This is a genomic window from Streptomyces sp. NPDC048002 (genome assembly GCF_040653275.1).
GTDB lineage: Bacteria > Actinomycetota > Actinomycetes > Streptomycetales > Streptomycetaceae > Streptomyces.
In genome coordinates this window covers 1-56,899 of record NZ_JBEZNL010000021.1, presented here as the reverse complement: position 1 = coordinate 56,899, position 56,899 = coordinate 1, and the positions used below count along the sequence as shown (strand labels likewise).

General features: G+C 72.7%; 50 protein-coding genes (1 of these 50 cut by a window edge). 29 read left to right on the top strand and 21 right to left on the bottom strand.

The genetic code is table 11. The features are described 5' to 3' along the window. A protein-coding gene (locus AB0E07_RS24390) for a hypothetical protein (protein WP_362255908.1) crosses the window boundary here: on the bottom strand, nt 1–236 show its beginning. The gene continues 280 nt to the left of window position 1, outside the view; the window shows 236 of its 516 coding nt (coding positions 1–236); its start codon is at nt 234–236; its stop codon lies beyond the left edge, outside the window. Nucleotides 237–371: 135 nt separating this feature from the next. Next, nucleotides 372–920 carry a sigma-70 family RNA polymerase sigma factor gene (locus AB0E07_RS24385; protein ID WP_362255905.1) on the bottom strand — a complete coding sequence of 183 codons (549 nt, stop codon included), beginning with the start codon at nt 918–920 and terminating at the stop codon, nt 372–374. A gap of 211 nt (nt 921–1,131) precedes the next feature. Here AB0E07_RS24385 and AB0E07_RS24380 point away from each other — a divergent pair, with 211 nt between their 5' ends. Next, nucleotides 1,132–2,280 (top strand): CapA family protein, encoded by a 1,149-nt coding sequence (locus AB0E07_RS24380; RefSeq protein ID WP_362255901.1) that lies wholly within the window; start codon nt 1,132–1,134, stop codon nt 2,278–2,280. A 28-nt stretch (nt 2,281–2,308) separates the two neighbouring features. Here AB0E07_RS24380 and AB0E07_RS24375 read toward each other — a convergent pair whose 3' ends face one another. Beyond that, on the bottom strand, nt 2,309–2,782 hold the full coding sequence (locus AB0E07_RS24375) for a MarR family transcriptional regulator (RefSeq protein WP_362255898.1): 474 nt from the start codon (nt 2,780–2,782) through the stop codon (nt 2,309–2,311). A gap of 57 nt (nt 2,783–2,839) precedes the next feature. On the opposite strand from AB0E07_RS24375, the gene AB0E07_RS24370 reads away from it, so the two are divergent. Continuing rightward, entirely contained in the window at nt 2,840–3,655 is an 816-nt protein-coding gene (locus tag AB0E07_RS24370; protein WP_362255895.1) for an alpha/beta hydrolase, read from the top strand. A 29-nt stretch (nt 3,656–3,684) separates the two neighbouring features. Here the strand turns inward: AB0E07_RS24370 and AB0E07_RS24365 are convergent, their stop codons facing one another. Continuing rightward, a complete protein-coding gene (locus AB0E07_RS24365) occupies nt 3,685–4,146 on the bottom strand; it encodes a universal stress protein (RefSeq protein ID WP_362255892.1) in 462 nt (153 codons plus the stop codon). A 183-nt stretch (nt 4,147–4,329) separates the two neighbouring features. Here AB0E07_RS24365 and AB0E07_RS24360 point away from each other — a divergent pair, with 183 nt between their 5' ends. Further along, nucleotides 4,330–5,178: a polysaccharide deacetylase family protein gene (locus tag AB0E07_RS24360; RefSeq protein WP_362255889.1), complete on the top strand. Its 849-nt coding sequence runs from the start codon at nt 4,330–4,332 to the stop codon at nt 5,176–5,178. 30 nt (nt 5,179–5,208) lie between these two features. Here the strand turns inward: AB0E07_RS24360 and AB0E07_RS24355 are convergent, their stop codons facing one another. Next, nucleotides 5,209–5,871, bottom strand: coding sequence for a class F sortase (locus AB0E07_RS24355; protein WP_362255887.1), 663 nt, complete (start codon nt 5,869–5,871; stop codon nt 5,209–5,211). A gap of 342 nt (nt 5,872–6,213) precedes the next feature. Between AB0E07_RS24355 and AB0E07_RS24350 the strand changes: the two genes are divergently transcribed. Beyond that, nucleotides 6,214–6,699 carry a hypothetical protein gene (locus AB0E07_RS24350; protein ID WP_362255883.1) on the top strand — a complete coding sequence of 162 codons (486 nt, stop codon included), beginning with the start codon at nt 6,214–6,216 and terminating at the stop codon, nt 6,697–6,699. 90 nt (nt 6,700–6,789) lie between these two features. On the opposite strand, the gene AB0E07_RS24345 is transcribed toward AB0E07_RS24350, so the two are convergent. The 3 genes from AB0E07_RS24345 to AB0E07_RS24335 form a co-directional block, all read right to left on the bottom strand. Beyond that, nucleotides 6,790–7,314 carry a hypothetical protein gene (locus AB0E07_RS24345; RefSeq protein WP_362255880.1) on the bottom strand — a complete coding sequence of 175 codons (525 nt, stop codon included), beginning with the start codon at nt 7,312–7,314 and terminating at the stop codon, nt 6,790–6,792. 224 nt (nt 7,315–7,538) lie between these two features. Next, entirely contained in the window at nt 7,539–8,303 is a 765-nt protein-coding gene (locus AB0E07_RS24340; protein WP_362255877.1) for a DUF4239 domain-containing protein, read from the bottom strand. A gap of 16 nt (nt 8,304–8,319) precedes the next feature. Beyond that, entirely contained in the window at nt 8,320–8,451 is a 132-nt protein-coding gene (locus tag AB0E07_RS24335) for a hypothetical protein (RefSeq protein WP_362255874.1), read from the bottom strand. Between the two features lie 756 nt (nt 8,452–9,207). Here AB0E07_RS24335 and AB0E07_RS24330 point away from each other — a divergent pair. The 3 genes from AB0E07_RS24330 to AB0E07_RS24320 all read left to right on the top strand — a co-directional run bounded on the left by AB0E07_RS24330 (nt 9,208) and on the right by AB0E07_RS24320 (nt 13,436). Continuing rightward, entirely contained in the window at nt 9,208–10,164 is a 957-nt protein-coding gene (locus AB0E07_RS24330) for an SCO0930 family lipoprotein (RefSeq protein WP_362255871.1), read from the top strand. A 327-nt stretch (nt 10,165–10,491) separates the two neighbouring features. Further along, nucleotides 10,492–11,304, top strand: a complete 813-nt coding sequence (locus AB0E07_RS24325) for an SAM-dependent methyltransferase (protein WP_362255868.1) — start codon at nt 10,492–10,494, stop codon at nt 11,302–11,304. Then, complete coding sequence (locus AB0E07_RS24320; protein ID WP_362255865.1) at nt 11,301–13,436, top strand: EAL domain-containing protein; 2,136 nt, start codon at nt 11,301–11,303, stop codon at nt 13,434–13,436. Before AB0E07_RS24325 ends, AB0E07_RS24320 begins: the two co-directional genes overlap by 4 nt. 333 nt (nt 13,437–13,769) lie before the next feature. Here the strand turns inward: AB0E07_RS24320 and AB0E07_RS24315 are convergent, their stop codons facing one another. Further along, the gene (locus AB0E07_RS24315; protein ID WP_362255862.1) at nt 13,770–14,654 is read right to left on the bottom strand and encodes a LysR substrate-binding domain-containing protein; all 885 of its coding nucleotides are present in this window, start codon (nt 14,652–14,654) and stop codon (nt 13,770–13,772) included. 121 nt (nt 14,655–14,775) lie between these two features. Here AB0E07_RS24315 and AB0E07_RS24310 point away from each other — a divergent pair, with 121 nt between their 5' ends. The 5 genes from AB0E07_RS24310 to AB0E07_RS24290 all read left to right on the top strand — a co-directional run bounded on the left by AB0E07_RS24310 (nt 14,776) and on the right by AB0E07_RS24290 (nt 20,071). After that, nucleotides 14,776–15,447 carry a succinate dehydrogenase gene (locus AB0E07_RS24310; protein WP_362255859.1) on the top strand — a complete coding sequence of 224 codons (672 nt, stop codon included), beginning with the start codon at nt 14,776–14,778 and terminating at the stop codon, nt 15,445–15,447. A gap of 1 nt (nt 15,448) precedes the next feature. After that, nucleotides 15,449–17,395 (top strand): fumarate reductase/succinate dehydrogenase flavoprotein subunit, encoded by a 1,947-nt coding sequence (locus AB0E07_RS24305; RefSeq protein WP_362255856.1) that lies wholly within the window; start codon nt 15,449–15,451, stop codon nt 17,393–17,395. Further along, nucleotides 17,392–18,141 carry a succinate dehydrogenase/fumarate reductase iron-sulfur subunit gene (locus tag AB0E07_RS24300; protein ID WP_362255854.1) on the top strand — a complete coding sequence of 250 codons (750 nt, stop codon included), beginning with the start codon at nt 17,392–17,394 and terminating at the stop codon, nt 18,139–18,141. Before AB0E07_RS24305 ends, AB0E07_RS24300 begins: the two co-directional genes overlap by 4 nt. A 206-nt stretch (nt 18,142–18,347) precedes the next feature. After that, on the top strand, nt 18,348–19,121 hold the full coding sequence (locus AB0E07_RS24295) for a GNAT family N-acyltransferase (RefSeq protein WP_362255851.1): 774 nt from the start codon (nt 18,348–18,350) through the stop codon (nt 19,119–19,121). After that, complete coding sequence (locus AB0E07_RS24290) at nt 19,121–20,071, top strand: lysophospholipid acyltransferase family protein (protein WP_362255848.1); 951 nt, start codon at nt 19,121–19,123, stop codon at nt 20,069–20,071. Before AB0E07_RS24295 ends, AB0E07_RS24290 begins: the two co-directional genes overlap by 1 nt. Nucleotides 20,072–20,351: 280 nt before the next feature. Here AB0E07_RS24290 and AB0E07_RS24285 read toward each other — a convergent pair whose 3' ends face one another. Then, nucleotides 20,352–22,757, bottom strand: a complete 2,406-nt coding sequence (locus tag AB0E07_RS24285) for an excinuclease ABC subunit UvrA (protein ID WP_362255845.1) — start codon at nt 22,755–22,757, stop codon at nt 20,352–20,354. A 96-nt stretch (nt 22,758–22,853) separates the two neighbouring features. Further along, the gene (locus AB0E07_RS24280; protein WP_362255841.1) at nt 22,854–23,861 is read right to left on the bottom strand and encodes an LLM class flavin-dependent oxidoreductase; all 1,008 of its coding nucleotides are present in this window, start codon (nt 23,859–23,861) and stop codon (nt 22,854–22,856) included. Nucleotides 23,862–23,958: 97 nt separating this feature from the next. Between AB0E07_RS24280 and AB0E07_RS24275 the strand changes: the two genes are divergently transcribed. Then, nucleotides 23,959–24,450: a hypothetical protein gene (locus tag AB0E07_RS24275; RefSeq protein WP_362255838.1), complete on the top strand. Its 492-nt coding sequence runs from the start codon at nt 23,959–23,961 to the stop codon at nt 24,448–24,450. A gap of 12 nt (nt 24,451–24,462) precedes the next feature. On the opposite strand, the gene AB0E07_RS24270 is transcribed toward AB0E07_RS24275, so the two are convergent. From AB0E07_RS24270 to egtA, 5 genes are all read right to left on the bottom strand, one after another. Continuing rightward, the gene (locus AB0E07_RS24270) at nt 24,463–24,678 is read right to left on the bottom strand and encodes a dodecin (RefSeq protein ID WP_362255835.1); all 216 of its coding nucleotides are present in this window, start codon (nt 24,676–24,678) and stop codon (nt 24,463–24,465) included. A 61-nt stretch (nt 24,679–24,739) separates the two neighbouring features. Next, nucleotides 24,740–25,702 carry an L-histidine N(alpha)-methyltransferase gene (gene egtD / locus AB0E07_RS24265; protein ID WP_362255832.1) on the bottom strand — a complete coding sequence of 321 codons (963 nt, stop codon included), beginning with the start codon at nt 25,700–25,702 and terminating at the stop codon, nt 24,740–24,742. After that, the gene (gene egtC / locus AB0E07_RS24260) at nt 25,699–26,493 is read right to left on the bottom strand and encodes an ergothioneine biosynthesis protein EgtC (RefSeq protein ID WP_362255829.1); all 795 of its coding nucleotides are present in this window, start codon (nt 26,491–26,493) and stop codon (nt 25,699–25,701) included. Before egtC ends, egtD begins: the two co-directional genes overlap by 4 nt. Further along, nucleotides 26,493–27,872 (bottom strand): ergothioneine biosynthesis protein EgtB, encoded by a 1,380-nt coding sequence (gene egtB, locus AB0E07_RS24255; RefSeq protein WP_362255826.1) that lies wholly within the window; start codon nt 27,870–27,872, stop codon nt 26,493–26,495. Before egtB ends, egtC begins: the two co-directional genes overlap by 1 nt. Continuing rightward, nucleotides 27,869–29,164 (bottom strand): ergothioneine biosynthesis glutamate--cysteine ligase EgtA, encoded by a 1,296-nt coding sequence (gene egtA / locus AB0E07_RS24250; protein WP_362255823.1) that lies wholly within the window; start codon nt 29,162–29,164, stop codon nt 27,869–27,871. Before egtA ends, egtB begins: the two co-directional genes overlap by 4 nt. Nucleotides 29,165–29,443: 279 nt before the next feature. Here egtA and AB0E07_RS24245 point away from each other — a divergent pair, with 279 nt between their 5' ends. Beyond that, nucleotides 29,444–30,256 (top strand): TIGR02452 family protein, encoded by an 813-nt coding sequence (locus AB0E07_RS24245; RefSeq protein ID WP_362255820.1) that lies wholly within the window; start codon nt 29,444–29,446, stop codon nt 30,254–30,256. 19 nt (nt 30,257–30,275) lie between these two features. Here AB0E07_RS24245 and AB0E07_RS24240 read toward each other — a convergent pair whose 3' ends face one another. Then, entirely contained in the window at nt 30,276–30,731 is a 456-nt protein-coding gene (locus AB0E07_RS24240; RefSeq protein ID WP_362255818.1) for a type II toxin-antitoxin system PemK/MazF family toxin, read from the bottom strand. A gap of 73 nt (nt 30,732–30,804) precedes the next feature. Beyond that, nucleotides 30,805–32,229, bottom strand: a complete 1,425-nt coding sequence (locus tag AB0E07_RS24235; protein WP_362255815.1) for an amidase — start codon at nt 32,227–32,229, stop codon at nt 30,805–30,807. Nucleotides 32,230–32,468: 239 nt separating this feature from the next. Between AB0E07_RS24235 and AB0E07_RS24230 the strand changes: the two genes are divergently transcribed. The 3 genes from AB0E07_RS24230 (at nt 32,469) to AB0E07_RS24220 (ending at nt 38,549) form a co-directional block, all read left to right on the top strand. Continuing rightward, a complete protein-coding gene (locus tag AB0E07_RS24230) occupies nt 32,469–33,848 on the top strand; it encodes a glycoside hydrolase family 43 protein (protein ID WP_362255813.1) in 1,380 nt (459 codons plus the stop codon). A gap of 91 nt (nt 33,849–33,939) precedes the next feature. Beyond that, nucleotides 33,940–35,007, top strand: coding sequence for a hypothetical protein (locus AB0E07_RS24225; protein ID WP_362255812.1), 1,068 nt, complete (start codon nt 33,940–33,942; stop codon nt 35,005–35,007). A 167-nt stretch (nt 35,008–35,174) separates the two neighbouring features. Next, a complete protein-coding gene (locus AB0E07_RS24220; protein ID WP_362255809.1) occupies nt 35,175–38,549 on the top strand; it encodes a pyruvate carboxylase in 3,375 nt (1,124 codons plus the stop codon). Nucleotides 38,550–38,592: 43 nt separating this feature from the next. Here AB0E07_RS24220 and AB0E07_RS24215 read toward each other — a convergent pair whose 3' ends face one another. Continuing rightward, a complete protein-coding gene (locus AB0E07_RS24215) occupies nt 38,593–39,231 on the bottom strand; it encodes a class I SAM-dependent methyltransferase (protein WP_362255806.1) in 639 nt (212 codons plus the stop codon). A gap of 144 nt (nt 39,232–39,375) precedes the next feature. On the opposite strand from AB0E07_RS24215, the gene pgm reads away from it, so the two are divergent. Further along, nucleotides 39,376–41,016, top strand: coding sequence for a phosphoglucomutase (alpha-D-glucose-1,6-bisphosphate-dependent) (gene pgm, locus AB0E07_RS24210; protein WP_362255803.1), 1,641 nt, complete (start codon nt 39,376–39,378; stop codon nt 41,014–41,016). Between the two features lie 300 nt (nt 41,017–41,316). On the opposite strand, the gene AB0E07_RS24205 is transcribed toward pgm, so the two are convergent. Then, nucleotides 41,317–41,835 carry an N-acetyltransferase family protein gene (locus AB0E07_RS24205; protein WP_362255800.1) on the bottom strand — a complete coding sequence of 173 codons (519 nt, stop codon included), beginning with the start codon at nt 41,833–41,835 and terminating at the stop codon, nt 41,317–41,319. 7 nt (nt 41,836–41,842) lie between these two features. Here AB0E07_RS24205 and AB0E07_RS24200 point away from each other — a divergent pair, with 7 nt between their 5' ends. The 4 genes from AB0E07_RS24200 (at nt 41,843) to AB0E07_RS24185 (ending at nt 46,784) form a co-directional block, all read left to right on the top strand. Further along, the gene (locus AB0E07_RS24200; protein ID WP_362256096.1) at nt 41,843–42,427 is read left to right on the top strand and encodes an XRE family transcriptional regulator; all 585 of its coding nucleotides are present in this window, start codon (nt 41,843–41,845) and stop codon (nt 42,425–42,427) included. Further along, entirely contained in the window at nt 42,424–43,605 is a 1,182-nt protein-coding gene (locus AB0E07_RS24195) for an MFS transporter (protein ID WP_362255797.1), read from the top strand. The genes AB0E07_RS24200 and AB0E07_RS24195 overlap by 4 nt, the downstream gene beginning before the upstream one ends. Nucleotides 43,606–43,695: 90 nt before the next feature. After that, nucleotides 43,696–45,396, top strand: coding sequence for a hypothetical protein (locus AB0E07_RS24190; RefSeq protein WP_362255795.1), 1,701 nt, complete (start codon nt 43,696–43,698; stop codon nt 45,394–45,396). A 161-nt stretch (nt 45,397–45,557) separates the two neighbouring features. After that, nucleotides 45,558–46,784 carry a cation:proton antiporter gene (locus AB0E07_RS24185; protein WP_362255792.1) on the top strand — a complete coding sequence of 409 codons (1,227 nt, stop codon included), beginning with the start codon at nt 45,558–45,560 and terminating at the stop codon, nt 46,782–46,784. On the opposite strand, the gene AB0E07_RS24180 is transcribed toward AB0E07_RS24185, so the two are convergent. Beyond that, nucleotides 46,770–48,422, bottom strand: a complete 1,653-nt coding sequence (locus tag AB0E07_RS24180; RefSeq protein WP_362255789.1) for a helix-turn-helix domain-containing protein — start codon at nt 48,420–48,422, stop codon at nt 46,770–46,772. The two genes, AB0E07_RS24185 and AB0E07_RS24180, sit on opposite strands and share 15 nt — an antisense overlap. Before the next feature lie 313 nt (nt 48,423–48,735). Between AB0E07_RS24180 and AB0E07_RS24175 the strand changes: the two genes are divergently transcribed. The 7 genes from AB0E07_RS24175 to AB0E07_RS24145 form a co-directional block, all read left to right on the top strand. Next, complete coding sequence (locus AB0E07_RS24175) at nt 48,736–49,989, top strand: branched-chain amino acid ABC transporter substrate-binding protein (RefSeq protein ID WP_362255786.1); 1,254 nt, start codon at nt 48,736–48,738, stop codon at nt 49,987–49,989. Nucleotides 49,990–50,114: 125 nt separating this feature from the next. After that, complete coding sequence (locus AB0E07_RS24170; RefSeq protein WP_362255783.1) at nt 50,115–51,074, top strand: branched-chain amino acid ABC transporter permease; 960 nt, start codon at nt 50,115–50,117, stop codon at nt 51,072–51,074. A gap of 11 nt (nt 51,075–51,085) precedes the next feature. Continuing rightward, on the top strand, nt 51,086–52,786 hold the full coding sequence (locus tag AB0E07_RS24165) for a branched-chain amino acid ABC transporter permease (protein ID WP_362255780.1): 1,701 nt from the start codon (nt 51,086–51,088) through the stop codon (nt 52,784–52,786). Further along, complete coding sequence (locus tag AB0E07_RS24160) at nt 52,783–53,682, top strand: ABC transporter ATP-binding protein (protein ID WP_362255777.1); 900 nt, start codon at nt 52,783–52,785, stop codon at nt 53,680–53,682. Before AB0E07_RS24165 ends, AB0E07_RS24160 begins: the two co-directional genes overlap by 4 nt. Beyond that, nucleotides 53,679–54,395: an ABC transporter ATP-binding protein gene (locus tag AB0E07_RS24155; protein WP_362255773.1), complete on the top strand. Its 717-nt coding sequence runs from the start codon at nt 53,679–53,681 to the stop codon at nt 54,393–54,395. The genes AB0E07_RS24160 and AB0E07_RS24155 overlap by 4 nt, the downstream gene beginning before the upstream one ends. Before the next feature lie 255 nt (nt 54,396–54,650). Continuing rightward, on the top strand, nt 54,651–55,970 hold the full coding sequence (locus AB0E07_RS24150; RefSeq protein ID WP_362255770.1) for an MFS transporter: 1,320 nt from the start codon (nt 54,651–54,653) through the stop codon (nt 55,968–55,970). An 82-nt stretch (nt 55,971–56,052) separates the two neighbouring features. Beyond that, a partial coding sequence (locus AB0E07_RS24145) for a fructosamine kinase family protein (protein ID WP_362255767.1) occupies nt 56,053–56,899 on the top strand: 847 nt, incomplete at its 3' end.

The following is a 56,899-nucleotide window of genomic DNA, read 5'->3' as shown; positions in this document are numbered from 1 at the left end:
CAGGTCTCCAGCTGCGAGACGACCCGGATGCCGGGGAGTTCGCCCCCGGTGTCGGCGAGGAAGATCGTCAACGCCAGCGCGTCCCGCCCGGCGCGGAACTCGAAGGACGTCGGCGGCATCAGATCGCCCGTCCGCAGCAGCTCGTCGGCGATGTACTCGGCGTACAACCACGCCATGGGGACGGTCAGTTCACCGCCGCCGGTGCCGTCCGTGCTCTCTTGACCTCTGTGCAGCATCCCTTCCTGCCTTCCTCCGGTGCGTACGCGTCGCCCGACCCCGGGCTCCAGTCCGGAACACGGATGAAGACAGCCGATTACTCAACCATGGTCCACGGCAAGGCGCTTTACGGAGGTTTGACTCGGCCCACGGTTTCAGCGCAGGTCGGCCGCGTAACCGGGAAGCACCCGGCGCAGGGCGCGCAGCGCGTAGTACGCGCGGGACTTCACGGTACCGGCAGGGATGCCGAGGGCCTGCGCCGCTTCCGCCACACTGGCCCCCTGGAAGTACACGAGCACCAGGACTTCACGGTGCTCCGGAGTGAGTGTCTTCACAGCCTCGCGCACATCGAGGGCCGCGGCCGCCCGCTCGGCGTGGTCGGCGCACACCCGCGCGTTCTCCAGGATCGCGTCGCCCACCTCCGGGGGCCGGGCCTGCCGGGCCCGCCGCGCGTCGATCGCGAGCCGCCGGCCGACGGTGAGCAGCCAGGGCCGTACGGAGTCGAAGTCGTCGGCGCGCAGGGCCTCGGGGTGCTGCCAGGCGCGCACCAGGGTCTCCTGCACCAGATCCTCGGCGCGCTGCCGGTCTCCGTCGCAGAGCCTGAGCAGCAGCGCGAAGAGGGGCCGGCCGTGCTCCCGCTGCAGTGCGGCGAGCTCGTGCTCGGCGGTCGTCGTCCCGTTCACAAGACTGGTTCCGGCCGTCATGGCCGTATGGCATCGCAGGGTTCCGTCCGGGGACAGGCCGCGCACAAGGGTCTGCGACGGACGGTCGATCGCGTCGACGAACGGTTCGACGAACGGTTCCGTCCGTATTCCGCGCGGTGCCGGACGGGCTAATGGGCGTGTCGGAACCCGTTCCCGAAGCGTCGTAATTCTTACCTATTGATGTGTAAATACGACTACATCGGGGTGAGTGATGATCGCACGCAGTCGACAGGTGGCCCTGGCCCTGACCGCCCTCCTCGCGGCGGGCGCCGCCTGCCAGGCCGACCGGAACGAGTCCCCGGGCCGCCCGGCCCCCTCCGCGACGGCGGCCCGCGGATTCACCCTCGTCGCCTCCGGCGACGTCCTCCCGCACACCTCGATCATCGACCGGGCGCGCTTCGACGCGGGCGGCACGGGCTACGACTTCCGGCCCATGTTCGCCGGCGCCGCACCGGACGTGCGCCGCGCCGACCTGGCCCTGTGCCACATGGAGACCGTCTACGGCGCGAACGGCGACTACACCGGCTACCCGGCCTTCAAGTCCCCGCCGGAGATCGCCGCGGCCCTCGCCGCCACCGGCTACGACGGCTGCTCCACCGCCTCCAACCACAGCCTCGACGACGGCGAGGCGGGCATCCGGCGCACCCTGGACGCCCTGGACCGGGCCGGTGTGCGCCACGCCGGATCGGCCCGCACCGAGGAGGAGGCGCGCACGGTCACCGTGCTGCGCGCCGTCGAGGCCCAGGTCGCGCACCTCGCCTACACCTACGACACCAACGGCTACCCGCTCCCCGCCGGACAGCCCTGGGCCGTCAACCTGATCGACGAGCGGAGGATCCTCGCCGACGCCCGCGCCGCCCGGGAGGCCGGCGCCGACGTGGTCGTGGTGTCGCTGCACTGGGGCACCGAATGGCAGGACGCCCCCGACGACCGGCAGCTGACCCTGGCGCGCTCGCTCACCGCCGCCCGCGCCGGCGGCCGCCCCGACATCGACCTCATCCTCGGCACCCACGCCCATGTCCCGCAGGCGTACGAGAAGGTCAACGGCACCTGGGTGATCTACGGCATGGGCGACCAGGTCGCCGGCCAGATGTCCAACCACGCCGGCACCCCCGACCCGCGCGGCAACCAGTCCACCCTCGGCCGCTTCACCTTCGCCCCGCCCGCCCGGCCCGGCGGCCGCTGGGAGGTGACCCGCGCGGAGTTCGTCCCGCAGCTGTTCGACATCGACGCCGGGCGCGTCGTCAACCTCAACAAGGCGCTGAAGGGCGGCGCCGACGTGCTCGGCGTCCGGGACCGGATCCGGGAGGTGGTGCTCAGCCGGGGCGCCGGGAGCGACGGACTGGTGATGGGGGAGTAGGCCGTCCCCGTCGTCGCGCGGGAGTGGGTCAGTCCACGTCCACGTGGTCGAAGGTCTTGAGGATCTCGGTCAGCACCTTGACGCACGCCCGCACGTCGGCGTCTGTCAGATCGCCGCCGACCTGCCGGTTCAGCGCGTGCTCCCGGGCGAGGACGGCGGTGATCAGCTCCTCGCCCGCGGCCGTCGGCCGGATCAGCGAGGAGCGCTGGTGCGCCGGGTTGGGGGTGATCTCCACCCAGCCGTGCTCCGCCGCGTCGTTGACCATGCGCTGCACGAACTGCCGGCTCAGCGCGAGGATCCGGCCCATCTGCGGCACCGTCAGCGGACCGTGCCGCCGCAGCAGATCCAGCACGGAGCGCACCCCCACCGACGCTCCCTCGATCTGCTCGCCCTGCTCGACCTTGCGGAAGGCGCGGCGGTACAGGGGGCCGACCAGGTCGTACACCTCGTTGAGCCGGTGGCCGAGTTCGTCGGGGTCCAGGGGGGCGTCGGAGTCGCTCATGGGCCCATCATGACACCTGGGTTGCCAAGCCGCGGGCAAGATGACACCTTGGTTGTCATGACTGTTGCATCGGATCTGCGACTCTTCCCCTCCGCCGACGGTGACCTCGCCTACCTCGACAGCGGCTCCGGGGACCTGGTGGTCCTCCTGCACGCCGGGTTCGTCGACCACGGGTTCTGGGCGGAGCAGATACCGGCGCTCTCCGCCGGGCACCGGGTGGTCGCGCCGGACGTGCGCGGGCACGGGGCCTCGGCCAACGCGAGCGCGCCGTTCCGCTGGGCCGACGACCTCGCCGGACTGATCCGCCACCTCGACGCCGGCCCCGCCGTCCTGGTCGGCGTCTCCATGGGAGGGGTGATCGCCACCGAGACGGCGCTGGAACACCCCGGGCTGGTCCGCGCGGTCGTCACCTGTGGCGCCGCCACCGGTGACCACCAGTACACCGACGCCTGGACCCGCTCGGTCCAGGCCGAGTACGCGCGCACCCTGGGCGCCGGTGACATCGAGGGCTGGCTCGCCGCCTTCCTCCGCGTGGTGCCCGGCGAGCACCGGACCGCCGACGAGGTCGACCCGGAGATCTCGCGCCGGCTCAAGGAGATGGCCCTGCGCACGATCATGAAGCACACGCCGGGCGAGCGGGACTGGCACGTCCGGGTGACCGGCTCCTGGCCCCGCCTGGGTGAACTGGACGTACCGCTGCTCGCGCTCAACGGCTCGCTGGAGACGGCCGACCTGATCGACGCGGCCGAGCGCATGACCCGGGCCGTCCCGAACGGACGCGCGCGCCTGATCGAGGGCGTCGGGCACTATCCGAACCTGGAGAGGCCCGAGGAGTTCAACCGGATCCTGCTCGACTTCCTGCGCACGCTCTGAACCCCCGGAGAAGGCCAGGGGCGGAGGAGTTACGGCACCACCGTCACCGGCCAGCGCCCGGCCTTCACCAACCGGACCGCGACCGAGCCGACGATACGGTGCCCGGCCTGTTCCGAGGCGCCGACGACCACCGCGTCCGCCTTGAGGTCGTCGGCCGCCTGCACCAGACCGTTGTAGGGGTCGCCGCGGAACGTGTGGAACTCCCAGCGCACGTCGAATATCCCCTTCACGCGCTCCGTCGCGTCGCGGATCTCGGCCACCAGGGTCTCGGCGATCTCGTCGGTCACCTCGGCGACCGGCGCGCCGAGCGCCGCACCCGCCGGGATCACCGGCTGCACGTAGACCACGGCGAGCAGCGCGTTCTGGCGCCGGGCGAGACCGCCCGCGTAGGCGGCGGCGCGCATCGAGGAGTCGGAGCCGTCCACGCCGACCACGATGACCTTCGGCCCGTCCGTACCCCGCTCGAACCGGTGCGAGTGCTGTTCCGTCACGGCCCGAGGCTATCGGAACCCGTCGTTCCCGCCCGCGACGGGAGGCCCGGCCCCGCTCTCCCGAGGCATGTTTCCCGCCGTACGCAATCGCTGACGGTCCGTCATCGCCCGGGAGGGTGGAAAGCTGGGGCCGGACCGGTGCCGTCGTGGTGCGCCGGTGGTCGCGCGGGCGACCCATGAGTCATGCAGAAGGATCAGATGCTCACCCGGCTGCTCACCCGCCGCCGGGCCCTGCTCGCCGGCGCCGCCGCCGTCGGAGCGGCCGGCACCGCGGGGCTGTACGCCCTGGGTACCGATGCCGAGCCGGTCAGGTCCGCCGCTCCGGCCGCCGGCCCCCAGGCCGCCCGCGCACTCAAGCCCTCCGCCTACCGACTCCAGCCCCTCACCGGCTACGGCCCGCCGGCGGCGGCACCCCGCCGCACCATGGTCCGCAGCACTCCGCTGCTGCGGATGACCGGCCGCGGCCGCACCATGGTGCTGACCTTCGACGACGGCCCCGACCCCCGCTACACGCCGGACATCCTGGACACCCTCGCCGAGTACGAGGTGCGCGCGATGTTCTTCGTGTGCGGGGAGATGGCCGCGGCCCACCCCGACCTGCTGGCCCGGATGGCCGACGAGGGCCATGTGGTCGGCAACCACACCTGGTCCCACCCGCTGCTCACTGGGCTGAGCCGACGTCAGATCCGTTCCCAGATGGAACGCACCTGCGACGTCATCGAGGAGGCGTACGGCGAACGCCCCGCGTGGTTCCGCGCGCCCTACGGCGCCTGGAACCGGGCCGCGTTCCAGATCGGCGCGGAACTGGGCATGGAGCCCCTCGCCTGGACGGTCGACACCCTCGACTGGACCACGCCGGGCACCCGGAGCATCGTCAACCGGGTGGAGAACGGCGCCGCCCCCGGCGTCGTGGTGCTCTCGCACGACGCCGGGGGCGACCGCTCCCAGAGTGTTCACGCGCTGCGGGACTATCTGCCCGAGCTGCTGGACTCCGGCTACCACGTCACCGTTCCCGTACGGCAGTACACCTGACGGACCTTCGCCCGCCCGGCCGGGGAACGCTCAGCGGACCTCGACCAGGCGGGCGAAGGCGACGACGTTCCCGTCGTAGCCGTTCTGCTTGGAGAAACCACCGCCGCAGGTGATGACCCGCAATTCCGCGGAACCCTTCGAGGCGTAGACCCGGTCGCCCGGGAAGTTGTTCTTCTCGAACACCTCGATGCCGTAGATCTCGAAAACGGCCGTCTTTCCGTCCTTGCGCGCCACCTCGACGCGATTTCCCTTCTTGAGCGCGCCGAGTCCGTAGAACACGGCTGGACCCTGCTGATTGTCGACGTGCCCCACGACGACCGCGGTGCCCTTCTCGCCGGGCGACACCGCGCCCGTGAACCAGCCCGCCAGGTTCGGGTCCTCCGGCGGCGGGGCGTCGACCCAGCCCGCGGCGTCCAGACCGACCGCCGTCACCGGCGCGTCGACCTGGATCGCGGGGATCCGGACGCGGTCCGGCACGGCGTAGGGCAGCGGCGCGGCGGCTCCGGCGAAGGTTCCGCCCGCCACCCGGCTGTCGGCCGCCGCCGCCGAGGCGGGCTGCGGGGGCCCGACGTCGAACTCGCCCGAACCGTTGCGAATGAGCGCGAGACCGGTCAGCAGAACAAGCGCTATCACGCCCCAAGGAGCGCGCTTCCTCCGCTGCTCCTCCTCTTCGGCCAACTCGTACGCAGACATCCGATTCCCCTCTCGACGCGGCCGTCGCCACGTCATTCGCGCATACGAGAACGCTAAGCGCCGGGCGGTGAACCGGCGACGGGTGCGGATGCGAACGGGTGGCCCGGAGCCCTTTCGGCAGCGGGTGGTGCGCCATCCGAGTTGCCGTGACCAGGAAATTTCTGACGGTGTGTGACCTGCGGCAATATCCGATTGTGCGCTTTTCCTTCGGCGTGTCCCCTCACCAGGACGGACCATTCTCGAAATGCGGCCCGTCGCCCGGCATCTGAGGGTCTGTCTGGGAGGCGCTTTCTCGCCGATCCACCGGGGACGGTTCCCGGGGCGTCTTCCGCGGAGGATCAGATGCGTAACTCTCGTGCCCTGGCGGTGTCAGCGGCGGCGGTCGCCGCCCTCGGGTTCGCCGCTCCCGCGGCCGTCGCGTGGGACAGCCCGAGCAACATCGTCGCCCTGCCCAGCGTCATCGCCCGAGGCGGCCAGATGACCATCACCGTCGACGGCTGCCGTGACGGCGGCACCGCGACCTCCAACGCCTTCCCCTCGACGACCCTGTCGCCCGTCCACGGTGCCAACGAGACCTCGAAGGGCACCGCGACGATCAACAGCAACGCCAACCCCGGCACCTACGACATCACCGTCAACTGCTCCGGCAGGACGCTGACCCGTCCGGCCGCCTTCACCGTCATCGGTGGCGTCCGCGGCGGTATCGGCGGCAGCTCCACCTCCGGTGCCACCCCGACCGACATGGCCATCGGCGGTGCCCTGGTCGCCGCCGCGGCCGCCGGCGGCGGGCTGTTCTGGATGCGTCGCCGGTCCGAGAAGCGGATCTGATTGCTTCTCCTCGGGCATCGCGCGGCGCACAGACCTTCGCCCCGGCCCCCTTCGTGGGGGAACCGGGGCGAAGGTCTGTGCGCGTCGGCCTCAGCCGCCGTCCTCCGAGGTGCGCCTGCGGGAGAGGTGGTACGCCGCCCCGACCGACCCGGCGATCAGCGCGGCACCGAGGCCGATCTCCTTGAGGTCGAACCCGCCGACGGTGCCGCCCTCGCCCGCGTGCACGCCGTGATGCGTCACCGGCTCCAGGGGAGCCGGGCGGCCGCCCGCGATGGTCAGTTCCGTCGAGCCGGTGACGTTGTCACAGGTGAACGAGACCTGGTACGTCGCGCCCGGCTTGGCGTCCCAGTCCACGACCGCCGTGCCCTGGGACTGATGCTTGTGGATCTTGACCGTGTCGAAGACCGCCGAGCTGACGATCGCGGGCCCCTTGCAGCCGCCGTCGTGCCGGTCGACCCGCAGGGTCACCTGTCCGCCCGCGGCGACGGTGGACGGCAGGACGCTGAAGCCGAACGGCGTGATGTTGTCCTCCCCCCGCGCCGTGGCGGCGGGTGCGGCGAGCGAGAGGGCGGTCAGGCCCAGCAGTGCGGCCGAAGCGACGCGTATCGCGCGCATGGTGGTTCCTCCGGGTCCCCGAGGAGCAGCAGCGGACCTTTTCCGCTTGCGCCAGAAATGCACCTCGATGATCGAAACGCTAGGAAGGTGCGCACACCTGCGCGAACGCTGTCGTGCGAATGGGGCAAGCGTGTGGGCCGCTCAGGGGACGTCCGTTCCCGCGGACGGGGGACGGCGGCGGCGTGGCGCCCCCGCCGCCCGGCCCGGGAGCCGGTGAGCCCCCGTCAGCCCTTGATCTCGGGGAAGAGGTTCAGGAACGGCTCCGCGGAGGCCGTGACGCCACGGCTGTAGGGCGAGTCGAAGTCCCAGATGAGGAAGAGCAGGAAGGCGATCAGCGCGGAGAACAGCACGGCGAGGGTCAGCTCGCGCGGGGTCCGTCTGATCTGGAGGGCCAGGATCATGCCCACGGTGATCACGGCCCCGGCGATCAGCCCGAACCACACCACCCCCGGCATGGTCTCGCCGGTGGAGTTCGCCCGCGCCTGGCGTGCCTGGTCCGCGGCGGCCACCTGGTCGAGGAGCGGCTGGTACGCCTGGGCCTCGAAATCGTCGCGCGGTTCGTAGTCGGTGACGTCCTCGCGGATCCGCTGGAGCAGTTCCGTCCCCCGCTCCGTGACCTCGTCACGCTCGGACATGGCCTCCCACTCGGTGGTCACGACGTGTCCGACATAGGCGTTGACATCCTCCCGAATACGGTCACGCACCTCCGGCGGGTACACCCGGACCCGTTCGGAGACCTCGTGCAGCGCGACCGCCTCCGACTGGACGTGGTTCTCCGCCGCGCTGCGGCCCTCCCAGACCCCGGCGATGGCCAGGCCGAGGACGATGGCGTAGACGACGCCGATCCACATCGTCATGTACTCGATGACGTCCGGGGTGTCGGAGGGGTCCTCGTCGTCGTCCGCCGTGCGGTGGCGGATAAACGTGATGCCGATCACCACGACACAGGCGGCGAGCATCGCGAGGGTGAGAACAAGCCATTCCGGCAAGGGGTGCCTCCAGGGATCAGCGCGGGCGCAGCGCGGCGACGGCGACGATCGCGGGCGCGGCGATGAGCAGGACGAAGGTGAGGGGTGCGGTGGCGCCGCGGGCCGGGGGCCGTTTGGCGGTGGTGCTGCGGTAGCGGGGGTAGTGCACGGGGGCCGCGACGGGACCCGGGGCCGGCTTGGCGGACGGGGACGGAGTCGGCGTCGGGGTGGGGGTGGGTGTCGGCGTGGGCGGCGGAGGCGGTGGCGGCGGGGGGGCCGGGACGGGGGCCGCGGGCGCGGGAGCCGGGGGCGGTGGTTCCGGGGCCGGCGTGGGCGTGGGTGTGGGCCTGGGCGGCTCGGGGGTGGGCTTGGGTGGTGGTGCGGGGGTGGGGGTGGGTTTCGGGGGAGGGGGTGTGGGGGTCGGGGTCGGGCAGGGAGTGGGCGGTGGGGGTGGGGGCGGCGGTGTGGGGGTGGGGCACCAGGCGGCGCTGCCGGCGACCGCCACCGCCTCGGTTCCGCCCGGCCCTGTGGAGGCGTACGCGCAGGCGTCGGCCTCGGCCGGGGCCGCCGGTGCCCCCACGAGCAGCCAGCTCAGCGCCAGCACCGCCAACACCCGGGAGGCGATGGCGGATTGGGTCGAATCGGGTCCATACACGCCCAAGATCCTGAGGCTTCGCGGGCGGCGGCGCGCCGCACTGGTCGGGGGATTGCCCCGAAGGAGGGAGGCGGGCGGCCGTCCGCTTGATCGTCGGCCCGCTCGCGCGTCCGTCGCCCCGATCAGCTGTACGAAAGACACGGGACGGCACAGGTTTCGGAAAGAAATTTGTGCCGTCGTTGAACGCGACCATGGTCCGCATGCGTACCCAATGTCGTGCGGCGGCGCAGCAGGGCGCTGCAACACCCTTGTGATTATGGGGAGTTGACAATGAAGACCTCGTGGCGGAGCGCCTCGCTCGTGGTGAGCGCCGTGGCGGTGCTGGCGCTGACCACTGCGTGCGGTCAGGAGACCACCCCGCCGGCGAGCAGCCAGAACGTCGGTGCGACGGCAGCGGCCGGGGACTACGGAACGGCCGGTACGGGCCTGGGAACGGGTGCCGAGTCCGGCACCGCCGACGCGGGGGCGGCGGGCGCAGGGGCGCAGGCGACCGCGGCCGGTGAACTGTCCGTGTCCACCAACGCCGAGCTGGGCAAGGTCCTGACCGACAGTGCGGGGCTTACCCTCTACCGCTTCGACAAGGACACCGCCGAACCCCCCAAGACCAACTGCGAGGGCGACTGCGCCACGACCTGGCCGCCCGTTCCGGCGGACGACGTCTCGGCCGGTGCCGGCGTCGACAAGTCCCAGCTCGGCGAGGTGACCAGGCCCGACGGCACCAAGCAGCTGACGATCGGCGGCTGGCCGGCCTACCGCTACGCCAAGGACGTCAACGCCGGTGACACCAAGGGGCAGGGCGTGGGCGGCACCTGGTACGCGCTGGCCCCCGACGGCAAGAAGGCCACGCTGGCCGACCTGCCCGGACTGTCCACCCGTGAGGACCCCGAACTCGGCGAGATCGTCGTCGACAAGAACGGTATGACGGTATACCGCTTCATGAAGGACGAGGCCTGGCCGGAGCCGGTCTCCGCCTGCACCGACGCCTGCCTGGAGAAGTGGCCCGTGGTCGCGCCGGTGGCGAACGACGACACCAAGGGCGTGCAGAAGAAGGGCCTGATGAGCTTCACCCGGCCCGACGGCGCCAAGCAGCAGACGGTCAACTGCTGGCCGATCTACACCTTCGCCGGTGACAAGGCTCCCGGTGACACCAACGGTCAGGGTGTCGGCGGCACCTGGTACGCCGTCGCCCCCGACGGCAAGCCGATCGGCGCGCCGGACAAGGAGTAGGAGGCGAGAGCCCAGCGAGCGTCGGACGAACCGTCAGGGCGCGCCCGATCCCGGATCCACCCCCTCCGAACGGCACGGAGGGGGTGGATCCGTGTCTGCCCCCGGCGCTCCGGCGAGGGCCCGCGCCCCCGGCCCGCTTCCGCACGGTTCGGAACTCTGTGGAGCGCTTCGGACGCGTTTCGTAGCGGAATTCCGTCCCGCGTCATCGGCACGTGCCGCAGGCAGTGACCGGGAACGGATGGTCAATTTCCGTTTCGGCTCGCCCCATTGGCAGGCGATCAGTAGCCTCAGCTCGAACACTGGATCGCCTGAGCCCTGGAGAGGTAGATGGAGCGTCCCGCGTGGGCACCACGGAGCATCGACATCTCGGTGCCGAGCGTCTCGCGAATCTACGACTACTACCTGGGCGGTTCGCACAACTTCGAGGTCGACCGGGAGGCCGCCCGCCGGGCCATGGACTTCCTGCCGGGACTGCCGAAGATCATGCAGGCGAACCGGGCCTTCATGCGCCGCGCGGTCCGGTACGCGGCAGCCGAGGGCGTCACCCAGTTCCTCGACATCGGCTCGGGCATCCCCACCTTCGGCAACGTCCACGAGGTGGCCCGGGCCGCCAGCTCCGAGGCCCGCGTGGTCTACGTCGACCACGACCCGGTCGCCGTCGCGCACAGCCAGGCCGTGCTCGACGGGGACGAGCAGACCGACGTCCTCGCGGCCGATCTGCGCAAGCCCCGGGAGATCCTGGCGAGCCCTCAGGTGGAGCGGCTGATCGACCTGAACCGTCCGGTGGCCCTGCTGCTCGTTGCCATACTGCACTTCGTGGAAGACGCGGACGACCCGTACGCGGCGGTCGCCGAACTGCGCGACGCGCTCGCGCCCGGCAGCCTGCTGATCCTCACGCATGCCTCGTACGAGGGAATCCCCCTCGCCGCGGAGCGGGCCGAGGGCACGGTGGGCGTGTACGAGGACATCCGCAACCCGTTGATCATGCGCTCGCGCGACGAGATCGCCCGGTTCTTCGAGGGGTACGACATGGTGGAACCCGGACTGGTGCCGATGCCGCACTGGCGGTCCGACACCGCGCCGGAGGATGAGGATCCATGGGCCTTCTCCGGGTTCGCGGGCGTGGGGCGTACGGCGTGAGCGCGGAGCCGGACGGGCCGGAGGACAGACTGCGCCGGTTCGCGACGATCTGGAGCCGGGCCGTGTTCCCGGTCACCACCACCTCGTCGACCCGCCCGGAGTTCGAGAAGCAACTGCTCCCGCTGGCACGGCGGTTGAGCGAGGCGCTGCGGGCGAGGACCTTCGACCCGGACGAGGGCCGGGCGGTCGGCGCCGCTCTCGTCGACGCGCACTGCACCGACCCTGACGCGCTGAGCCACACCCTCGACTGCGTCGACGCCTACCTCGTCCTCTACTGCGGTGACGACTCCCCCCAGGAGGACCTCCGGGCCCGCAGCGCCCGGCTCCAGCACGCCATGGCGGCCGGCTACGCGCAGGCGCTGCGCGAGCGGACGCTCGCCGAGCAGGAGGCGATCTCCGCGGCCGCCCTGAAGGCGCAGGGCGTGGTCGCCCAGGCGCTGCACTCCAGCGAGGCCCGGTTCCGGGCGGTGTTCGAGGGCGCGGCGATAGGGATCGGTATCGCCGACCTCGCCGGGAACATGCTCCAGGTCAACGGCGCGCTGGTACGGATGTTCGGCGGCGCCGAGCAACTGGTGCGCGGCCGCAACGTCATGGAGTGGACCCACCCCGAGGACGCGCCGCAGGTCTGGAAGCTGTACGAGGAACTCGTCCGCGGCGAGCGCGAGCACTACCACGTGGAGAAGGCGTTCTACCGCCCCGACGGCACGGTCCTGTGGACCAACCTCACCGTCTCCCTGCTGCGGGACGCCGACGGCAACCCCGAGTACCAGCTCGCGCTCATGGAGGACACCACCGAGCGGCGGCTGCTCAACCTGCGGCTGCGCTACGAGGCCACCCACGACGCGCTCACCGGACTGCCCAACCGCACGCTGTTCTTCGAGCGCCTGGAGAAGGCGCTCGGTGCGGGCGCCGGCCAGCGGTTCGGGCTCTGCTATCTCGACCTGGACGGCTTCAAGACCATCAACGACAGCCTCGGGCACGCGGCCGGCGACCGGCTGCTGGTGGAGGTCGCCGACCGGCTCCAGGCGTGCGCGACCGCGCCCGGCGAGATGGTGGCCCGCCTCGGCGGCGACGAGTTCGTCGCGCTGACCACCGGCCCCGACACCGAGCGCGAGGTCGACGACCTCGCCGCCCGCATCATGCACGCGCTGCTCGCCCCGATCACCGTCGAGGGGCGCGAGCTGACCGTCCGCGGCAGCATCGGCGTCGTCGAGGGCCCGGCGGGGGAGCGGAGCCCGGCCGAGGTGCTGCGCAGCGCCGACATCACGATGTACCGGGCCAAGTCGGCCGGCGGGAACCGCTTCGAGCTGGCCGACCCGGAGGCGGACGCCCGCGCCATCACCCGGCACGGGCTGACCACGGCGCTGCCCACCGCCCTGGACCGCGGCGAGTTCTTCATCGAGTACCAGCCGCTGGTGCACCTCGGCGACGGCAGCGTCCGGGGCGCCGAGGCGCTGGTCCGCTGGCTGCACCCGCAGCACGGCGTCCTCGGACCGGACCGGTTCATCCCGCTCGCCGAGCACACCGGGCTGATCGTCCCGCTGGGCCGCTGGGTGCTGGAGCAGTCGGTCCGCCAGGCCCGTGAGTGGCGCGACCGCCACTCGGACGCGGGGCCGCTGCGCATCAACGTCAACCTCTCGCCCTGCCAGCTCACCCACCCCGGTCTGGTGCAGGACACCGTCGACATCCTGGAGCGCACCGGGGTCGACCCCGACGTGCTCTGCCTCGAAGTCACCGAGTCGGCGCTGATCGGCGCCGACGACGACCTGCTCAAGCCGCTGCGCCGGCTGGCCGAGATGGGCGTGGACATCGCCCTGGACGACTTCGGCACCGGCTACTCCAACCTGGCCAACCTGCGCAGGCTGCCGGTGAGCGTCCTGAAGCTGGACCGCTCCTTCACGCAGAGCATGCAGCAGTTCCCGGCGGACCCCGTCGACCTGAAGATCGTCGAGGGGATCGTCTCCCTGGCCCACAGTCTGAACCTCGCGGTCACGGTCGAGGGCGTGGAGACCGGCGCCCAGGCCGAGCAACTGCGCCTGCTCGGCTGCGACACGGCCCAGGGCTGGTACTACGCCCGCCCCGGCCCCCCGGACCGCCTGCACGAACTGGCCCTGGTCGACGCAACAGGCTGACGAGGACGCGCCCCTGCAAGGGGGCGCGTCCTTGAGGGGCGCGGGGAACGGCGCGAGCGACCACGACGCACCCGCGCCCCGCAACGAAGCGACCGCACAACGGCCCGACGGCCGAGCAGAAGCGCCCTGCAAGGGGCGCGGGGAACTGCGCGAGCGACCACGACGCACCCGCGCCCCGCAACGAAGCGACCGCACAACGGCCCGACCGGGCCCGTTCACTGCCCGACGGGCGAGCAGAAGCGCCCTGCAAGGGGCGCGGGGAACTGCGCGAGCGACCACGACGCACCCGCGCCCCCGCACGGCGCGAACGAACAACGGCCCGACCGGGCCCCGTCACCGCTCCAACAGCATCCGCTGAAGCTCCCGAGCCGCCCGCGGCGGAGCCACATCACTGCGGTGCGCCAACGCGATGGTCCGATGCAGCCCGGGATTGGCCAACGGAGTGACCCGCAGCCCCCGCCCCGCCCGCGCGGCGACCATCCGGGGCACGACCGCCACCCCCAGCCCCGCCCGCGCGAACCCCAGGACGGCGTCCATCTCCCCGCCCTCCACCGCGAAGTCCGGCTCGAACCCCGCGGAGCGACACGCGGCCACGGTCAGCTCCCGCAGGTCGTACCCGTGCCGGAACATCACCAGCCGCTCGCCCTCCAGATCGGCGATCCGCACCGTCCGCCGCCCGTGCCCCGGCTTCGGCGCGTCCGGCGAGGACACCACCACCAGGTCCTCCCGCAGCAGCTCCACCGTGGCCAGCGCCGGCGACGGCGTCGGCAGCGGCAGCACCACCAGCGCCAAGTCCAGCGCCCCGCGGGCCAGCTCCCGCACCAGGTCGTGGGAGCCGCCCTCCTCGATCAGCAGCCGGATGCCCGGATAGCGGTCGTGGAAGGCGCGCAGCACGTCCGGCAGCAGACCGGTGCACAGGCTCGGCGTCGCCCCCAGCCGGACCCGACCACTGCGCAGCTGGACCAGCTCCTGGACTTCGAGCCGCGCTGTATCCGCGTCGGCCAGGATGCGCCGGGCCAGCGGCAGCAGTGCCTCGCCCGCGTCGGTGAGCGTGATGTTGCCCCGCGCCCGCAGGAACAGGTCCGCCCCCAGCTCCCGTTCCAGGGCCTTGATCTGCTGGGACAGAGACGGCTGCGCCACGTGGACCAGGTCGGCGGCCCGGGTGAAGTGCCGGGTCTCGGCGACGGCCACGAAGTACTGGAGCTGCTGGAACTGCATGACCCCCACGATAGCCGTTGGCTATGGAAACGAGCCGGAGGATGTCTTGGACCGATCGGCTGCTCCCCCCGTACCTTCTGGTGACATGGCTCTGGCAACGCGGACGGACCGACGACCGTCCATGGCACGCACGGTGTGGGACAGCTCCGTCGGCAAGAAGACCGTGATGGCGGTCAGCGGGCTGATCATGCTGTCGTATCTGGTCGTCCACATGTTGGGAAACCTGAAGATCTTCTTCGGGGCCGGCGAGTTCAACCACTACGCGCACTGGCTGCGCACGCTCGGCGAGCCCTTCATGCACTACGAGTGGACGCTCTGGCTGGTGCGGATCGTGCTGGTGGTCGCGGTGATCGCGCACGGCGTCTCCGCCTACCAGCTCAGCCGCCGCGACATCAAGGCGCGGCCCGAGAGGTACGTCCACCGGAAGGCCCGGTCGAGCTACGCGACCCGGACCATGCGCTGGGGCGGGATCATCCTCGCCCTGTTCATCGTCTGGCACATCCTCGACCTGACCACCGGCACCGTGCACTCGGGCGGCTTCGAGGAGGGACGCCCGTACCAGAACGTCGTGGACACCTTCTCCACCTGGTACGGCAACGTCATCTACATCGTCGCCGTGCTCGCCGTCGGCATGCACATCCGGCACGGCTTCTGGAGCGCCGCCCAGACCCTGGGCGCGGGCAGCCGCACCCGCGACCGCGCCCTGAAGACCGTCGCCAACGTTCTAGCAGTGCTGCTCACGTGCGGCTTCCTCGCCGTGCCCGTGGGCGTCATGACCGGAGTGGTGAGCTGAGATGACCTACACCGACTACCGGACCGGCGAGCCGGTCACCGACACCAAGGCGCCCCAGGGCCCGGTCAACGAGCGCTGGGACAAGCGCCGTTTCGAGGCCAAGCTGGTCAACCCCGCCAACCGGCGCAAGCACACGGTGATCGTCGTCGGCACCGGACTGGCCGGCGGCTCCGCCGGGGCCACCCTCGCCGAACAGGGCTACCACGTCGTCCAGTTCTGCTACCAGGACTCCCCGCGCCGGGCCCACTCCATCGCCGCGCAAGGTGGCATCAACGCCGCCAAGAACTACCGCAACGACGGCGACTCCGTGCACCGTCTGTTCTACGACACCGTCAAGGGCGGCGACTTCCGGGCCCGCGAGTCCAACGTCCACCGCCTCGCGCAGATCTCCGTCGAGATCATCGACCAGTGCGTCGCCCAGGGCGTGCCGTTCGCCCGCGAGTACGGCGGCCTGCTCGACACCCGCTCGTTCGGCGGCGTCCAGGTCTCCCGCACCTTCTACGCCCGCGGCCAGACGGGCCAGCAGCTCCTCCTCGGCGCCTACCAGGCACTGTCCCGGCAGATCGCCGCGGGCAACGTCGAGATGCACCCGCGCACCGAGATGCTCGACCTGGTCGTCATCGACGGACGGGCCCGCGGCATCGTCGCCCGCGACCTGATCACGGGCAGGATCGACACGTACTTCGCGGACGCCGTCGTCCTCGCCTCCGGCGGCTACGGCAACGTCTTCTACCTGTCGACGAACGCCATGAACTCCAACGCCACCGCCGTGTGGCGCGCCCACCGGCGCGGCGCCTACTTCGCCAACCCCTGCTTCACGCAGATCCACCCGACCTGCATCCCGCGCACCGGCGACCACCAGTCCAAGCTGACGCTGATGAGCGAGTCGCTGCGCAACGACGGCCGGATCTGGGTGCCGAAGGCCAAGGGCGACGACCGGCCCGCCAACAAGATCCCCGAGGACGAGCGCGACTACTACCTGGAACGCATCTACCCCTCCTTCGGCAACCTCGTCCCGCGTGACATCGCCTCCCGCGCCGCGAAGAACGTCTGCGACGAGGGCCGCGGCGTCGGCCCCGGCGGCCAGGGCGTCTACCTCGACTTCGCGGACGCCATCAAGCGCATGGGCCGCAAGGCGGTCGAGGCCAAGTACGGCAACCTCTTCGACATGTACCACCGGATCACCGACGAGGACCCGTACCAGGTGCCCATGCGGATCTACCCCGCCGTGCACTACACGATGGGCGGGCTGTGGGTCGACTACGACCTCCAGACCACGATCCCCGGCCTGTTCGCGGTCGGCGAGGCCAACTTCTCCGACCACGGCGCCAACCGCCTCGGCGCCTCCGCGCTGATGCAGGGCCTCGCCGACGGCTACTTCGTCCTGCCGGCCACCATCAACGACTACCTGGCCCGCAACCCGCACCAGGAGCCGGTGACCGCCGAACACCCCGCCGTCCAGGAGGTGCTGGCCGAGACCGAGGACCGGATCAACCTGCTCCTCTCCGTCGACGGCGACCGCACCCCCGACTCCTTCCACCGCGAGGTCGGCGAACTCATGTGGGAGTTCTGCGGCATGGCCCGCACCGACGCCGGGCTGCGCAAGGCCCTGGAGCGCATCCCGCAGATCCGCGAGGAGTTCTGGCGGCGCATCAAGGTCCCCGGTACCGGCGAGGAGTTCAACCAGTCGCTGGAGAAGGCCAACCGGGTCGTCGACTACCTGGAGCTCGCCGAGCTGATGTGCCTCGACGCGCTGCACCGCGCCGAGTCCTGCGGCGGCCACTTCCGCGAGGAGTCCCAGACCGCCGACGGCGAGGCCGAACGGCGCGACGACGAGTTCGCGTACGCCGCCGCCTGGGAGTTCACCGGGACCGGAGCGGCCCCCACCCTGCACAAGGAAGACCTGGTCTTCGAGTACGTCCACCCCACTCAGCGGAGCTACGCATGAAGCTCACCCTGCGCGTCTGGCGGCAGAAGAACGCCGGCGCCGAAGGCGCCATGTCCACCTACGAGGTGGACGGGATCTCCTCCGACATGTCCTTCCTGGAGATGCTCGACACCCTCAACGAGGAGCTCATCCTCAAGGGCGAGGACCCGGTCGCCTTCGACCACGACTGCCGCGAGGGCATCTGCGGCGCCTGCTCCCTGGTGATCAACGGAGACGCGCACGGGCCGGAGCGGACGACCACCTGCCAGCTGCACATGCGGTCCTTCGACGACGGCGACACGATCGACATCGAGCCCTGGCGGGCCTCCGCGTTCCCCGTCATCAAGGACCTCGTCGTCGACCGGTCCGCCTTCGACCGGATCATCCAGGCGGGCGGCTACATCACCGCGCCCACCGGTGCCGCCCCGGAGGCGCACGCCGCGCCGGTGCCCAAGCCCGACGCCGACTTCGCCTTCGAGCACGCCGAGTGCATCGGCTGCGGGGCGTGCGTCGCCGCCTGCCCCAACGGCGCGGCCATGCTCTTCACCTCCGCGAAGATCAACCACCTGAACGTGCTGCCCCAGGGCGCCCCCGAGCGGGAGACCCGGGTGCTGGACATGGTGGCGCAGATGGACGAGGAGGGCTTCGGCGGCTGCACGCTGGCCGGGGAGTGCGCCACCGCCTGCCCCAAGGGCATCCCGCTCTTCTCCATCACCGGCATGAACAAGGAGTGGCTGCGCGCCACCCGCAAGGTCGGCAAGCGGTAGTGCCGTAGCGGCACAGTGAACGTTCGCCGAAAACGTGCGGACGAGCGGGGTCGGGAGGTGCTCCCCGGCCCCGCTTCGCCGTTCCGGCCCCTGCCATTCAACATCCTCACATCCGCTCTCCCGACGCCTGTCACGCGCCCGACGCCCGGCGTCGGAAGAACTGTTCCGGCCGCTCAACCGTCCCCGGCCGTGACCAGGAGAGAGCCATGAACGGCGTTTCCACGCTCGACCGCCCCCCGCAGCCGGCGGCCCCCACCCGCTACACCGTGGGCATCGCCCGCACCGAGGACGACGTGCGCGCCGCGCAGCGCCTGCGCCACGAGGTCTTCGCCGGCGAGATGGGCGCCCTCCTCGACACCCCGCAGCCGGGGCACGACATCGACGCCTTCGACGCCTACTGCGACCACCTGCTGGTCCGCGAGACCGGCACCGGCCAGGTCGTCGGCACCTACCGGCTGCTGCCCCCGGACCGCGCCGCGGTCGCCGGACGGCTCTACTCGGAGGGCGAGTTCGACCTCGCCCCCCTCGACCCGATCCGCCCCGGTCTGGTCGAGGTCGGCCGCTCCTGCGTCCACCCCGACCACCGCGACGGCGCGGTCATCGGCCTGATCTGGGCCGGCATAGCGCGCTACATGGTCGACAACGGCCACGAGTGGCTGGCCGGCTGCTGCTCCGTCCCGCTCGCCGACGGCGGCACCCTCGCCGCGGCCACCTGGGACCGGGTCAGGGAGAAGCACCTGGCACCCGAGGAGTACCGGGTCCGTCCGCTGCTGCCCTGGAGCCCCGAGGGCGTGGCCCGTCCGCAGGGCCGCACCGAACTCCCCCCGCTGCTGCGCGGCTACCTCCGGCTCGGCGCGTGGGTCTGCGCGGAGCCCGCCCACGACCCGGACTTCGGGGTCGCCGACCTGTACGTGCTGCTGTCGATGCGCCGGGTCAACGCGCGCTATCTGAAGCACTTCCTCTCGCTCGTCCCGGCCTGATGAGCCCCCTGCGTACGGGGGCGGCGGCGGTCCTCCCGGCCGGTGCCGGGGCGCTGTCCCGGCGGCGGGAGAGGCGAGAGCGGCGGGCCGCGGTCGCCGCCGTGCCCCGGCCGGTCGTGCCGACCAGTGCCTGGCTGCCCACCGCGCCCTGCTCGCCACAGGTCTGCGTCACGGCCGGCCGGACCGTCGCGGACGTGCCGCGCGCGGTGCTGCGGATCGTGGCGCTGCTGGTGACGCTCCTGGTGGGGGTCGCCCTGCTGCCGGTGTCCCGGCTGGTGCCTGTGGCCCGGCGCGACGTGCTGATCCGGGGCTGGAGCCGGGCCGTGGTCCGTGCCGCGGGCGTGCGTCTGCGGGTCACGGGCGGCGCGGTGGCCCCGGACGGCGGGCTGCTCCTGGTCGCCAACCACATCTCCTGGCTGGACATCCCGCTGCTGGCCGCGGTCCGTCCGGCCCGGATGCTGGCCAAGGCCGAGATCCGGGGGTGGCCGGTGGCGGGCGGGCTGACCGCGCGCAGCGGTGCGCTCTTCATCGAACGGGACCGGCTGCGGGAGCTGCCCCGGACGGTGGCCCGGATCGCCGACGCGCTCCGCTCCGGTGCGGCGGTGGTCGCCTTCCCCGAGGGCAGCACCTGGTGCGGGCGGGCGCAGGGCGCCTTTCGGCGGGCGGTGTTCCAGGCCGCGCTGGACGCGGGGGTGCCGGTGCAGCCGGTTCGGCTGCGGTACCGGGTCGAGGGGGGTGCGGCGAGTACGGCGCCCGCGTTCGTGGGGGAGGACTCGTTGCTTGCGTCGGTGTGGCGGGTGGTCACGGCTCGGCGGCTGGTGGCGGAGGTCGAGATCCGGGCCGCTATCCCGGCGGGGGTTCATCTTGATCGGCGGGGGTTGGCTCGGGCGGCCCAGCCGGTACCTGCGGTGGCTGGGCCGGGTCGGGCCCATGCGGATCTGGGGGGCTAGGGTCGTCTGTTGCGTGCGGCGCTGTTGTGGCTGGTCGCGCAGTTCCCCGCGCCCCTGGGGTTAGTGGGGGTGCTGGTTGGGTGTTGGGTGCGGGGTTGTTGTGGCTGGTCGCGCGGTTCCTCGCGCCCCTGGGGTTAGTGGGGGTGGTGGTTGGGTGTTGGGTGCGGGGTTGTTGTGGCTGGTCGCGCAGTTCCCCGCGCCCCTGGGGGGTGGGGGTGTCGGCTCGTTCGGCGGTGCGGCGCCGTTGTGGTTGGTCGCGCGGTTCCTCGCGCCCCTGGGGTTAGTGGGGGTGCTGGTTGGGTGTTGGGTGCGGGGCTGTTGTGGCCGGTTGCGCAGTTCCTCGCGCCCCTGGGGGCGTTGGGGTGAGGGCGCGGGTTAGGTAGGGGGCCGTGGGGCTTTGGGTTTGGGCGATCTGGGGTGGGGGGCCCGCGGCTACGATGCGGCCGCCTGCGGTGCCGCCGCCGGGGCCCAGGTCGATGACCCAGTCCGCGGCCGCCACGACCGACATGTCGTGCTCGACGACGATCACGGTGTGGCCGTCGTCCACCAGGGCGTGGAGTCGGGCCGTCAGGACCTCGACGTCGGCCGGGTGCAGGCCCGTGGTCGGTTCGTCCAGGAGGTACAGGGTGTGGGCGCGGCGGCCCCGTTGGAGTTCACTCGCCAGCTTGATCCGCTGGGCCTCGCCGCCGGACAGCTCGGTGGCGGGCTGCCCGAGCCGCAGGTAGCCGAGGCCGACGTCGAGCAGGGCGGACAGGCTCCGGGACACCTGGGGGCTGTCCGCGAAGAAGTCGGCGGCCGCTTCCACCGTGAGGTCCAGCACCTGTGCGATGTTCCGTCCCCGGTAGGTCACTTCGAGCGTCTCGGGGTGGTAGCGGCTGCCCCCGCAGTCCGGGCAGGGCGCGTAGGTGCTGGGCAGGAAGAGGAGTTCCACGCTGACGAAGCCCTCGCCCTGGCAGGTCTCGCAGCGCCCTCCCGCCACGTTGAAGGAGAAGCGGCCGACGCCGTACCCCCGCTCCCGGGCGAGGTCCGTCGCGGCGAACGCCTTGCGTACCGCGTCGAACAGGCCCGTGTAGGTGGCGAGGTTGGAGCGCGGGGTCCGGCCGATCGGCTTCTGGTCGACGCACACCAGCCGGCCGACGCCCGCCGACTCCTCGGTGATCTCCCCGACGAGCGTGGACTTCCCCGAACCGGAGACCCCGGTGACGGCGGTGAACACCCCGAGCGGGAACTCGGCGGTCACCGCGCGCAGATTGTGCCGGGTCACCGGGCCGACCTTCAACTGCCCCGTGGGCGCGCGGAGCCGACGGTCCGGAAGGGAGGAGCGGCCGAAGAGGAAACGGGCCGTCTCCGACTCCGGCACCGCGGCCAGTTGCGCGGGCGGACCGCTGTGCAGGACCCGCCCGCCGTGCTCGCCGGCGCGCGGGCCCACGTCCACCAGCCAGTCCGCGCCGCGGACCACGTCCAGGTGGTGCTCGACCACGAACACCGAGTTCCCGGCGGCCTTCAGTCGCGCCAGTACGGTGAGCAGCGCCTCCGTGTCCGAGGGGTGCAGTCCGGCGGACGGCTCGTCGAGGACGTACACGACCCCGAAGAGTCCGGAGCGCAACTGCGTGGCGAGCCTGAGGCGTTGCAGCTCGCCCGCGGAGAGCGTGGGGGTGGAACGGTCGAGGCTGAGGTAGCCGAGCCCCAGTTCCACCACCGGGCCGATCCGGGAGCGCAGGTCGTCGGTGAGCACCCGGACCGCCTCCGAGCCGCCGTGCAGGATGCCGGCGAGTTCCGTCAGCGGCAGCGCGGCCAGTTCGGCGATCGTCCGGCCGGCGAAGGTCACCGCGAGGGCCTCGGGGCGCAGCCTGCTGCCGCCGCACGCGGGACAGGGCGCACTGGTCAGGAAGCGCTCCGCACGGGCGCGCAGCGTCGCGCTGCGGGAGTCGGAGAACGTCTTCATGACGTACCTCCGGGCGCTCATGTACGTGCCCTGGTACGGCCGTTGGATACGGTCCGCGTCCCGGATCGGGTGGACTGTGACCACCGGCTGTTCGTCGGTGAACAGGATCCACTCCCGCTCCTGCGCGGGCAGTTCGCGCCAGGGCCGGTCGACGTCGTGGCCGAGCGCGCCGAGGATGTCCCGCAGGTTCTTGCCCTGCCAGGCCCCGGGCCACGCCGCGATCGCGCCGTCCCGGATCGACAGCGAGGGGTCGGGGACCAGCGACTCCTCGGTCGTCCGGTGGACCCGCCCGAGACCGTGGCACTCGGGGCAGGCACCGGCCGCCGTGTTGGGGGAGAAGGCGTCGGAGTCGAGCCGTTCGGCGCCCGGCGGGTAGTCGCCCGCGCGGGAGAACAGCATGCGCAGGGAGTTGGAGAGCTGGGTGACCGTGCCGACCGAGGAGCGCGAGGTCGGTGTCGAGCGGCGCTGCTGGAGGGAGACCGCGGGCGGCAGCCCGGTGATCTCGCCCACCTTCGGTGCCCCCACCTGGTGGATCAGCCGGCGCGCGTACGGCGCCACCGACTCGAAGTAGCGGCGCTGGGCCTCCGCGTAGATCGTGCCGAAGGCCAGCGAGGACTTACCGGAGCCGGAGACCCCGGTGAACACGGCCAGCACGTCCCGCGGGATGTCGACGTCCACACCCTTGAGGTTGTGCTCGCGGGCACCGCGGACCCGGACGTACGGGTCGGGGGAGTCGGGCATGAGGGGCATCTCCGTACGCGACGAGGTGGGGACAAACCCCGCAATTCTATGCGACCGACCAGGTCGGGGCCGTGAGAGGTCGTGCGCGGCCCCCGGTCAGCGGGCCGTTCCCCCGACGATCCCGGCGAGCCGTCGGTGGGAGTCGAGCAGGGCCCGGCGGTCGTGGGTGCTCGTCGTCACCAGGACCTCCTGCGCGCCGGTCTCCTTGAGCAGGACCTCCAGTTCGTCCGCCACCTGTTCCTCGGTGCCCGCGATGTGGCCGGCGAGCCCCCGCTCGTAGAAGTCGCGCTCCTTCGCGGTCATGGTGAGCGACTCCACCCGCTCGGCGGGCGGCAGCGGAGGGAAGGTGCCGTGGGTGCGGGAGTACGCCATGGACCAGGCCTCCGGGACGAGCAGCCGCCGGGCCGCCTCCGGGCTGTCGGCCACGGCGACGGTCCCGGAGACGACGACGTACGGTTCCCCGGCCCACACCGAGGGCCGGAAGTCCGCCCGGTAGCGGTCGATGCCCCGCTGCATCCTCGCGCGGTCGCGGAGGTCGCCGATGACCATCGGAAGGCCGGCCCGGGCCGCTACGGCGGCGCCCTCGCCCATGGCCAGCACGAACGGCGGCACGGTCAGACCCTCGGCGGGCCGGGCCCGGACGCCCTCCGGTGAGGTGCCGCGGAACCAGCTCAGCAGTTCGTCGAGCTGCCCGGCGAAGTCGTCGGCGTCGTCCTTGCCCCGGCCCAGCGCCCTGCGCACGCCGTCGGTGAACCCCACCGACCGGCCGAGCCCCATGTCGATGCGGCCCGGGAAGAGGGACTCCAGCATCCCGAACTGCTCGGCCACGACCAGCGGCCGGTGGTTGGGCAGCATCACCCCGCCGGTACCCACCCGGATGGTGCGGGTCGCCGAGGCGACCGCAGCGGCCAGCACGGTCGGCGCGGAACCGGCGACTCCGGGTACCCCGTGGTGTTCCGAGACCCAGAACCGGTGGTAGCCGAGCCGCTCCAGCTCGCCCGCGAGGGCGACGGTGTCGCGCAGTGCCTCGGCGTCGCCGTGCCCCTCGCGGACACGGGAACGGTCGAGGACGGAGAAGCGGGTGCCGGCGATCAGGGAGCTCACGGAAGGTTCAACGCCGGGCGGCCCACGGCATTCCCGGCACGCCCCCGCTCGGCCGCCCTCGCCGGGGCCGGGCCGCGCGCTGCGTAAGGTGGGCGGCGTGACCGACAGCAGCAGGCGGCCGCTCGCCGTGTTCGACCTCGACAACACCCTCGCCGACACCGCGCACCGGCAGCACTTCCTGCGGACCGCGCCACGCGACTGGGAGGGGTTCTTCGCCGCCGCGCCCGCGGACCCGCCGATCCCCGAGGGCGTCGCCATGGCGCTGGCCGCCGCCGAGGAGTGCGAGGTCGTCTATCTCACCGGGCGGCCCGAGCGGTGCCGGGCCGACACGCTGGCCTGGCTCGCCGCCCAGGCGCTGCCCAAGGGCCGGGTGCACATGCGCCGGGACACCGACCGCAGGCCCGCCCGGCGCACCAAGCTGGAGATCCTCGCCCGGCTGGCCAGGACCCGGGAGATCCGGGTCCTGGTGGACGACGACGAGCTGGTCTGCCAGGACGCCGAACGGGCCGGTTACACCGTCGTACGGGCCAACTGGACCGCCCCTTCCGCCGCGCTGCGCTCGGCGCAGGAACGGGAGGGGCGGACCTGAGGTTCCGGCCGCTCAGTCGGTGTCGTCGAGGCGGAAGCCGACCTTCAGGCCGACCTGCCAGTGCGCGATCTCTCCGTTGTCGAGCTGGCCCCTGACCTGGGTCACTTCGAACCAGTCGAGGTTGCGCAGGGTCTGCGAGGCACGGGCGACGCCGTTGCGGATCGCCTGGTCGACGCCCTCGTGCGAGCTGCCGACGATCTCGGTGACCCGATAGGTGTGGTTCGACATGCGGGGTCTCCTCTCCGTCCTTCCACGGTGCCTCAGGCGGCGACGCCGCGCGAGCCGTCGGTCACCGCGCCACGCTCAGTGACAGCGCGAAGCGGCCCTCCTCGTCCGTCCACCAGTGGGCCAGCTCCAGCCCCGCCGCGGACAGTTCGGCGCGCACGCCCTCCTTGCGGAACTTCGCCGAGATCTCGGTGTGCAGCTCCTCCCCGGCCGCGAAGTCGACCGCGAGGTCCAGGGCGGGCACCTTCACGGTCTGGTCCGTGCGGGACCGCAGCCGCATCTCGATCCACTCGTTCTCGGCGTCCCAGAGCGCCACGTGCTCGAACGCCTCCGGATCGAAGTCGGCGCCGAGTTCACGGTCGACGACGGCCAGCACGTTCTTGTTGAACGCCGCTGTCACCCCGGCCGCGTCGTCGTACGCTCTGACCAGGACGTCCTCGTCCTTGACCAGGTCGGTGCCGAGGAGCAGGGCGTCGCCCGGCGCCAGCAGGGACCGGACCCGGGTGAGGAAGGCGGCGCGTTCGGCGGGCAGCAGGTTGCCGATCGTGCCGCCGAGGAACGCCACCAGCCTCGGCCCCGGGGTGTCGGGCAGGGTGAGCCCGCCGGTGAAGTCGGCGATCAGCGCGTGCACGGAGAGACCGGGCCGCTCCTCGACGAGGGTCTGTCCGGCCTGGGTGAGGGCGCTCTCGCTGACGTCGACGGGGACGTAGGTGTGCAGTGCGCCCAGCGCGTCGATCAGGTACCGGGTCTTCTCCGAGGAGCCCGAGCCCAGTTCGACCAGGGTGCGGGCGCCGGTGGCGGCGGCGATCTCGCCCGCGCGGGCCACGAGGATCTCGCGTTCGGCGCGGGTCGGGTAGTACTCGGGCAACTCCGTGATCTGCTCGAACAGTTCACTGCCGTGGGCGTCGTAGAACCACTTCGGCGGGAGCGTCTTGGGGGTGCGGGTCAGGCCGCCGAGGACGTCCGCGCGCAGGGCGGCCCCGGTGGCGTCCTCGGGCAGTTGGCGGGTGAGAAGGAACGGGCTCACGTGCGGGGCTCCTTCGGTGGTGCGGTCGGTGCCGGTGTCTCGCCCGGCTCCTTGAGGGGAGTGAGAGTGACGTCGCGGCCGTTCGCGACGAGGAGTGTGCGGTCCGGTACCTCGTGCCACAGCGGATCGTCGTCGTACGGCTCGGAGGCGACGACCGTGCCCGCGCCGGGGGCCGTGCGGTACCACAGCGTGTCGCCCCAGGCGGTGGCCGCGATGGCGGTGCCGCTGGTCAGCAGCAGGTTGAGGCGGGCGCCCGGCGCCGCTTCGGCGACCTCACGGACCGTGTCGCCCAGCGCCTCGCCGGGGTCGTCCCCGGCCCGCAGCCGGGCCAGCGCCAGCGCCCACACGAACGCGGAGTCGTTGCGGGCCTCCAGCGACAGCAGGTCCGCCGGGGGCAGCGTCCCGGTCAGCGGCGCCAGCGAGCCGGGCCACCCGGGCACGGCGCCGTTGTGGCTGAACAGCCAGGGCCCCGAGGCGAAGGGCGCCGCCGCGGCCTCGGCGTCCGCGCCGGACAGGGTCGCGTCCCGGACCGCCGCCAGCAGCGAGGTGGTCCGTACGACCCGGGCCAGGTCGGCGAAGGACTGGTCCGCCCAGATCGGCCCGGACCGCCGGTAGCGGGCCGGCACCGGATCGCCGGCGGCGTACCAGCCGACGCCGAACCCGTCGGCGTTGACCGTCCCGTGCCGTTGCCGCCGCGGCGCCCAGGACTGCCGGTACAGACCGTGCGGGGGCTCGACGACATGTCTGCCCAGGGGCTCCTCGGGCCCCAGGAAGGCCAGGTGACGGCACATCAGACGCGCTCCGAGCGTGCCGTGCGGAACCCGGAGAAGATCTGCCGGCGGATCGGGTAGTCCCAGTTGCGGAACGTGCCCCGGCAGGCCACCGCGTCCACGGCGAACGAGCCGCCGCGCAGCACCTTGTACTCCGGCCCGAAGAACACCTCCGAGTACTCCTTGTAGGGGAAGGCGACGAACCCCGGGTAGGGCAGGAAGTCGCTCGCCGTCCACTCCCACACGTCCCCGATCAACTGCCGTACACCGAGCGGCGACTCGCCCTCGGGATAGCTGCCGACGGGGGCCGGGCGCAGATGCCGTTGGCCGAGGTTGGCGTGCTCGGGCGCAGGGTCCTCGTCCCCCCACGGGTAGCGGGTGGAGCGGTCGCCGGCCGGGTCGTGCCGGGCGGCCTTCTCCCACTCGGCCTCGGTGGGCAGCCGGCGCCCCGCCCAGCGTGCGTAGGCGTCCGCCTCGTACCAGGACACGTGCACCACCGGCTCGTCGGCCGGTACCACCTCGGTGACGCCGAAGCGGCGCCTGAGCCACTGCTTGCCGTCCCGCCGCCAGAACAGCGGCGCGTGGACGGAGTGCTGCCGGATGTGCGTCCAGCCGGCCGGGTCCCACCAGCGCTCGTCGTCGTAGCCGCCGTCCTCGATGAACGCCTGGTAGGCGCCGTTGGACACCGGTGCGGTGTCGATGTGGAAGGCGGCCACCTCGCGGCGGTGCGCGGGGCGTTCGTTGTCCAGCGCCCACGGTTCGGTCGAGGTTCCCATGGTGAACGGGCCGCCGGGGACGAGGACTTCGGCGGGGCCGGTGAACAGCGGGGCGGGCGCGGGGTCCGGGGCGGTCAGCGCCTGTGGCCCCGTACGGAGCTGATGGGTGATCAGCATCGTCTCGTCGTGCTGCTGTTCGTGCTGGGCGATCATGCCGAAGGCGAAGCCCGCCTCGGTGAGCCGGGTCCCGCCGAACGCGTGGCTCTCCAGCAGGTCCAGCACCCGGCCGCGCACCTCGGCGGCGTACTGGCGGGCCTCGGCGGGCGGCAGCAGCGGCAGGGTGGGGCGGGCGGAGCGCGGGTGCTCGAAGGCGTCGTAGAGGCCGTCGATCTCGGGGCGCATGGCCTCGCGGCCCGCGACGGCCCGCAGCAGCCACTGCTCCTCCTGGTTGCCGATGTGCGCCAGGTCCCACACCAGCGGCGACATCAGGGGGGAGTGCTGTGCGGTCAGGTCCGGGTCCTCGACGCAGCTGGTGAGGAGGGTGGTGCGGTCCCGGGCGGTGACGAGGGTGGTGAGCGCCCGTTTCCTGAGCGTCTCGGTGTCGACGTCGACACCGAGGACGCCGGCGTCGACACCGAGGGCGGTGCCGGCGTCGATGTCCATGTCGGTGGCGGGGTCGGTCATGTGCGGATGTCCTTCCCGTTCAGGCGGTCGAGCAGATCGTCGGCCGGACAGCGGCCCCGGCTGATGTAGCGGTCCCGGTACGCGGCCACGGCGGCCGTGACCTCGGGGGCCGCGCCCATGCGGGGCAGCGCCTCCAGCGCGGCGGCGAAGCAGACGACGGCCGCCTCGTGCAGTTCGGGGTCGTTCAGGCCGTGCCGGGCCGCGTCGGTCCACAGCGGGTTGTGCGGCGCGGGCAGCGGCTCGGCGCGCTCGGCGAGCGGCTTCACCGCCCGGTAGGCCGTCTCGGCGGCCTCGGGGTCGTCGAAGAGCGCGGCCGTCACGGCGAGCGGGACGATCCAGCCGTCGTCGCCCGGCTGTGCGTCGATCATGCGCAGTTCGAGATGGCCGCGCGGTCTGACCGGCGGGAACAGTGTCGTCAGGTGGTAGCCGAGATCCTCCTCGGTGGGCGGTCTCGGCGCCGCCGACCGGGTCCACTCCCGGAAGGTGAGCCCCTCCGGGACGTCCCACGGGCCGCTCTCCTGCCGCACGCACATCACCGGGGCGTCCAGCACGTGCCGGGCCCACGCGGCCCGCGGATCGCCGTCCAGCGGGGGACCGCCCGCCCGGCCGGCGCCGATCTCCATCCACAGCAGCTGCCTGGTCGAGCGCCACCCGGTGGGCTCGTTCCCGGCCAGCGGGGAGTTGGCGAAGGCCGCCACCAGGACCGCGCCCAGGTGGTGGGCGAGCCACCAGCGCCGCACATGGCCGAGGGGCCCGGGTTCCTCGTGGCCGGCGTCGAGGCAGACCTGGACGGAGGCGGAGGTGCACATCATGGCGCGGCCCGCCGGACCTCTGCGGTCCAGGCAGGTCTCCATGGCGTCGTAGCGCGGTTCGCGCAGGTAGCGACGGGGTTCGTGCCAGGGATCATGGCCGATGCCGACGAGGCCGAGGCCGTGCTCGCGCAAGGTGGCGCGGACGGCGTCGAGGTCGGCGGAGACGGTGTCGACGCACTCCGTCAGGGAGGCGGCGGGCGGCGAGCTGAGCTCCAGCTGGCCGCCTGGTTCGACGGTGAGGGCCGATCCCAGGGGTACGGTCCGCAGGGCGGCGTAGGCCGCCGCGAGTCGTTCGGACGTGACGGGGAGCTGCGGGCTGCGCAGCTCGTGGACGAGCCATTCCACCTCGACACCGAGGGTGCGGGGCGGTCCGGTCTTGAAGCAGATTCCGCGGACGAGGGCCTCGACCTCGGCCTCGGAGACCGAGGTGCGGGGCCTGGTACAGCCGCTCGGCGGGGAGCCGCCGGTTGAATCGGGCATATCGGGATCCTCCTGATATTCCACCATGCCACCGACCCGGCATTTCGGGTGGGCCGGGACGGCACACTCGTCCCACCCAAGACGGTGAAGTGAGTCCGCACAAGGGCGCCTGCCCCGATGTCCGGGATCGGTCACATCCCGTTCCCGCACGTTTTCGAGGACATTCGCGTACCCGGAAACTCGCTTGCACCACCTGTAGAGCATCGCCCACGATGCGTGCATGAGCACGACGGGGGAGTGCGCCCGGCGCGCGCTCAAGGCGCTCACGGGGGTGGCGCCTTGAGCGCGCGCCTGCGGAGCGTCGCACAGCAGACGGAGCGGATCGTCGAGGCGGGCGGCTACACCGCGCCCGGCGGCCGCGAGGTGTCCATCGCGGACGAGGTACGGGCCGCGCGGCGCGGAACCCGCCTGTACGGGCCCGATCCCGTACCGGTGCCCACGGCGCCGCCACGCGAGACGACCGTCGAGGTCACCGGGGAGAGCAGCCTGGAGGCCGCGAGCCGGCTCGGCCCCGGCACGGCCGTGCTGAACTTCTCCTCGGCCCGCAACCCGGGCGGCGGCTACCTCAACGGCGCCCAGGCCCAGGAGGAGGCCCTGTGCCGCGCCTCGGCGCTGTACACCTGCCTGGTCGAGGTCCGGGAGTTCTACGACCACCACCGCACCCACCGGGACGCCTTCTACACGGACCGGGTCATCCACTCACCGGCCGTGCCCGTCTTCCGCGACGACCGCGGGCGTCTGCTGGACGAGCCGTACCTGGCCGGCTTCCTCACCTCCCCGGCGCCCAACGCGGGCGTCGTCCGCCGTACGGCGCCGGAGCGCGCCGCGGAACTCCCGCGGGCCCTCGCGTCCCGTGCCGAGCGGGTGCTGGAGGCGGCGGCCGCGGAGGGGTACCCCAAGCTGGTGCTCGGCGCCTGGGGCTGTGGGGTCTTCCAGAACGACCCGGGGGACGTCGCGGAGGCCTTCCGGGCCCTGCTCGGACCCGGCGGGCGGTTCGAGGGGCGCTTCGCGCACGTGGTCTTCGGCATCCTGGACCGCACACCCCGGGCCGCGATCCGCACCGCCTTCGAACGAGCGTTCGCGGCGCGGTAGCCCGGGGTGCGGGGGCGGCTCACTGCCAGCCGTAGCGCTCCCGCAGCCGGTTGCGGACCAGGTTGAACCGCATCCGGTCCAGCGCGCACGCCTCGCGCCGCATGCCCCGCTCGTGCAGCCGCAGCACCCGGTCCACGTCCACCCAGGAGTCCCGCCCGGAGCGGTCCCACGGTCCGCTCCCGATCGGCACCCAGTCGCGGTCGGCGTCGTGCCGCTTGCTGGACAACTGCACCGCGAGGAAGGTGCCGGCCGCCTCCCGGGCCACGACCAGCACCGGACGGTCCTTGCCCCGGCCGTCGTTCTCCTCGTACGGCACCCAGGTCCACACGATCTCGCCGGGGTCGGGGTCGCCGTCGTGCGCGGGCGAGTACTCGGTGCGCACCCGGCCCACGCCGCGGGCGTCGGCCTCCACGGTGGCGAACCGGCCCTGGCGGCCGGGGACGTTCTCTTCGGTCTGTTCGGTGGACGCAGTCACGGACCACACCGTAGAGCGTGCCCGGCGGTGAACCGACGCCGGGGACCGGGTCGTTGGCACAGCCGTGTCCGACCTACACGGCCGGAGCGTCCGAGGCGACCAGCCCCGGCGGCCACGCCTCGTGCCAGCGCAACTCCGCCTCCAGCTGGGCCGCGAGCGAGATCAGCAGCGGCTCGCTGTGGGCCGGACCGAGGAGTTGGGCGCCGACCGGCAGCCCGTCCGCGACGAAACCGGCGGGGACGTTGACGCCGGGCCAGCCCAGCACGTTCCACGGCCAGGCGAAAGGGCAGGCCGCGATCATGGCGCGGTCGGTGGCGAATCCGCCGAGCCCCAGCATCGCGCCGATCCGCGGCGGGGGAGCGGCCGTCGTCGGCGCGAGCACCACGTCGTACGACGCGAAGAACCCGCCGATCCGCCGGTGCAGGACCGCCTCGGCGCGCCGGGCCGCCCTGAGCGGTGCCCCGCCCAGCAGCTTGCCCAGCCGGGCGGCGCCGTGGGTGCGCCGGTCCAGGAGCGCGGGGAAGGGGGCGTCGCCCACCCACTCCGCGATGCCCGCGGTCGCCCGGGGTACGAAGGTCAGCCCGATCTGTCCGTACGGCGGGTCGGCCTCCTCCACGGTGTGGCCCAACGCGGCGAGTCTCTCGGCGAGTTCGACGACCTTCGCGCGCACCTCGGGCCGCAGCCGGGCCGGGGTGGCGGTGAAGGGCGGCTTCAGGGAGAGGGCGACGCGCAGTCGGCCGGGCTCGCGGACCGCGGCGGCCGAGGCGTCCACGGGGGCGGGGCGGTGCGGGTCGAGGGCGTGGTTGCCGCTCGCCGCGTCCAGCAGCAGGGCCGCGTCGGCGACCGTGCGGGCCAGTGTGCCGTTGACCGTGATGCCCTGGAAGGACTCGCCGCGCGGCCAGGTGGAGATCCGGCCCCGCTGCGGTTTGACACCGATCAGGTGGGTCCACGACGCCGGGATCCGCACCGACCCGGCGCCGTCCGAACCGAGCGCGGCGGGCACCAGTCCGGCGGCCACGGCCGCCGCGGAACCCCCGGAGGAACCGCCCGGGGTGTGCCCGGGGTTCCAGGGGTTGCGGGTGTCGCCGAAGGCCGGTCCCTCGGTGAACGGCCACTGGCCCAGCTCGCAGGTGTTGGTCTTGCCGACGATCACGGCCCCGGCCGCGCGCAGCCGCCGTACCGCCTCGCCGTCCTCGGTGACCGCGGGGTACTCACCCCGGCAGCCGAAGGCGGTCGGCTCGCCGGCCACGTCCATGTCGTCCTTGACCGCCACCGGCACGCCGAGCAGCGGGAGCCGCGCCCCGTGGGCGAGTTCCCGGTCCGCCGCGTCCGCCTCGGCGAGGGCGGCCTCGGTCCGCACGACCCGGAAGGCGTTGAGGGAGCCCTGCGTCGCCTCGATGCGTGCCAGGGCCTGCTCGACCAGCGTCCGGGACGTCACCTCGCCGGCGGCCAGCGCGCGGGCGGACTCCGTGAGCCCTGCGGAACGGTCGGACGTCATGCGGGACACCTCCGGGGACGGCGTTGTCTACTGAACAGTAACCTGTGTGCCGCCGGGACGGAACGGCTCCGCGACGCGCCGGACTCGGGTGTGCGATGCATGTTTCCCGGGGGTGTCGCGGCCCTGCGCGAACCATTGACGCACTCCCGGCCCACCCCTACCTTCTGACCGATTTACCGAACTCGGTTCGAGATATCGGATCGCATCAGTCCTGTCGTGTGTCAGAGGGAGAGCCGCCCATGACCCCGCACCCCGCCCGCCGTGCCGTACTGCGCACGCTGGCCGCCCTGCCCGCCTCCGCGTTCCTGCTGTCGAAGACCCCCGGACTCCTCGGCCGTGCCCACGCCGCCGCGCCGCCGAGCGGATCCGCCACCCGCTACACGATCGTCCCGTTCCCCCACAGCGACGACGGCACCGTCAACGTCTACCAGTCCGACGACGCCACCGACTTCCGCCTGCTGCGCTCCTCCGCCTACACCCCGCCCGCCGGCCGCATCCGCGACGCGAGCGTCATCAGGCACACCGACGGCTACTACTACGTCACCTACACCACCCGCACCTGGCAGGACACCAGCACCACCATCGGCTTCGCCCGCAGCGCGGACCGCGTCAACTGGACCTTCCTGTACGACCATCCGGTGCCGATCGCCAACCTCTCGCGCGCCTGGGCGCCCGAGTTCTTCGTCGACACCGACGGCAGCGTGAACGTCGTCGTGTCCTGCTCCACCACCGACAACGAGTGGATCTTCACGCCCTACCTGCTGCGGGCGACGAACTCGGCCCTGACGGCGTGGACCGCGCCCGTGGTCCTCTCCGGCATCGGCGCGAACCACATCGACACCTTCCTGGTCAGGATCGGCTCGACCTACCACGCCTTCACCAAGAACGAGACGACCAAGTACATCGAGTACGGCACCGCCCCCTCCCTCACCGGCCCCTACACCCTCACCCGCACCGGCAACTGGGCCGGCTGGGGCAGCTACCGCGAGGGCCCGGCGCTGATCCAGCTCGACAACGGCGCCTGGCGGATGTTCTTCGACGGCTACGGCGACGGCACCTACTACTACAGCGACAGCCACGACACCTTCGCCACCTGGTCGGCGCCGGCCGCGCTGCCCGCGATCTCCGGCACGGCACGCCACTTCACGGTGGTCAAGGAGACGGTGACGGGCGGTCCGTCGGTGCCCCGCGACGTCACCCGCTCCCTCCGGTCCGTCAACTACCCCACCCGCTACTGGCAGCAGCAGTCCGCCCTGCTCAACCTCCCCGTGGTGAGCGCCTCCAGTACCGCGGCCGAGAAGCAGGCGGCCACCTTCACCGTCACCGCCGGTCTCGCCGACGCGGGCGCCTGCTCCTTCCGCGACTTCTCGGGCAACTACCTGCGCCACTACGACTTCCGCGCCCGCTTCGCCGCGAACGACGGCACCACCACCTTCGCCCGGGACGCCACCTTCATCGCCCGCACCGGCACGGCCACGGGCTCGCTCCGCTTCGAGTCGTACAACTACCCGGGCCACTACCTGCGGCACTACGGCTACCAACTGCGGGTGGAACGCTCCGACGGCACCGACCTGTTCCGGCAGGACAGCTCCTTCACCCCGGTCACGGCCTGGGCCTGAGCCCGCCGCCCCCGGCGGGAACCACGAGGACACGTCCGGCACTCTGTCTGTGCGGGGACAACCCGCGCAGCCACAGGAGATCAGGGGGACCGTGGTGAACCAGGTGCTCTACGCCGAGCAGTCGAGGAACCCGCTGGCGCGTACCGTCGAACTGACCGAGGAGGGCCTGCGCAGGGGCTTTCGCACCACGCCCCTCGGCGAGCTGAACCTCGCTGCCATGGCCGACGCCTACCTGCGCGGACAGTGGCTCGGCGGCGGTGGCTCGGAACGCCCGCTCCAGGCACTGGCGGACGGACCGGGCGCCGTCCCGGTGACCCGCGCCACCGGCACCACCAAGCCGTACAAGGTCCGCGACGCCGCCGGGTTCGCCCGCACCCTCGGTGAACTCGCGGTACGCCACTGCGGCGGCCCCGAGCGGGTCGCCGCCCTCGCCCAGCAGGCCCGGACCGAGGGCGTGCCGCTGTGGCTGGCCCGCCGGTACGCACCCGGGCCGACCGGGGCCGTCGCCGTCGCCGTGGACCGCAGCCTGGTGCGGGTGGACGTCTGGGCACCCGGCGCACCCGTCGTGCGGATCCGCGCCCCGTACGGCTTCCTCGGCGAGGGCGCCGATTCCTCCCAGGGGCTGCGCCTGACCGTCGGCGAGGCCCCCGCCCAGCTGACCTTCACCAAGAAGCTCCGCAAGTCCAGGAGCCGCGTGGAGGTGCGCTGCGCGGGACACTGCTGGGAGCTGCGGCGGGAGAGCGCGCGCAGCTCCTGGCTGCTGCGCGACGAACGCCGGGTGGCCCTGCTCTCCCGCCACGCCGGCCGGCCCGAACTCCAGCCGGGCACGATCCTGCTGCCCCTCACCCCCGTGTACCACGAGAGCGGCGACCCCCTGGACGCCGTGATGGCGCACGCCTTCGCCGTGGCCTTCGGCTTCGGCGACACCACGGGTGCCGCCCGCTTCCGTCGTGAACGCCGCCGTCGTCTCGGCGGCGAGCCGGTCGCCCCCGACTACTGGTGGGACCGGCCCTGGTTCAGCAACCTCGGCCAGGGGCGGGACGACAACGAGTCCGGCGGCGGTGACGGCTGGGGCTCCGACGGCGGCGACGGAGGCGACGGCTCCGGCGGGGGCGACGGTGGCGGCGGTGACGGTGGCGGAGGCGGCGGCGGCGACTAGGGACGCGGAGCGCGGGTAGGCGTGCCGACCGGAGCCGGAAGCGGGCGCTCCCGGTCCGGGAGAGTGAAGCGTGGTGTGTTACGCGCCTCCGTGGCCAGGTTCACATGGCGTACGCGAGGTGCTGCCGACACCATGGGGGCTCTCACCGGCAGGCGAAGGGATCACGAATGTTCCGCAAGGTGCTGGTCGCCAACCGTGGCGAGATCGCGATTCGGGCGTTCCGCGCGGGCTACGAACTCGGCGCGCGCACCGTCGCCGTCTTCCCGCACGAGGACCGCAACTCGCTGCACCGCCTGAAGGCCGACGAGGCCTACGAGATCGGCGAACCCGGGCACCCGGTGCGCGCCTACCTCTCCGTCGACGAGATCGTGGCCGCGGCCGTCCGCGCTGGAGCCGACGCCGTCTACCCCGGCTACGGCTTCCTCTCCGAGAACCCCGAGCTGGCCAAGGCATGCGCCGAGGCCGGCATCACCTTCGTCGGCCCCGACGCCGCCATCCTCGAACTCACCGGCAACAAGGCCCGCGCCGTCGCCGCCGCCCGCGAGGCCGGCGTCCCCGTGCTCGGCTCCTCCGCCCCCTCCAACGACGTCGACGAACTCGTCCGCGCCGCCGACGACATCGGCTTCCCCGTCTTCGTCAAGGCCGTCGCGGGCGGCGGCGGACGAGGCATGCGCCGCGTCGAGGACCCCGCCCAGCTCCGCGAGTCCATCGAGGCCGCGTCCCGGGAGGCGGCGTCCGCTTTCGGCGACCCCACCGTCTTCCTGGAGAAGGCCGTCGTCGAGCCCCGCCACATCGAGGTGCAGATCCTCGCCGACGGACAGGGCGACGTCATCCACCTCTACGAGCGGGACTGCTCGGTGCAGCGCCGCCACCAGAAGGTCATCGAACTCGCCCCGGCCCCGAACCTCGACCCCGCCCTGCGCGACCGGATCTGCGCCGACGCCGTCCGCTTCGCCCGGCAGATCGGCTACCGCAACGCGGGCACCGTGGAGTTCCTCCTCGACCGCGAGGGCAACCACGTCTTCATCGAGATGAACCCGCGCATCCAGGTCGAGCACACGGTGACCGAGGAGGTCACCGACGTCGACCTGGTCCAGGCCCAGCTGCGGATCGCCGCCGGGGAGAGCCTCGCCGACCTCGGGCTCGCCCAGGAGACCATCACCCTGCGCGGCGCCGCCCTCCAGTGCCGCATCACCACCGAGGACCCCGCCAACGGCTTCCGCCCCGACACCGGCCGGATCAGCGCCTACCGCTCGCCGGGCGGCTCCGGCATCCGGCTGGACGGCGGCACCACCCACGCCGGCACCGAGATCAGCGCCCACTTCGACTCGATGCTGGTCAAACTGAGCTGCCGGGGACGCGACTTCACCGCCGCGGTGGGCCGGGCCCGGCGCGCCGTCGCCGAGTTCCGCATCCGCGGCGTCGCCACCAACATTCCCTTCCTCCAGGCGGTGCTGGACGACCCCGACTTCCAGGCCGGCCGGGTCACCACCTCCTTCATCGAGCAGCGCCCGCACCTGCTCACCGCCCGCCACTCCGCGGACCGCGGCACCAAGCTGCTCACCTACCTCGCCGACGTCACCGTCAACCGGCCGCACGGCGAACGCCCCGACCTCGCCGACCCGATGGCCAAGCTCCCCCCGCTGCCCGAGGGACGGCCCCCGGCGGGCTCCCGGCAGCGGCTCGTCGAACTCGGCCCCGAGGGCTTCGCCCGCGCCCTGCGCGAGGCCCCCACCCTCGGCGTCACCGACACCACCTTCCGCGACGCCCACCAGTCACTGCTCGCCACCCGGGTCCGCACCAAGGACATGCTCGCCGTCGCCCCGGTCGTCGCCCGCACCCTGCCCGAACTGCTCTCCCTGGAGTGCTGGGGCGGCGCCACCTACGACGTGGCCCTGCGCTTCCTCGCCGAGGACCCCTGGGAGCGGCTCGCCGCGCTGCGCGAGGCCGTACCCAACATCTGCCTCCAGATGCTGCTGCGCGGCCGCAACACCGTCGGCTACACCCCGTACCCCACCGAGGTCACCGACGCCTTCGTGCAGGAGGCCGCGGCCACCGGTATCGACATCTTCCGCATCTTCGACGCCCTCAACGACGTCGACCAGATGCGCCCCGCCATCGACGCCGTGCGCGAGACCGGCACCGCGGTCGCCGAGGTGGCTCTGTGCTACACCGCCGACCTGTCCGACCCGAACGAGCGGCTCTACACCCTCGACTACTACCTGCGGCTCGCGCAGAAGATCGTCGACGCGGGCGCCCACGTCCTCGCCGTCAAGGACATGGCCGGACTGCTGCGCGCCCCGGCCGCCGCCACCCTCGTCTCGGCGCTGCGCCGCGAGTTCGACCTGCCGGTGCACCTGCACACCCACGACACCGCGGGCGGCCAGCTCGCCACCTACCTCGCCGCCGTGCAGGCGGGCGCGGACGCCGTGGACGGCGCGGTGGCTTCCATGGCGGGCAGCACCTCGCAGCCCTCGCTCTCCGCGATCGTCGCCGCGACCGACCACTCCGCCCGCCCGACCGGCCTCGACATCCACGCCGTCGGCGACCTGGAGCCGTACTGGGAGAGCGTCCGCAAGGTCTACGCCCCCTTCGAGGCGGGTCTGCCCGCGCCGACCGGCCGCGTCTACCACCACGAGATCCCCGGCGGGCAGCTGTCCAACCTGCGCACCCAGGCCGTCGCGCTCGGCCTCGGCGACCGCTTCGAGGACATCGAGGCGATGTACGCCGCCGCCGACCGGATGCTGGGCCGGCTGGTGAAGGTCACCCCGTCCTCGAAGGTCGTCGGCGACCTGGCGCTGCACCTGGTGGGCGCGGGCGTCTCCCCGGCCGACTTCGAGGCCGAGCCCGACCGGTTCGACATCCCCGACTCCGTCATCGGCTTCCTCCGCGGCGAGTTGGGCACCCCGCCCGGCGGCTGGCCCGAGCCCTTCCGCAGCAAGGCGCTGCGCGGCCGGGGCGAGGCCAAGCCGCCCACCGCGCTGACCGACGCCGACCGCGCGGGACTGGTCAAGGAGCGGCGCGCCACCCTCAACCGGCTGCTGTTCCCCGCCCCGACCCGCGAGTTCGAGGCGCACCGCCAGAGCTACGGCGACACCAGCGTCCTCGACAGCAAGGACTTCTTCTACGGCCTGCGCCAGGCCAAGGAGTACGCCATCGACCTCGAACCCGGGGTGCGGCTGCTGATCGAGCTCCAGGCGGTCGGCGAGGCCGACGAGCGCGGGATGCGTACCGTGATGTCCTCCCTGAACGGCCAGTTGCGGCCCATCCAGGTCCGCGACCGCTCGGTGGCCTCGGACGTCCCGGTCACCGAGAAGGCCGACCGCGCCAACCCCGGCCATGTCGCGGCGCCGTTCGCGGGCGTGGTCACCCTCGCCGTCGCCGAGGGCGACCAGGTGAGCGCGGGGGCGACCGTGGCGACCATCGAGGCGATGAAGATGGAGGCGTCGATCACCGCCGCCAAGGACGGCACGGTCTCCCGGCTCGCCGTGAACCGCGTCCAGCAGGTCGAGGGCGGCGACCTCCTGGTGGAGATCGGCTGAGGACGGTCGAGGTCGCCTGAGGCCGGTGGAGGTCGCCTGAGCGTCACTGCTCCCGACGGCAGTACAGGAAGAGGTGGGGCTCCGGCCCCGCGCCGGGATGGTCCGGGGTGAAGACGGTGCTGTCACTGGACAGCACCGTCAGCCCCGCCGCCTCGGCCAGGGCGGTGAACTCCGCCTCGGCGAAGCTGGTCGCCAGGACCGGCTGCCCCATGAAGACGATCTCCAGGCCCTCCACGTCCGCGGGCACCGTGGCCAGCACCAGATGCCCACCGGGCCGGAGCGCCCGGACCAGCCGCCGCACCAGCGCCGACTGCTCCTCACGGCTCATCTGGAGCAGGGAGAAGAACACACAGATCCCGTCGAACGACGCTTCCTCCAAGGACAGTTCACGGACGTCCGCCTGCCGGAACTCGGCCCCGGGAACCTGCCGGGCGGCCAGCTCCACCATCACCGGCGAGACGTCCACCCCCAGCACCGAGTGCCCCGCCGAGACGAGCGCCGCCGCGGTGGGCCGTCCGGTGCCGCTGCCCACGTCCAGCGTCCGGGCCCCGGCCGGCAGCCGCTCCAGCAGCCACTCCAGCGCCGCCAGATGGTCCGGGGCGTGCGCGAAGGCCTTCTCGTACTCCGCGCCCAGCGCGTCGAACAGCACCGCGGCGGGCGGGCGTTGGTCCTCGTACGGCACAGCGGTGTCCCTTCGCTCGTGGGGCCCGCATCGTCGCACCCGGGGGACGTGGGCCACAACGGCGGCCCGGTGCGCGTCCCCACGGTCCCGGCAGGGGAGAATGGGGCCGTAACCGACGGTCCAACCTTGCTGAGGAGCAGGCAGATGCAGGACGAGCGAGCGGGGCAGGTCGCCGGGCCCGAGGACCTCATCGACGTGGCACGCCTGGTCACGGCGTACTACGCGCTGCGCCCCGACCCGGCCGACCCCGGGCAGCGGGTCGCGTTCGGCACCTCCGGGCACCGCGGCTCGTCCCTCGCGGCGGCGTTCAACGACGACCACATCGCCGCCACCAGCCAGGCCATCTGCGAGTACCGCGCCGCCCAGGGCACCGACGGCCCCCTCTTCCTCGGCGCCGACACCCACGCCCTGTCCGAGCCGGCCCGGGTCACCGCGCTGGAGGTGTTCGCCGCCAACGACGTCACCGTCCTCATCGACGCGGCGGACGGCTACACCCCCACCCCGGCCGTCTCGCACGCCATCCTCACCCACAACCGAGGCCGGACCTCCGGACTCGCCGACGGCGTGGTCGTCACCCCCTCGCACAACCCGCCCGCCGACGGCGGATTCAAGTACAACCCGCCGCACGGCGGCCCGGCCGGCTCCGAGGCGACCTCCTGGATCCAGGACCGCGCCAACGAGATCATCACCGGCGGCCTGAAGGACGTACGGCGCATCCCCCACGCCCGCGCCCTCGCCGCGCCCGGCACCGGCCGCCACGACTTCCTCGGCGCCTACGTCGCCGACCTGCCGAACGTGCTGGACCTGGACGCGATCCGCGCGGCCGGGGTGCGCATCGGCGCCGATCCGCTGGGCGGCGCCTCGGTGGCCTACTGGGGCCGGATCGCCGAGGAGCACCGCCTCGACCTCACCGTGGTCAACCCGCTGACCGATCCCACCTGGCGCTTCATGACGCTGGACTGGGACGGCAAGATCCGCATGGACTGCTCCTCGCCGTACGCGATGGCCTCGCTCATCGAGCGGCGCGACCGGTTCGACATCGCCACCGGCAACGACGCCGACGCCGACCGGCACGGCATCGTCACCCCCGACGGCGGCCTGATGAACCCCAACCACTACCTGGCCGTGGCGATCTCCTACCTCTTCTCGCACCGCGAGCGGTGGCCGGCCGGCGCAGGCATCGGCAAGACCCTGGTCTCGTCCGGCATGATCGACCGGGTCGCGGCGGACGTCGGCCGGCCGCTGGTCGAAGTCCCCGTCGGCTTCAAGTGGTTCGTCGACGGCCTGTCGGACGGCTCGCTCGGCTTCGGCGGCGAGGAGTCGGCGGGCGCGTCGTTCCTGCGCCGCGACGGCTCGGTGTGGACCACCGACAAGGACGGCATCATCCTGGCGCTGCTCGCCTCCGAGATCACCGCGGTCACGGGGAAGACGCCGTCGCAGCACTACGCGCAGCTCACCGACCGCTTCGGCGCCCCCGCCTACGCGCGCGTCGACGCGCCGGCCTCCCGCGAGGAGAAGGCGCTGCTCGCGAAGCTCTCCCCGAGCCAGGTCACCGCCGACACCCTGGCCGGCGACCCGGTCACCACCGTCCTCACCGAGGCACCGGGCAACGGCGCCGCCCTCGGCGGCATCAAGGTCTCCACCGCCAACGCCTGGTTCGCGGCCCGCCCTTCGGGCACCGAGGACGTCTACAAGATCTACGGCGAGTCCTTCCTCGGCGCGGACCATCTGGCCCGGGTCCAGGAGGAGGCCAGGTCGGTGGTGCTGGCCGCACTGGACGCCTGAGACGAGCGGGGCGGGGGTGACGGTGCGCCGATGCCGGGGACGCGGAGGCGTGCGCGGCGCTCGGCGCGCCGCACCTGGAGCGCGGTCGGACCGCCGACGCCCGTGACGCCTACCGGGCGGCCGTGGACGCCGGTCTCCCGGACGCCTGGGAGGGCCTGCTGTCGGCACCGGCCGCACACAGGCCGCCGCGCGTCACCTCGGCGAGGACGCGCACCGGCCGCACCGGCGCCGCGCGTCACCTCGGCGCGGACGGCGGAGCGGCTCCGGCGGACCGGTCTGGACCCCTGAGAAGGCCGGCCGTCAGACCAGCGGCAGCTGCATCAGCGTCAGGTCGAACCAGCGGTCGAACTTGGTGCCGGCCTCCTTCATCGTGCCCACGAGCACGAAGCCCCGACGCTCGTGCAGCCGCACCGAGGTGGTGTTCCCCGACTCGATGGCCGCGATCATGCTGTGCATACCGGCCGCGCGCGCCCGGTCGACGAGCGCGGTGAGCAGAGTGCCGCCGATTCCGCGGCCGTGGAACTCCTCGCGGACGTAGACCGAGTCCTCCACCGTGTACCGGTAGCCCTCCAGCGCCCGCCACGGGGCGTAGGCCGCGTAGCCGGCGATCTCGCCGTCCACCTCCGCGACCAGTGCCGAGCCGCGGTCGAGGTGGTCGGCGAACCAGGCCCGGCCCTCGGCGGGGGAGTGCGGGACCCGCGTCCACAGCGCCGTCGAGTGCTCGACGGCGTGGTTGCGGATCGCGACGACCGCCTCGGAGTCCTCCGGCCTCGCGGCCCGGACCGTCACACCCTCGCGCTTCTCGTATATTGGAATCATGTCCAATATGATAGATCCTCTGGTCGAGCGGATCGCCACCCGGATCCGCGCGGAGCGGGAACTTCGCCGGTGGACGCTCGCGCAGCTCGCGGACGCCTCCGGCGTGTCCCGGGCGATGATCAACCGGATCGAGCGCGGCGAGAGCAACCCCACGGCCGTCGTGCTGGGCAAGCTGTCCGCGGCCTTCCGGCTCAGCGTGGCCTCGCTGCTCGCGCAGGCCGAGGAGGCGCCGGAGACGGCGGAACCCGCCGAGGCCGGAGTGCGGCGCCCGGCGGACGACCCCGAGTGGGTCGACCCCGAGACCGGGTACCGGCGCCGCCAGATCGCCGGTCCGCGCTTTCCCGCCGAGATCGCGGAGATCCGCCTCCCGGCCGGAGCCCGCGTGCCCTACCCCGCCGCCGCCTTCGCCTTCCTCCACCAGCTGGTCTGGGTCCTGGAAGGACGGCTCGCCTTCCACGACGGCGACACCGTCCACGACCTCGGCCCCGGTGACGTCATCGAACTCGGCGACCCCGCCCCGCGCGTCTTCGCCAACACCGGCGACACCGAGTGCCGCTACGCCGTGCTCCTGAGCCGGACGGCCCGGCCGTGACACCCCCACCGCGCCGCGGCACCACCGCCCTGCTCGCCGTCATGGCCGGTACGGCGATAGCCGACAACTACACGCTCCAGCCCGCCCTCACCGTCGTCGCCGCCGACCTGGACGTCCCGGTCTCCGCGATCGGCCTCGTCCCCTCCGCCGCGCTCGCCGGCTCGATGACCGGTTTCGCCCTGCTGCTGCCCCTCGCCGACCGCGTCGCCCCCCACCGCCTGGCCGCCGCGCACTTCACCGCCCTCGCCGCCGCCCTGGTCCTGGCCGCCACCGCCTCCGACGCGGCCGTCCTGGTCGCCGCCCATGTGCTCATCGGCGCCGCCGCCGCGGTGGCCGCCCAGGCCAACGTGATCGCGGGCCGGCTCGCCCCGCCGGGCCGCCGGGGTGCCGCCGTCGCACTCGTGGCGACCGGCCTGTCCGCCGGGATCCTGCTCGGCCGGCTGGTCGGCGGCGCCCTCACCGATCTGCTCGGCTGGCGCGCGATGCTCCTGGTCTGCGCCGCCCTCGCCCTGCTCTGCGGTGCCGCGGCGGCCCTGCTCCTGCCCGCCGAACGCCCTCGCGCGGGCACCCCCTACCGTGCCGCCCTGGCCGCGCTGCCCCGGCTTCCGCTGCGCGAGGCCCGGTTGCGGCGCGCCGTCGCCACCGGGGGCCTGTGGTACTTCGCCTTCACCCTGCTCTGGGTCGGCCTGGCGCTCGCCCTCGCCCGGCCCCCGCACTCCCTGGACCCCAGCGCCATCGGCCTCCTGGGCCTGGCCGGACTGCTCGGCTTCGCCGTCCTGCCCTTCACCGGCCGTATCGTCGACCGGCGCTCGCCCCACGCCGTCATGACCGCGGCCGTCGCCGTCGCGGCGGGCGGCGCCCTGCTGATCGCCCTCGCGCCCGGCGGCGTCGCCGGCATCGCCGTCGGCCTCGCCGTGTTCGACGCGGGCTGCTTCGTCGCCCAGGCCGCCAACCAGAGCGTGGTCATCGGCATCGACCCCGCCAACTCCGGCAGCCTCAGCGGCGCGTACCTGGTGCTGTACTTCGCGGTCGGCGCCCTCGGCACCGCCCTGGCCGGCCCGCTGACCGGCGCCGTCGGCCTGCGGGGCACCACCTGCGTCGCCCTGGCCGCCCTGGTCGCGGCGGCCGTCCTCGCACGCACCGGACGGACCGCGCCCCGGGTGCCGAGCCCCTCGTAAGAGTGAGGCAAATCGGCGAGAGACGGGGCAGAACGCTCGGACTCGGGAAGAATTGCGGACCTCAGTCGGCGACACCGTCAGGAGTCCACCGTGGAGTACTACGACCTCGGCCCGCACGGCCGGACCGTCACCACCGCATCGCCCGAGTCCCAGCTCTGGTTCGACCGCGGCCTGAACTGGACGTACGCCTTCCACCACGAGGAAGCCGTCGAGTGCTTCCAGAAGGCCGCGGCGGCGGACCCCGACTGCGCCATGGCCCACTGGGGCATCGCCTACGCGCTGGGGCCGAACTACAACAAGCCCTGGGAGTTCTTCGACGAGAGCGACCTGGCCCGGACCGTCGAGCGCACCCATGACGCGGTGGAGCGGGCCCACGCCAGGGCGGCCGGCTGCACCCCCGTCGAACAGGCCCTCATCGCCGCTCTGCGCGCCCGCTACCCGCAGTCCAAGGCCGTCGAGGACTGCTCGGTGTGGAACGCCCCCTACGCCGACGCCCTGCGCGCCGCCTACGAACTCGCCCCGGACGACCCGGACATCGCGACGCTCTACGCCGACGCGCTGATGAACCTCACCCCCTGGCAGCTGTGGGACCTGCGCACCGGGGAACCGGCCGAGGGCGCCCGCACGGTCGAGGCCAGGCAGGTGCTGGAGCGGGTCATCGACGCGCCCGAGGGGCGGCTGCACCCCGGGGTCCTGCACCTGTACATCCACCTGATGGAGATGTCCCCCACGCCCGAGGTGGCCCTCACCCCCGCCGACCGGCTGCGCGGGCTCGTGCCCGACGCGGGACATCTGCTCCACATGCCCTCGCACCTGGAGGTCCTGTGCGGGGACTACCGACGGGTCGTCTCCGACAACACCGCCGCCGTCCGGGCGGACCGCAAGGTCCTCGAACGGTCCGGGCCCATGAACTTCTACACCCTCTACCGCGCGCACAACCACCACTTCAGGATCTACGGCGCGATGTTCCTCGGACAGTCGCGGACCGCGCTGGAGACCGCCGACCAACTGGAGGCGGCCGTACCGGAGGAACTCCTGCGGGTGGAGAGCCCGCCCATGGCCGACTGGCTGGAGGCGTTCCTCGCGATGCGGGTCCACGTCCTGATCCGCTTCGGCCGCTGGACCGACATCCTGGAACTGCCGCTGCCCGCCGACCCCGAGCTGTACGCCATGACCACCGCGATGCTCCACTACGCGCGCGGAGTCGCCCTCTCCGCCACCGGCCGCACCGCCGAAGCCGACGAGGAGCAGCGGCTGTTCGACGCGGCGGTGCCCCGGGTGCCTCGGACACGCATGCTGTTCAACAACACCTGCGCCGACATCCTCGCCATCGCGGCGGCCATGCTGGAGGGCGAACTGGAGTACCGCAAGGGCCGGTTCGAGGCCGCCTTCGCCGCACTGGAGCGGTCCGTCGAACTCTCCGACAACCTCCCCTACGACGAGCCCTGGGGCTGGATGCAGCCCACCCGGCACGCCTACGGCGCCCTGCTCCTGGAACAGGGCCGGGTCGAGGAGGCCGAGGCCGTCTACCGGGCCGACCTGGGCCTGGACGGCACCCTGCCGAGGGCCTGCCAGCACCCCGGCAACGTCTGGGCGCTGCACGGACTGCACGAGTGCCTGACCCGCCTGGGCAAGGACGGCGAGGCACGGATCATCGGCCAACAGCTCCAGGTCGCCGCCGCGCTGGCGGACGTACCGGTGGAGTCGTCCTGCTTCTGCCGCCTCGACACGCCCTCCGGACCCTCCGCACCCTCCGGCGGACCCTCCGGACCCGAGGGGTGCTGCTCCTGACGGATGGGTGCTGTCCCCGATGGTCCGGGCTGCCGGGTGCGTGGCACGGTGAGGCGGTGTCGGCGAAACCGTCGCCGTACCGGACGAAGGAGCGCTGCTCATCCACCCCCGCACGGTCGCCACCATCCCGAAGGTCCACCGGCCCGAGGGGGTGAACCACCGTGGGACACGCTGACAGCCTTCTGGCCATGGGCGGCGCCTTCCTCGCCGCGGCCGTCCTGGCCCGTCTCGGCAGTCGCATCGGACTGCCCACCATCCCGCTCTTCACCCTCGCCGGAATCCTGCTCTGCCCGCACACGCCGGGCCTCGTCATCGTCGAGGACCCGCACGACTTCGAGATGCTCTCGGCACTCGGCCTGGTCCTGCTGCTGTTCTACCTCGGCCTGGAATTCCACCTGGACGACCTCAGGAGCGGCGGCAAGCGGCTGCTGACCGCGGGCGGTGTCTACCTGCTGCTCAACGTCGGCGCCGGACTCGGCTTCGGCTTCGCGCTGGGCTGGGGCACCCGTGAGGCGCTGGTGCTGGCCGGGGTGCTGGGGATCTCCTCGTCCGCGATCGTCACCAAGATCCTCATCGACCTGGGGCGCATAGGCCGTCCCGAGACCCGGCTCATCCTCGGCGTCATCGTCGTCGAGGACATCTTCCTCGCGCTGTACCTCGCGGTGCTCCAGCCGGTGATCGGCGGGGCCGAGGGCGTCGGGGAGATGCTCCTCCAGGCGTCGAAGGCGTTCGGGTTCCTGCTGGTGCTGGCCGCCGTGGCCCGCTGGGGCACCCGGCTGGTCGGGCGGGCGATCCAGGTCCGCGACGACGAACTGCTCGTGATCAGCTTCCTCGGCGCGGCGGTGCTCGTGGCGGGCGTCTCCGAGGTGCTCGGAGTCGCCGACGCGATCGGCGCGTTCATGGTCGGCCTGATCCTCGCCGGCACCTCCTCCGGGCCGCGGATCCGTGACCTGGTGCACCCGCTGCGGGACGCCTTCGCGGCGATCTTCTTCTTCGCCTTCGGACTGGCCATCGACCCCGGCGACTTCGCGCAGGTCGCCCTCCCGGTCGCCGCCGCGGCCCTGCTGACCGTCGTGATGAACGTGCTCGCCGGCCTGTGGGTGGCCCGGCTGTACGGCTACGGACCGGGACCGGCGGCCGACATCGCCACCACCCTGGTCGCCCGCGGGGAGTTCGCGCTGATCCTCGCCGCGATGGCGGCGGGCGCGGGACTCGACCACCGGCTGGCGCCGTTCATCGCCGGGTACGTCCTGGTCCTCGCGGTACTGGGCCCGGTCGCTGCGGGCCGGGCCGACTGGCTGGCCCGCCTGATCGCCCGGACACCGGCCGGGAAACGGGAGGTGGCCGAGGAGCCCGGCGGCGCCCGCGAGGGGTCAGTTCAGTCCTGACTCCGGGCGGCGGGCCCGGCGCAGTTCCAGCATCGCGACCAGGCGCTGGGCCGGGTCGTCGAGGTCGATGCCGGACAGGCCCACCGCCCGGCGGATGCGGTAGCGCAGGGTGTTGGGGTGGATGTGGAGGCGTTCGGCGACCGCGCGCACATCGCCGAACGCGTCCAGATAGCCGAGCAGCGACTCGCAGAGCTGCCCGCCGTGCTTGCGGTCGTGGCGGAACAGCACCTCCATGGCCGGGTCGCGGATCTCGGGCCGCCCCCGCAGGAGTTCGAGGATCTCGTCGAGGACGACCGCGGCCCGTGCCTCGGTGTGCGTCGCCACCGCCCGCCCGGGTTCGTGCGCCAGCACGGCGAGGATGCGGTCCGCCTCGACCCGGGCCGCGGGCACGTCCGCCAGCCGCGGCACCGGCGTCGCCACCGCCGCCTGCACGGGCGTACCCAGATGGCGCCGCAGGGTGCTCACCAACTCGGTCGTCCATGAGGTGAGTTGGGGGTCGGTGGCGGTACCCGCGTCGGGTACGACCACGTACAGCCGCCCGTCCAGGCGGGCCGCGACCGCGGTACGGCGGTGCGCCGCCGCGTGCAGGGAGATCATCTCGGCGGCCCGGATGCGGCGCAGCTCCGCGTCCGGACCGCCGTCGGTGTGCGTCTCGTGCAGCTCGACGGCGACGACGGACGCGCCGATCCCGGCCGGCACCCCGAGATGCCCGGCCAGGGACGCCGGGCGCAGCCGCCCCGCCAGCAGTCCGGCGGCCAGTTCCTCGCGCAGCCCGTTCTCCGGACCGGCGCCCGCCGGGTGACGGATCATCATCAGCGCGGCGAGCCGGGCGGCACCGCGCAGCGCCTGCCCGCTCTCCGGAGTGAGCGGGGTGTCCCCCTCCTGGACCCAGATCGTGCCCAGCAGCCGTCCGCCCGCGGTGATCCCCGCCGCCATCCGCCGCCGCGCGCCCAGTTCGGGCCGGGCTGCCACCTCCACCACCTCGTCCCCGGCGCGCAGCCGCTCGTACACACCCGCCTCGCGCAGCGCCGCCACATAGGCGGCCGGGCAGGCGTGCCCCAGGACGGACAGCCGCCGCACCTCGTCCACCTGCGCCTCCGAGCGGGAGTAGGCGATGGCCCGGTCGGCCGCGTCCTCCACCGCGACGACCCCTCCGGTGAGCGCCGACAGGGTCTGCGCGAGGGAGAACAGATCACCGTGCGCGGACGGACCGGCCAGGTCCGGCGCCTGGCGCACGGTGTCCACCACCGTCCTGGCCACCGCCGCCACCTGCTCCCAGCGCGCGTCGTCCCGCACCCCCAGCAGTGCCGTACCGCACTCCACGGCCGCCTGCCGCAGCGTCTCCAGCGCCTCCTCCGCCGGCCCGGTGCGCACGGCCACCGCCGCCGCCCCGGCCCGGCCCGCCGCGATCAGCGGCCGCAGCCCCTCCGCCCCGCGCACCCCGATCAGCAGCACCAGGGCGCCCCGGTGCTGCGCGCGGGGCTCCTCGTCGGGCTCGGCGATCACCACGTCCGCGAGCGCCCGGTCCAGCCCGCCGGGCGCCGCGAGCAGTTCCACCAGCGGGCCGATGAGCGCCGGGGACAGATGCCGCAGGGTCGCCCCGGCGACGGGGACGGGCGTGCGCCGTGAGGCATGCATGGGCGTGGACCTTCGGGCCGGCACCGGGGGACGGGGCGACGCTATGCCGGGTCGCCGTACGGCGGTCTTGTCCGCTCGGACAAGGTGCGGCCCGCCGTTCTGTAGCAGGGTCCACACCGTCCCCGTTCCCCCATGTGTCGGCCGTGCTACGCCCCTTGTCCGCACGGACAGCGCGCCCCCCGAGATGTCTGCCTGCGGGACAGTCAACGGCAACGCCCTCCCGTTCTAGGTTTCAGCCACCGCGCCGAGCCCAGCCCGGTCCGCCGTCCGGCGGACCCTCCGGCCGCGCCCGCGTTCTGTTCGGGAGGAACCCATGCTTCGCACCACCACGTCCCGTGTCACCAGCAGGATCGTGACCCCTCTGCTCGCCGGCTCCCTGCTGCTGACCGCCTGCGGTTCGCGTGACGAGGGCGACACCGCCGAGGGCGGCGACGGCGCCACGACCAAGGTCACCATCGGCTTCGACGCCCCGCTGTCCAAGGACCTCGCCGCGGTGGGACTCGGCATGAAGAACTCCGCCGAACTGGCCGTGAAGAAGGCCAACGAGGACAAGCTCGTGCCCGGTGTGACCTTCGAACTGGTCGCCAAGGACGACCAGGCCACCCCGAACATCGGCCAGCAGAACGCCGCCGCCTTCGTCGCCGACGACAGCGTGGTGGGCGTCGTCGGCGCCTACAACTCCTCCGTGTCGGCGGCCATGGTCTCCACCCTGCGCGACGCGGACATGGTCCAGGTCTCCGGCGCCAACACCGCGGCGACGCTGACCCGCGGCGCCGACTACAAGGACAACCCGCAGCGCGACTACGCCAACTACTTCCGCACGATCTCCACCGACGCGGTCGCGGCCCCCGTGATGGCCGAGTACTTCTTCAAGGACCTCAAGCTGAAGAAGCTGGCCACGGTCGACGACAAGAAGACCTACGGCGTCGGCATCGTCGACAACTTCACCGACGCCTACCAGAAGCTCGGCGGCAAGGTCGTCATCCACCAGTCCATCAACCCCGACGAGTCGGACTACGCGGCGGTCGTCAACAGCGTCAAGTCCTCCGGCGCCCAAGGGGTGTTCTACGGCGGCGAGTACCCGCAGGCGGGCGCGCTGAAGAAGCAGCTCGTCGCGGCCGGCTTCGACGGGCCGATGGCCGGCGGCGACGCCGTCAAGGACGACGAGCTGATCTCCATCGCCGGCACGGAGGCCGCCGAGGGCACCTGCGCGCACTCCGACGGCGCGCCCATCGACACCCTCGACTCCGCCAAGGACTTCACCGCGTCCTACAAGGCGGCCGGCTACAGCCAGCCGTACGGCGTCTTCGGCGCCTACGTGTACGACGCGACCACCGCCCTGATCAAGGCGGTCGGCGCGGCGGTCGAGGCCAACGACGGCAAGGTCGGCAGCGTCACCGAGCTGCGTCCCGCGGTCGTCGAGGCCATGCAGGACGTCACCTTCGACGGCGCCACCGGCACGGTCGGCTTCGACGAGTACGGCGACAGCGTCAACCAGGTCATCACCGTCAACTGCGTGCAGGACGGCGCCTGGAAGGACGGCGTGAAGGTGGTCACCGTCAAGTAGCGCCCGCCCGGCCGCCGTCGGCCCTCCCCGGCCGGCGGCGGCCGTCCTCCCTCGTCACGCGCCCCGCGCGAGTACCACCCCAGCACCAACCCAGCACCACCCGAGCACCACCAAAGGACCCCTGGGTGACCCTCACCGACTTCTTCCAACTGCTGACCGACGGCCTGGTCCTCGGTTCCATGTACGGCCTGATCGCCGTCGGCTACACGATGGTCTACGGCATCCTCCAGATCATCAACTTCGCGCACGGCGAGATCTTCATGCTGGGCGGCTTCGGCGCCCTGTTCGTCTACGCCTGGGTGCCCGCCCTCAACGAGGCGTCGCTGTGGGCCGCGCTGCCCGTCATGCTCGTGGTGGCCGTACTGGTGTCCGTCGCCGCGGCCGTCGCCGCCGAACGGTTCGCCTACCGGCCGCTGCGCGGCGCCTCCCGCCTCGCCCCGCTGATCACCGCGATCGGGCTGTCGCTATTCCTCCAGCAGGTCGTCTTCAACTTCTTCACCCTGCCCGGCGGTTCGATGGGCATCACGGCCCCGGTGCCGTTCCCGCAGCTGCCCGGCAAGCCCTTCGAGGTGGGCGGCGTCGCCGTGTCGTACGCCTCCGTCCTCACCGTGGTGATCGCGGCGGCGGCCATGGTGGGACTCGCCTGGTTCGTCGGCCGTACCCGCACCGGCCGAGCGATGCAGGCCACCGCGCAGGACCCGAAGACCGCCCGGCTCATGGGCATCGACACCGACCGGATCATCGTGATCGCGTTCGCCCTCGGTGCCGTGCTGGCCGCCGTGGCCTGTCTCACCCAGGGGCTCCGGCTCGGCACGATCTCCTACAACATGGGCTTCATCGCCGGCCTGAAGGGCTTCACCGCTGCCGTCCTCGGCGGTATCGGCAACATCCACGGAGCGATGCTCGGCGGTGTCGTGCTCGGCGTGGCCGAGGCGCTGGCCTCCGGTGTGCTGCCGCACGTCCCCTCGCTGAGCACCTTCGGCGGCTCGGTGTGGAAGGACGTGTGGGCCTTCGTGATCCTCATCGTCGTCCTGCTGGTGCGACCACAGGGGTTGTTGGGCGAACGCGTGGCGGACCGGGCCTAGGAGACAGCGACATGACCATCACCACCGGCACCCTCCGGCTCGCGCCCCCCGCGGCCCGCTCGCTCACCGTCCTCGGCGCGGCCCTCACCGTCGTTTCGCCGTTCCTGGCCTGGACCTGGACCGCCCGCTTCCCGGGAAACCTCACCGTCCACGGCTACCCCGGCGGCAGCCAGCTGCTGACCCTCGTCACCGGGCTGCTCGCCGCCCTGTTCACCGCCGCCGCCCTCGGGGTGCGCGGCGGCCGGGCCCTGGCCCCGGCCGGTGCCGTACGCGCTCTGCGCGCCGCCTCGCTGGCCGCGCTCACCGCCACCTGGGTCACCGTCGTCGCCATCGCCGTCACTCTCGGCGGCATCGTGAACGTGGAGCCCGGCGGCTGGCTGGCCCTGCTCGCCACCGCCCTGCTCGCGGTCGGCGCGCACGGCCTCGCGGACGACACCGTCGACAGTCCGGCCCCGGCCCGCACCCTGCCCGCGGCGGCCGAGATCGCCGTCATCACCGCGGTCTTCCTGGCCGGGATGTACGTCCTGACCTTCGGCATCACCACCGAGTCGGCGGAGGAGTTCCTCGCCTTCCTGCCCGCCGCGGGCCTCGCCGTGCGGGCCCTCGCCGTCAGCGGCCTCGGCGCGCGGTTCAGCCGGATCAACTCCCGCCACCGCACCGCCTCCGCCGTCGCCGCGCTCGCCGCCGCCCTGGTCTTCCCCTTCACCCAGACCACCGGCCAGTACATGGCGATCGCCGACAACATCCTGGTCTTCGCGGCCGTCGCGCTCGGCCTGAACATCGTCGTCGGCCTGGTCGGCCTGCTCGACCTCGGCTACGTCGCCTTCCTCGGCACCGGCGCCTACACCGCCGCCCTGGTCTCCGGCTCCACCTTCTCCACCCTCGACGTCGGCCCCTGGCCGTTCTGGGCGACCGCGCTGCTCGGCATGGCCGTCTCCCTGGTCGCGGGCATCCTCATCGGCGCGCCCACGCTGCGGCTGCACGGCGACTACCTGGCCATCGTCACCCTCGGCTTCGGCGAGATCTTCCGGATCACCGTCAACAACCTCGACGGCACCTCCGGGCCCTCCCTCACCAACGGCCCCAACGGCATCAACTCGGTGCCCAACCTGACCGTCCTCGGCTTCGACTTCGGCGAGCCGCACACCGTCCTGGGCGTCGAGTTCGGCCGCTTCGCCAACTACTACCTGCTGCTCCTCGCGGTGATCGCGGTCATCGTCTTCGTCTACGCGCGGGCCGGCGACTCCCGCATCGGGCGCGCCTGGATCGCGCTGCGCGAGGACGAGAAGGCCGCCACCGCCATGGGCATCGAGGGCTTCCGCTTCAAGCTGCTCGCCTTCGGCCTCGGCGCCTCGCTGGCCGGCCTCGCGGGCACCGTGATGGCACACCTCCAGACCAACGCGGTACCGGAGAACTACAAGTTCGCCGACACCGCCCCGCCCAACTCGGCGTTCCTGCTGGCCGCGGTGGTGCTGGGCGGCATGGGCACCGTCTCCGGACCGCTGGTGGGCGCCGCCCTGCTCTACCTGATCCCGGCGAAGTTCGAGTTCTTCAGCCAGTACCAGATGATGCTGTTCGGTCTCGCGCTGATCATCATGATGCGGTTCCGTCCCGAGGGCCTGGTCCCCGACCGCAAGCACCGACTGGAGTTCCACGACGAGGAGGTCGCGCGCGCCGAGGGACGCCGGGCGGCCGCGGAGGCCACGGCATGAGCACCACCGACACCATCACCGACGCCACCACGGCCGCCCGGCCGCTGCTCCGGGCGACGGCCGTCACCATGCGGTTCGGCGGACTGACCGCCGTCGACCGGGTCGACCTGACCGTCGGCGAGGGCGAGATCGTCGGCCTGATCGGCCCCAACGGCGCCGGGAAGACCACCTTCTTCAACTGCCTGACCGGCCTGTACGTGCCCACCGAGGGCGAGGTCCGGCTGGCCGGGCAGCTGCTGCCGCCGCGCCCCGCCCGCGTCACCCGCGCCGGGGTCGCCCGCACCTTCCAGAACATCCGCCTCTTCGCCAACATGACGGCGCTGGAGAACGTGATGGTGGGCCGGCACACCCGGACCCGCGCCGGGCTCCTCTCCGCCCTCGGCCGGGGACCCCGCTACCGCCGCGAGGAACGCGAGTCGCGCGCACGCGGCCAGGAACTCCTCGACTTCGTCGGCCTCGGCGGCCAGGCCGGCCACCTCGCCCGCAACCTGCCCTACGGCGCCCAGCGGCGACTGGAGATCGCGCGGGCGCTGGCCAGCGAACCACGGCTGCTGCTCCTCGACGAGCCGACGGCCGGCATGAACCCGCAGGAGACCCGGGAGACCGAGGAACTGGTGCACGCCGTGCGCGCCCAGGGCATCGCCGTCCTGGTCATCGAGCACGACATGCGGTTCATCATGAACCTCTGCGACCGGGTCGCGGTCCTGGTGCAGGGGACCAAGCTCGTCGAGGGCGCGCCCGCCGAGGTGCAGGCCGACGCGCGGGTGGTGGAGGCGTACCTGGGCGCCCCCGACGACGAGGACGACCCGGGGCCCGCGGCAGGGCCCGCTCCGGAAGCCGACCGTGCCGACCGTGCCGACAGCGCCGACAGCGCCGACAAGGAGAAGACCGCATGAGCGCGCTGCTGGAGGTCCGGGACCTCAGGGTCGCCTACGGCAAGGTGGAGGCCGTCAAGGGCATCTCGCTCACCGTGGAGGAGGGCGAGGTCGTCACCCTCATCGGCACCAACGGGGCGGGCAAGACCACCACCCTGCACACCCTCAGCGGACTGCTCGAACCCTCGGCCGGCCATGTCACCTTCGCCGGCCGGGACGTGGTGGGCGTCCCCGCCCACCACGTCGTCGCCCTCGGCCTCGCCCACTCCCCGGAGGGACGGCACATCTTCCCGCGCCTCACCGTGGAGGAGAACCTGCTGCTCGGCGCGTTCCTGCGGCGGGACGCTGCGGGCATCGCCGACGACGTGGAGCGCGGCTACACCCTCTTCCCCCGGCTGCGCGAGCGCCGCGGCCAGGCGGCGGGCACGCTCTCGGGCGGCGAACAGCAGATGCTCGCCATGGCGAGGGCCCTGATGTGCCGCCCGCGGCTGCTCATGCTGGACGAACCCTCGATGGGCCTGTCGCCGATCATGATGAAGAAGATCATGGCGACGGTGGCCGAGCTGAAGTCGTCCGGCACCACCATCCTGCTCGTCGAGCAGAACGCCCGCGCCGCCCTCGCGCTCGCCGACCGGGCCTATGTGATGGAGACCGGCCGCATCGTGCTCACCGGCGGCGGCCGCGAACTCCTGCACGACGAGAGCGTCCGCAAGGCCTACCTCGGCGAGGAGTAGCCCTCGCGCCCGTTTCCCCGACGCCCCGGCCGGACACCTCCCGTGTCCGGCCGGGGCGTCGCTGTGCGTGTCCGCCCGGACCGGGCGGGACCTTGTCCGCGCGGACAACAAAGACCCCGCATCTCTGTCCGCCGGTACGGAACCACCGTCCTCACCTGCGTTTTAACGTTCACGGGTCGTTTCTTTGCCGTTCGTTGCACGGCACGGCTTCCGCACCACCCGCTCACAGCAAGTAACCCGGGAGTGAAACCAGGCATGAGCACCACCGCACCGTCCGTGGCCGAGGAGGCCACCACCGCCGAGTCCCCCGGGGGCATGCGCAGGATCGCCACGGCCAGCTTCATCGGCACGACGATCGAGTTCTACGACTACTACATCTACGGGACGGCCGCCGCGCTCGTCCTGAACGACCAGTTCTTCCCCGAGCTGTCCAAGACCGCCGGCACCCTCGCCACGCTCTCCACCTTCGCCATCGGCTTCGCGGCCCGCCCGATCGGTGCCGCGATCTTCGGCCACTACGGCGACCGCCTCGGCCGCAAGGCCGTCCTGGTCGTCTCGCTGCTGATGATGGGCCTGTCCACCGGCCTGATCGGCCTGCTCCCCGGCTACGACACCCTCGGCATCCTCGCGCCGATCCTCCTGGTCCTGCTCCGCCTCGTGCAGGGCGTGGGCCTGGGCGGCGAGTGGGGCGGCGCGGCCCTGCTGGCCGTCGAGCACGCCCCGAAGGGCAAACGAGGTCTGTACGGCGCCGCCCCTCAGATGGGCTCGCCGGTCGGCTACTTCGCCGCCACCCTGACCTTCCTCACGCTCTCCGCGGTGCTGCCGGAGGACTCCTTCGACAGCTGGGGCTGGCGCATCCCCTTCCTGCTCTCCTTCGTGCTGGTCGCCGTCGGCCTGGTCATCCGGCTGAAGATCGCCGAGACGCCGGCCTTCCAGAAGGTCACCGAGGAGCACGAGCAGGTCAAGGCCCCGCTGGTGGAGGCGTTCCGCAGGCACCCGAAGGAGATGTTCCTGGGCGCGGGCATGATCACCGTGGTGTACGTGATGTTCTACACGGCCGCCACCTACTGCATGACGTACACCACCGACACCCTGGACATCCCGAAGAACACCATGCTGGCGCTGACCCTGGTCGCCGTGGTCGTGCTCGGTCTGTCGACGTACTTCGTGGCCGTGTGGTCCGACCGGATCGGCCGCCGCCGGCTCATCATCGGCGGCGCCGCCTTCGGCGTGGTGTGGGGCGCGGTCCTCTTCCCGCTGCTGGACACCGGGAACTACGCGCTGATCGCGCTGGCCCTCAGTGGCGCCCTGCTCTGCATGGGCATCATCTACGGCCCGGCCGGCTCCTACATGCCGGAGCTGTTCGGCACCCGGCTGCGCTACTCGGGCGCCGGTTTCTCCTACAACCTCGGCGGTGTGCTCGGCGGCGCCGTGGCCCCGCTGGTGGTCACCGCCCTCGCGGAGGCGTACAGCCCCTCGGTCGGCGGCTGGTTCATGAGCGCGATGGCCCTGCTGTCGCTGGTCTGCATCCTGGCCCTGCCCGAGACCAGGGACCGCGACCTCGACCAGGTCTGACCCTCCGTCCCGTCCGTCGCCGCGCCCCCGCCCCCGGTCGCCGACCCGGCGGCGGAGGGGGGCGCGGCCCTACGCTGCCCCCATGGGCGAGCCAGGAGCCGCGGCCGTGGCCGAACGTCTCACGGGTCTGACCGCGACGGCAGGACGCCGGATGTCGGGCGCGCTCACCGAGGTCACCCTCGACGGCGGGCGGGTGGTGGTGGTCAAGCGCGGTGAGGGCGGTCCGGGTGCGGTGCGGGCCGAGGCGGCGGGGCTGCGCTGGCTGGCGGACGCGGGGTCGGTGCGGATCCCGCGCGTGCACGGGCACGACGAGGAGTGGCTGGTGACGGACCGCGTCCCGGCGGGCCGTCCGAGCTCCGGTGCGGCGGAGCGTCTGGGCCGCGACCTGGCCGCGCTGCACGCCGCGGGCGCCCCGGCGTTCGGCTCACCGCCGCCGGGCGGTCCGCGCGCGGCGTACATCGGCCTCGCCCCGATGCGCAACGCGGAGGGCGCCGACTGGCCGCGCTGGTACGCCGAGTTCCGGGTGCTGCCCTATGTACGGACGGCGGTCGACGCCGCGACGCTGACCTCCGCCGAGGCCGCAGTGCTCGAACGGGTCTGCGACCGGCTGCCGGAGCTGTCCGGTCCCGCCGAACCACCGGCCCGCCTCCACGGCGACCTGTGGAACGGCAACGTCCTGTGGGCCGCCGACGGTCACGCGCGGCTGATCGACCCGGCCGCGCACGGCGGGCACCGGGAGACCGACCTGGCGATGCTGCACCTCTTCGGCTGCCCCCACCTGGACCGGCTGCTCGCCGGGTACGAGCAGGTGGCGCCGCAAGGGCGTGTTTCGAGAGTCCCGTCGTCCGCCCGAAGGGCGGGCCCTGCGGCGTCGTGGGGGTACCTCCCGGTCGAGCGCAGCCGAGACTGGGGGAGCGTGCGATCGCAAG

Excerpts from the sequence above, each read along its gene's own strand:
- AB0E07_RS24305 (WP_362255856.1), top strand. The coding sequence starts at position 15,449 with ATGACCTACACCGACTACCGGACCGGCGAGCCGGTCACCGACACCAAG.
- AB0E07_RS24205 (WP_362255800.1), bottom strand. The coding sequence starts at position 41,835 with ATGATTCCAATATACGAGAAGCGCGAGGGTGTGACGGTCCGGGCCGCG.
- AB0E07_RS24315 (WP_362255862.1), bottom strand. The coding sequence starts at position 14,654 with ATGCAGTTCCAGCAGCTCCAGTACTTCGTGGCCGTCGCCGAGACCCGG.
- AB0E07_RS24370 (WP_362255895.1), top strand. The coding sequence starts at position 2,840 with ATGACTGTTGCATCGGATCTGCGACTCTTCCCCTCCGCCGACGGTGAC.
- AB0E07_RS24300 (WP_362255854.1), top strand. The coding sequence starts at position 17,392 with ATGAAGCTCACCCTGCGCGTCTGGCGGCAGAAGAACGCCGGCGCCGAA.
- egtA (WP_362255823.1), bottom strand. The coding sequence starts at position 29,164 with ATGCCCGATTCAACCGGCGGCTCCCCGCCGAGCGGCTGTACCAGGCCC.
- AB0E07_RS24180 (WP_362255789.1), bottom strand. The coding sequence starts at position 48,422 with ATGCATGCCTCACGGCGCACGCCCGTCCCCGTCGCCGGGGCGACCCTG.
- AB0E07_RS24360 (WP_362255889.1), top strand. The coding sequence starts at position 4,330 with ATGCAGAAGGATCAGATGCTCACCCGGCTGCTCACCCGCCGCCGGGCC.
- AB0E07_RS24235 (WP_362255815.1), bottom strand. The coding sequence starts at position 32,229 with ATGACGTCCGACCGTTCCGCAGGGCTCACGGAGTCCGCCCGCGCGCTG.
- AB0E07_RS24310 (WP_362255859.1), top strand. The coding sequence starts at position 14,776 with ATGGCACGCACGGTGTGGGACAGCTCCGTCGGCAAGAAGACCGTGATG.
- AB0E07_RS24385 (WP_362255905.1), bottom strand. The coding sequence starts at position 920 with ATGACGGCCGGAACCAGTCTTGTGAACGGGACGACGACCGCCGAGCAC.
- AB0E07_RS24325 (WP_362255868.1), top strand. The coding sequence starts at position 10,492 with ATGGAGCGTCCCGCGTGGGCACCACGGAGCATCGACATCTCGGTGCCG.
- egtC (WP_362255829.1), bottom strand. The coding sequence starts at position 26,493 with ATGTGCCGTCACCTGGCCTTCCTGGGGCCCGAGGAGCCCCTGGGCAGA.
- AB0E07_RS24200 (WP_362256096.1), top strand. The coding sequence starts at position 41,843 with ATGATAGATCCTCTGGTCGAGCGGATCGCCACCCGGATCCGCGCGGAG.
- AB0E07_RS24290 (WP_362255848.1), top strand. The coding sequence starts at position 19,121 with ATGAGCCCCCTGCGTACGGGGGCGGCGGCGGTCCTCCCGGCCGGTGCC.
- AB0E07_RS24295 (WP_362255851.1), top strand. The coding sequence starts at position 18,348 with ATGAACGGCGTTTCCACGCTCGACCGCCCCCCGCAGCCGGCGGCCCCC.
- AB0E07_RS24150 (WP_362255770.1), top strand. The coding sequence starts at position 54,651 with ATGAGCACCACCGCACCGTCCGTGGCCGAGGAGGCCACCACCGCCGAG.
- AB0E07_RS24355 (WP_362255887.1), bottom strand. The coding sequence starts at position 5,871 with ATGTCTGCGTACGAGTTGGCCGAAGAGGAGGAGCAGCGGAGGAAGCGC.
- pgm (WP_362255803.1), top strand. The coding sequence starts at position 39,376 with ATGCAGGACGAGCGAGCGGGGCAGGTCGCCGGGCCCGAGGACCTCATC.
- AB0E07_RS24330 (WP_362255871.1), top strand. The coding sequence starts at position 9,208 with ATGAAGACCTCGTGGCGGAGCGCCTCGCTCGTGGTGAGCGCCGTGGCG.
- AB0E07_RS24160 (WP_362255777.1), top strand. The coding sequence starts at position 52,783 with ATGAGCACCACCGACACCATCACCGACGCCACCACGGCCGCCCGGCCG.
- AB0E07_RS24175 (WP_362255786.1), top strand. The coding sequence starts at position 48,736 with ATGCTTCGCACCACCACGTCCCGTGTCACCAGCAGGATCGTGACCCCT.
- AB0E07_RS24285 (WP_362255845.1), bottom strand. The coding sequence starts at position 22,757 with ATGCCCGACTCCCCCGACCCGTACGTCCGGGTCCGCGGTGCCCGCGAG.
- AB0E07_RS24345 (WP_362255880.1), bottom strand. The coding sequence starts at position 7,314 with ATGCGCGCGATACGCGTCGCTTCGGCCGCACTGCTGGGCCTGACCGCC.
- AB0E07_RS24380 (WP_362255901.1), top strand. The coding sequence starts at position 1,132 with ATGATCGCACGCAGTCGACAGGTGGCCCTGGCCCTGACCGCCCTCCTC.
- AB0E07_RS24165 (WP_362255780.1), top strand. The coding sequence starts at position 51,086 with ATGACCATCACCACCGGCACCCTCCGGCTCGCGCCCCCCGCGGCCCGC.
- AB0E07_RS24230 (WP_362255813.1), top strand. The coding sequence starts at position 32,469 with ATGACCCCGCACCCCGCCCGCCGTGCCGTACTGCGCACGCTGGCCGCC.
- egtB (WP_362255826.1), bottom strand. The coding sequence starts at position 27,872 with ATGACCGACCCCGCCACCGACATGGACATCGACGCCGGCACCGCCCTC.
- AB0E07_RS24350 (WP_362255883.1), top strand. The coding sequence starts at position 6,214 with ATGCGTAACTCTCGTGCCCTGGCGGTGTCAGCGGCGGCGGTCGCCGCC.
- AB0E07_RS24220 (WP_362255809.1), top strand. The coding sequence starts at position 35,175 with ATGTTCCGCAAGGTGCTGGTCGCCAACCGTGGCGAGATCGCGATTCGG.
- AB0E07_RS24375 (WP_362255898.1), bottom strand. The coding sequence starts at position 2,782 with ATGAGCGACTCCGACGCCCCCCTGGACCCCGACGAACTCGGCCACCGG.
- AB0E07_RS24270 (WP_362255835.1), bottom strand. The coding sequence starts at position 24,678 with ATGTCGAACCACACCTATCGGGTCACCGAGATCGTCGGCAGCTCGCAC.
- AB0E07_RS24155 (WP_362255773.1), top strand. The coding sequence starts at position 53,679 with ATGAGCGCGCTGCTGGAGGTCCGGGACCTCAGGGTCGCCTACGGCAAG.